Here is a 57671-nt window from a genome sequence, read left to right on the forward strand (position 1 = left end):
AGTCGGTGATATCGTGCTGGCGATTGGTAACCCGTATAACCTCGGCCAAACCACGACATTTGGTATTATCTCTGCCACCGGTCGCTCCTCTATTAGTGCTGACGGTCGCCAGGCCTTTATCCAGACCGATGCCGCCATCAATGAAGGCAACTCTGGGGGTGCCTTGGTCAACAGCCGCGGCGAGTTGGTCGGGATCAACACCGCTTCTTTTCAACAAGCGACCGATCTTGAGACCTACGGTATCTCCTTTGCGATTCCCTTTCGCCTAGCCAACCAGATAATGGAAAAGATCATTGCCGACGGTCGTGTAATTCGAGGCTACATCGGCATTGATGGGCAAGATATCAATTCTGTCACTGCGCGCCTACTTGGCGACAACCACCCTGGCGGAATCGTCGTATTGGGCATCGATCCCAATGGCCCTGCCGCAGCTGCGGGCTTTCAAACCCAAGATATTATTCTGCGCATCGATGGGCAGAAGATTAATGGTAAACAAAGCGTGATGGACCAAGTCACCGACCTACGCCCAGGCACGGATATCGATATCGTGATACTACGCGAGGGACAGGAGATGACGTTAAGGGTCACCATCGCGGAGGACTCTCGGGTCTTTACTCCTCAATAAGAAGCGAGAGGCGAGAGGCGACAGGCGAGAGGCGAGAGGCGAGAGGCGAGAGGCGAGAGGCGAGAGGCGAGAGGCGAGAGGCGAGAGGCGAGAGGCGAGAGGCGAGAGGCGAGAGGCGAGAGGCGAGAGGCGAGAGGCGAGAGGCGAGAAAATTTTCCAACCCCGGCCACCGCTGTCAAGTGCTTCACCCTCTCGAGCAAAGCGTTCTCGCAGTGAAACGATCTCGACTCTCGCCTCTTTTCCCTGCGGGGAAAACAAAAAGCCCCATGCTAGATGCATGGGGCTTTTTGCGCTTATTCCACCGACTCTTCGCCGTCTATCTCGACTCGTGTGACGCGCTGCAAACCGCGGGGCAGTAATCCGCCTCGGCGACCGCGTTCACCACGGAAGTTGTCCAGATCAGCAGGCTTGAGACCTAGTTTGCGCTTACCCGCGTAAAGGGTCAGAGAAGCACCTTGTGGTATTGGCATTAGGTGGGAGACAAACTCCTCACGCTCTTTCGCTTTGGCTGCAGGAATATTGATGATCTTATTCCCTTTACCCTTGCCCAATTGCGGCAAATCGCGGATAGGGAACATCAGCATGCGACCTTGGTTGGTGATAGCCAGAATCTCATCACTATCAATATTGTCGATCGCCAGTGGGGTCATCACCTGAGCGTTTTGCGGCAAGGTGACTAAGGCTTTACCACTGCGGTTTTTCGACAGCATATCGCTGCCCTTACACACAAACCCGTAACCGGCATCTGAGCCCATTAGCCAGAGTGCCTCATCATCACCCATCACCACTTGGGTCACATTGGTGCCCGCGGCAATATTCAAGCGACCGGTGATTGGCTCACCCTGGCTGCGCGCCGATGGCAATGTGTGTGACTCCAGCGAGTAACTGCGTCCATCATTACCAAGGAAAACGGCCTGTTGATTGCTCTTACCACGCGCTGAAGCAAGATACTTATCGCCAGACTTGTAGTTCAAGCCTGTCGCATCGACCTCATGTCCCTTCGCGTGACGGATCCAACCTTTCTCAGACAGTACCACAGTGATCGGCTCACTCGGCACAAGATCACGCTCAGTAAGCGCCTTAGCCTCAGCACGCTCAACCAGTGGCGAGCGGCGATCATCACCGTACTTCTCAGCATCGGCCTTGATCTCTTTCTTGAGCAGGGTGTTCATGCGACGCTCAGAGCCAAGTAGCTGTTCTAGCTTCTCACGCTCTTTCTCTAGCTCATCTTGCTCACCGCGGATCTTCATCTCTTCAAGCTTAGCCAGGTGGCGAAGCTTGGTATCTAGGATAGCATCAGCCTGAATATCTGTGATACCAAAGCGCTCCATCAGCACCGCTTTTGGCTCATCTTCGGTGCGGATGATCTCAATCACCTCATCGAGATTAAGATAGGCAACCAATAAACCCTCTAAGATGTGTAGGCGGGCTAGCACCTTGTCGAGGCGGAACTGAAGACGGCGACGCACGGTATCACGGCGAAACTCAATCCACTCAGAAAGGATCTGTACCAAGCCTTTGACCTGTGGACGATTGTCTAGGCCGATCATATTCAGGTTAACGCGATAGTTGCGCTCAAGGTCTGTCGATGCAAACAAGTGGTTCATCAACTGCTCACTATCGACGCGATTAGAGCGTGGCACCACCACGATGCGAGTTGGGTTTTCATGATCCGACTCGTCACGCAAGTCTTCAACCATTGGCAGCTTCTTGGCTCGCATCTGATTGGCGATCTGCTCAAGCAGTTTTGCCCCTGACACTTGGTGCGGCAGTGAAGTGATCACTATCTCGCTGCCCTCTTTATGCCACACGGCACGCATCTTGACGCTGCCCTTACCCGTGCGGTAGATCTTCTCCAGATCTGACGCTGGTGAGATAATCTCGGCCTCAGTCGGGTAATCCGGCCCCTTGACGAACTGCATCACATCAGCAAGCTCAGCCTTAGGGTTATCAATCATGTGTACAGTAGCATCGGCAATCTCACGCACGTTGTGTGGCGGGATATCGGTGGCCATACCAACTGCGATACCGGTGACACCGTTGAGCAGGATATGTGGCAGGCGTGCTGGCAGCATCTGCGGCTCTTTGATCGTGCCGTCAAAGTTTGGCTGCCAATCAACCGTGCCCTGACCAATCTCTCCCAGTAGAACCTCAGCAAACTTAGACAGTTTTGCCTCGGTATAACGCATAGCAGCGAAGGACTTCGGGTCGTCCGGAGCACCCCAGTTACCCTGACCATCCACCAATGGGTAGCGGTAAGAGAATGGTTGCGCCATCAAGACCATGGCCTCGTAACACGCTGAGTCGCCGTGTGGGTGATACTTACCCAACACATCACCGACGGTACGCGCCGACTTTTTGTATTTTGCGGCTGCCGACAAGCCCAGCTCTGACATCGCATAGATGATACGGCGCTGAACCGGCTTCAAGCCGTCCCCGATGTACGGCAGAGCACGATCCATGATCACGTACATCGAGTAGTTTAGATAAGCGTCTTCAGTAAACCTGCGCATCGGCAGCTGTTCAACGCCATCAAATGTAATTTCGTTAGACATCTCTATACCTCAGCCAAGTCACCGTTGTTTTGCAACCAAGAGCGGCGATCATCGGCACGCTTTTTACCCAGCAGCATATCCATCATCTCCATCGTCGCATCGGTATCATCGATGGTCAGCTGGACAAGACGGCGAGTATTCGGATCCATGGTGGTCTCACGCAACTGGAGTGGGTTCATCTCACCCAGACCTTTGAATCGCTGCACGTTGATCTTGGCTTTCTTCTTCGAAAGACGCTCAAGCACACCCTCTTTCTCATCGTCATCCAGGGCATAGTAGACCTCTTTACCACAGTCGATTCGATACAGAGGCGGCATGGCCACATAAATGTGTCCCGCTTCAACCAGCGCACGGAAGTGACGCGTGAACAGCGCGCACAACAGTGTCGCAATGTGCAGACCATCCGAGTCCGCATCGGCTAGGATACAGATTTTACCGTAGCGCAGACCGGATAAGTTATCGTTATCGGGATCAATTCCCAGCGCCACTGAGATGTCGTGCACTTCTTGTGAAGCCAGAACCTGATCGGCAGACACTTCCCAAGTGTTGAGGATCTTACCGCGCAGTGGCATCACCGCCTGAAATTCTCGATCACGCGCCTGCTTGGCCGAGCCACCTGCCGAGTCACCCTCGACAAAGAAGATTTCGGTACGATTTAAATCTTGTACAGAGCAATCGGTCAGCTTACCTGGTAGCGCAGGCCCGGAGGCCACTTTCTTACGCACTACTTTTTTACTCGCACGCATTCGGCGGTGAGCGTTGGCAATACAGACCTCAGCCAGCTGCTCGGCGAGCTGCGGCTTTTCGTTCAGCCACAGGCTGAACACATCTTTAACTACCCCAGAGACAAACGCGGCGGTTTGGCGTGAAGACAAGCGCTCTTTGGTTTGGCCAGCAAACTGTGGGTCTTGCATCTTAACCGATAGTACGTAAGAGCAGCGATCAAAGACGTCATCACCGGTGAGTTTAACACCACGCGGCAGTAGGTTACGAAACTCACAGAACTCGCGCATCGCATCCAGCAGGCCCTGGCGCAAGCCATTAACATGCGTGCCACCTTGTGCGGTTGGGATCAGGTTAACGTAGCTCTCGGTGATCATCTCACCACCTTCCGGCTGCCAGATCACCGCCCAAGTCGCGGCTTCAGTTTCTGCAGAAAACTCACCGGTAAATGGCTGCTCTGGAAGCACTGGATAGCCCTTCACACCCTCAGCAAGATAGTCTTTTAGACCATCTTCATAGTGCCACTTGTACTCTTTGCCATTGACCTTGTCACTGAAGGTGATCTCAAGCCCAGGGCACAGCACCGCTTTGGCGCGTAGGTTATTAACTAGGCGAGTGACAGAGAAGTTAGCCGAATCGAAGTACTTAGCCTCAGGCCAAAAGTGAACACTGGTGCCCTTGTTACGGCGACCACAGGTCCCCGTAACCGTCAAATCAGACACCTTATCACCGTGCTCGAAGGCGATTTCATACACCTGACCATCACGACGCACCGTGATCTCGACACGTTTGGACAGGGCATTCACTACCGAGATACCAACGCCGTGAAGACCACCAGAGAACTGGTAGTTCTTGTTTGAGAACTTACCACCTGCGTGCAGCTTACATAGGATAAGTTCAACACCTGAGACTTTCTCTTCTGGGTGAATATCAACCGGCATACCGCGGCCGTCATCAATCACCTCGAGTGATTGGTCGGCGTGCAGGATCACCTGCACCTTCGAGGCATGTCCCGCAAGCGCTTCATCGACACTGTTGTCGATCACTTCTTGACCCAAGTGGTTAGGTCGCGCTGTATCCGTATACATCCCTGGTCGGCGACGTACGGGCTCTAAACCATTAAGAACCTCAATGGCTCCAGCATTATATTGTTCTGTCATAGTACGGAATAATAATGTAGGTAAATAATAAGATTACTTTGCAGGCATTATCGGACGGTTTTACTGACCTCCGTCAAAAGCATGGAAAGTGGGCGAGGTTTGTTCGCCAAGCATTGCAAAGTATAGGGCCATCATAGTCTGACCCCAACCTCGTTATGTCAAGTGAGTTGACAGAGGATCAACAAAAAACATGACGCTTTCCGCAATGAGTGCGCGGATAGTGTTCATTTTAGGAGAGCTTGGCTGCTACAGGCCAAGAAAATCGAGGATACCCGGCAGATAGCGTTCAAAGCCGACAAAGCTGTGATCACCGCCTTGTTCAACGGTTTGTTTCGACTCAGTAAAACGGCTGACGGCTTGGCGATAATCCAGTACTTCATCGCCCGTTTGCTGCAGCAACCAGAAATCATCGGGCGTTTTTAGGCTCTGGATATCGAGCGCTTTAAGCTCATCGATGTGCTGCTCTTTGAGCGTATAGCACTGCTTGGTGTAGGGGTTTTCCTGCTCACCGAGAAAATCCATTAACAACTCATAAGGTTTTACGGCTGGGTTGACCAGTACCGCCTTGAAACCATAGCGTGCATTGAGCCAGACAGATAAGTAGCCACCGAGGGAGCTCCCCACCAGGCCAATACGATAGTCGTGGCGATACTGCTCCACCAGTTCAATCAACTGCTGCGCTGCTTGCCGTGGGTAACACGCCATCTGCGGCGTGATCAGGCGGATATCAGGACGGTGTTGCTCACAGTACTGGCGCATCAGCTCTGCCTTGAGCGACTGTGGGCTGCTGTTAAAACCATGGATGTAGAGCAATAAACTTGGCTTTGTGCTCATCAGTAACCACCTGAGGCAAAATCTGGCATAAAGCGAGTACTATCAAGACGCTTAACACAAGAATCAACCTGACCATTCGCCAGCAAAGTGATCTCACGCCAGCCTGGAGCCTGGTTATCCAGGGCAAAATCACTCGAGGAGGGCTTAAATTGAACGCAGGTTGATGGGGTCGCCATCACTCGAACATCACCACGCATTTGGTCAAAATCTTGATGGACATGGCCACACACCACCAGCTTGACATTATTGTGCTTGTCAACAATCTGCCAAAAATCCTCACTGTCTTTCAAATTGTGCTGATCAAGCCACTGGCTGCCCACCAACAGTGGGTGGTGATGCAGTAAGATCAATGTGTGGCGCCCAGCATGCTCAGTGAGACGGTTATCGAGCAGCTCAAGCTGCTGATCGCTCAAACGGCCATGCGGCTTGCCGACCACCTGAGAGTCAAGCACAATAACCTGCCAATGCTCACCTAACAGGGCATGCTCTAGCGCGTGAACCTGACTCGATGGCAAGACCTGCGCCATGTTGGGCTGATAGTCGTGATTACCTGGTAGCCAAATACAGGGCTTGTCTAGCGGTGTAATGCCATCAATAAAGCGCAAATAAGAGTCCGCACTGTGATCTTGCGAAATATCACCAGTGGCAATGATCGTGTTAAAGTCGATACCCTGGGAGTGAATCATATCAATGACAGCGTGGAAGCTATCGCGTGTATTGACATTGAGTAGCGCCCCTTCCTCATCTGAGAAAAGGTGTGTATCGGTAATTTGTAAGAGCTTTACTGCATCTAAGCCTTCACTAAAAACGGGAGACACTTTCAAAATCAAAAACCTAAAACTTAACTAAAATAATGGACGACGGCTAATGCCGTGCTTCAAACAAAACGTCAGCCAATCGCCGAGAAAGCGATTAATCTGCACTTTCTCATCTTTTTGCACCATTTTGGTGTTCGGATAGTCGTAACGAGCTTGAAAACGCGATAGGTGTTCACATGACGTCACTTCCGCGACGCGTGCGTCGTGATATAGCCTGACAGACATCGAAGGTAATGGAAACACCCCTGTCTCATCACTCTGACATATCTCAACTAAAGTTGTGTACTTTGTGACTTCGACCACACGAAGTTGATACGACATTTTCTGCACTTGATAGCAGCGCACATCCCCGACACTTGGCTGGTGCGGTATCAAGGCATTTAGTTTAGCGTAATTCATCTCATAGGTACGCATCAAGTCTGCTAAATCAACATGATACGGCCTATTCATCGCTACGACAGCCATTGCGTTTGGAGTTGTTGACGGTTGAGCTCAAGCCATTGCAACGCAATGATACTGGCGCCATTTTCTATTTCGCCATCCATGACCATTTGGTAGGCCTGCTCACGCGAAACTACACGGACACGAATATCCTCATGCTCTGAGGCAAGGCCATGTACACCACTTGCCTGTGAGGCATCAACTTGGCCAACAAACACATCAATTTTTTCAGAGCTACCACCTGCTGAGGGGTAGTAAGCGAGCAATTTTCGCACCTGTGATACCTCAATGCCAGCTTCCTCTTGCGCCTCACGTGTGACTACCTCATCAGCCAATTCACCGTGCTCAATGATGCCAGCCACGATCTCAATCTGCCATGGCGAGTCGTGCTCTAAAGCGCCGACGCGGATTTGCTCAATCAGTACCACCTGATCGCGCACCGGATCATAAGGCAGCAAAGCGGCGGCGTGGCCGCGCTCGAGCATCTCGCGCTCAACCACATCACTCCACCCCCCTTCAAACAGGCGGTGCTTGAACTGATATTTGAACATCGAAAAGAACCCTTTGTGCAAGAGGTGTTTATCGATAATCTCAATATCCTGGCTGGTAAATGAGTTCAATCTAATTCCCTTCTTTATGCTGATGCTTTCGTTAACCCAAAACGGTGAATAACCTTGTGTGCCAAGCCCTTATTGTATTCTTGATACGAAGGTTTGACCAATTTTACATTCAACTTTTTGCGTAAAAATTATTATTTTTGTTTTATATCGCCACAATACTGCTGCTTTTCCAAGCAAAATTCATCAATATCTATGTAAAAAGTGCAAAGTTTTAAAGGAATTGCACACTTTTTGAGTTAGAATCTTTCCACACCCTAAACTATCTATGGCAGGAATTTAAATAATGAAGAAGCTGCTTCCACTGGTACTTAGTGCAGCACTTGGCTCTCTAAGCACATCAGCATTTGCCGATGACTTGGTACAGATTTATAACCTAGCAAAGGACAATGATCCAACGCTACTCAGCTCAGCTGCGACGCGTGATGCTGCCTTTGAAGCCATCACTTCTAGCCGCTCAACGCTACTGCCACAGATTAACCTAAATGCAGGCTACAACATCAATCGTAGCAACATCGATCAACGCGAGTCTGACGCACTAACCGCCGGTGTCATTCTGTCACAAGAGCTATACAATCGCTCAAGCTGGATCTCACTCGATATCGCCGAGAAAAATGCCCGTGCGCAGGACTCTATCTATGCAGCAAACCAGCAGGCATTGATCCTGCGTGTCTCACAGGCCTACTTTGAGGTTCTACGTGCACAAGACAACCTTGTGTTTGTTCGCGCAGAAAAAGCGGCTGTAGGCCGTCAACTAGAACAGACCAAGCAACGTTTTGAGGTGGGCCTGTCTGCAATTACTGACGTTCATGACGCTCAGGCGCAATTCGATGCGGTATTGGCTGATGAAGTACTGGCGGAAAACAACCTCGTCAACAGCTACGAAGCGCTGCGCGAAATCACCGGCCAAGAGCACGCTAACCTAAGCGTTCTTGACACTAACCGCTTCTCTGCGAGCAAGAGCTCGCAACCAGTAGCTAGCCTGGTTGGTGAAGCTGAAGAGAAGAACTTAAGCTTGCTTGCTGCGCGTATCTCGCAAGATGTCGCGCGTGATAACATTTCACTTGCTGACTCCGGTCATTTGCCATCCATTTCACTTAATGGCGGCTACAACTACGGCGATGACTTTAACAGTTCATATAATGGTGACGCTTACAACGACTTCAACATCGGCGTACGCCTGGATGTACCTTTGTATACTGGTGGTCGCATCACCTCACAAACCAAACAGGCAGAGTTCAACTACGTTGCTGCAAGCCAAGACCTCGAGGCGACCTACCGCAGCGTAGTGAGAGATGTACGTGCGTTTAACAATAACATCACCGCCTCTATCGGTGCACTGCGCGCATTTGAGCAATCTGTAGTTTCTGCGCGCTCAGCACTTGAGGCTACGGAAGCAGGCTTTGATGTGGGTACACGTACCATCGTTGATGTGCTTGATTCGACTCGTCGCTTGTACGATGCAAACCGTAACCTGTCTAATGCACGCTACGACTACATCCTCAGTCAGCTTCAGCTACGCCAAGCGGTTGGTAACTTGAGCGAGCAAGACATCCTGGATGTCAACGCTGGGCTTATGCCCGCTAAATAATAAAAAAACCGCTTCGGCGGTTTTTTTATTCCCTTCGGGAAGAGGCGAGAAGCGAGATCGCTTTGCTGCGAGAGGCGAGGAATTATTGTGGAAACTCCTCGCTCCTCGAAGGGCTCTGCCCGTCCCCGATCCCCGCCCCTTTCTTATAGTAAATGTCTGTAAATCCCTTACCCTTCAATATCAAACCCTTGTTACCCTGAAATCAATCTCAATTAATCGAATCTAGGGTGAACTACACATGGGTAAGGGAAAGGTTGTCTTACTTGGGTTACTGCTGGCTACAGTGTCTGGCGGTGCGTTTGTCTTCCACCACTCCAATCAACAGCAAACTGCGCCTTTGCAAGAGTATCGCACTGAGCCGGTGTCTATCGGCCATATCGATAATCGCGTCAGCGCGACAGGGACATTAACCGCCGTCAATGATGTGGTGGTCGGTGCTCAGCTGTCGGGTCAGATCATTTCGGTCCTTGCTGACTTTAATGACACGGTTGACAAAGGACAGCTCCTGGCAGAGATTGACCCTGATTACTTTTCTGCACGTGTGAGCCAAAACCAGGCGCTGGTTGCTAAGAGTGCTGCGGATGTTAACGCCCAGCAAATCGTTATCAAGCGTGCGCAACTCAACTACGAGCGCGCCGAGCGCGAGCTCGCTCGCTCTAAAAAGCTCTATACCAACAAAAGTATCTCTGAAGATACCCTAGATACCATTGAAACCGCGGCTCAGATTAGCAAGCTTGATTGGCAGCAGAGTCGCTCGCAACTCGATATCTTAAAAGCAACGCACCAAGCCAACCTGGCCAGTTTAGAGCAAGCACAAATCGATCTCGACCGCACGCGCATCACCGCACCTATCTCTGGCTTTGTCATCAACCGTACCATTGAAGCTGGGCAGACCGTGGCCTCAAGCTACAACACCCCAGAGCTGTTTACACTCGCGCGCGACCTGTCCGAAATGGAAATTGAGGCCTACATCGATGAATCGGATATCGGCTTGGTTCAGGTCGGTCAGCAGGTACGCTATACCGTTGATGCTTACCCTCAGCGCAACTTTCAGGGGCAAGTTAGCCAGATCCGCAAGGCTCCACAAACCAACAGCGGCGTGATCAGCTACGTGGTGATCATCGAAACGCAAAACAACGACAACAACTTATTACCCGGTATGACCGCGAATCTGGATATCTCAATTGAAAGCGTCCGCAATACCCAACGTGTCACCAATGCCGCCATTCGCGCCGCATCGCGATACGTCAACTCAAGCAGCGCAAACAACGATCCTCTAGCTCGACTCATGCATCTCAATTTAACTGCCGAGCAAAAACAGCAGCTACGCGAACTTATGCCTAAGCGCCAGTCAGAGGGCTCCTCAACGACGCAGCGCCAGCAACGCCAACAAATGCAGAAAGTGCTCTCCACTGTACTGACCGCCGAACAGCAGCAGCTCAACCGCAAGATCCGCCAGGGTGAGATCAGTGTCGGCCCACTATTGGTGCTCAAAGAGGGGCAAGTCCAGACCATCTATGCCCAGTTTGGCGCGTCTGATGACAAGTTTTCCGCCGTGATCAGCCCTGTTCTCAATGGCGTCGAGGTCATTACACAGATAAGGGATAACTAATGAGTATTGCAATCGAGTGCCGCCAGTTGAATCACAGCTTTCCACTCGGCGATGAGAACTTTCAAGTTCTTAGCGAGGTGACCTGTCAGATCAAGCAAGGCGAGATGGTGGCGATTATTGGTCCCTCTGGCTCAGGAAAATCAACCCTGATGAACATTATCGGCTGTCTTATGACACCAGAAAGCGGCGAGATCGAGATCCTTGGACAGAGCACCAAAACGATGTCGAAAAACCAACTCTCTGAGGTGAGGCAAAAACACATCGGCTTCATTTTTCAACAATTTAATCTGCTGGCGCGCACCTCTGCGCTGGAGAACGTCAAGATGCCCCTGATGTACCAAAGCAGTAAGGTCGCCGATGCAGACGAGCGCGCGCAGCACTGCCTTGAGCAAGTGGGACTGGGGGATAAGCTCGCCTCACACCCCAACCAACTCTCTGGGGGACAACAACAGCGTGTCGCCATCGCTCGAGCACTGATTAATCAGCCGGATATCTTGCTTGCTGATGAGCCTACAGGAGCGCTAGATAGTAAAACCAGCGAAGATATTGTCGCCCTATTTCGTGACCTCAATCAGCGCGGACAAACCATAGTCATCATCACGCACGACCATGAGGTCGCAGAGCAAGCTGACCGAATTCTACACATTCGTGATGGTCGCCTGCATCTGGATCAAGATAACACCCGACGTTAGGAGCTGACATGACAACCTTGTTTACTGCCCTTACCTCGCTGCGTACGCACCTATTGCGCTCAATTCTCACTACGCTTGGGATCATTATTGGTATCAGTGCGGTGGTGATCATGTTCGCCCTTGGAGAAGGCGCACAGCGTGAGGTGGAGCAACAAATAGAAAGCCATGGTACCAACCTATTAATGGTTCGCGCCGGAGCGATTCGCTCAGGGGGCGCCAACATGGCCTCCGGTGAGACTCGCCGCCTGACTATGTCCGACGTCAACCAGATCCGCGATGAGGTGCCAGGCCTTGCCGCCGTGGGAGCGAATGTAAATGGACAGGCCCAAGTGGTATGGAGTAACCAAAACTGGAACACCAGCGTGCAGGGAATTAATACCGACTTCTTAGCTGCAGCTAATTGGGATATTACCCTTGGACGCGCGATCTCTGACAGCGAGGTCCGAAGCAGCGCCAAGGTAGCTCTGATTGGCAATACCGTTGCGAAAGAGCTGTTTGGCCGCGCAGACTATGCGATTGATGAGGTCATTCGCATCAATAAAGTGCCACTGACTATCATCGGCGTGCTCAAAGAAAAAGGCCAAGATGCTCGAGGCCAAGATCAAGATGATCTCGTCATGGTGCCACTGACCACCGCCAACCGACGTGTGATCGGCCGCAGTGCGGGCAATATTGACCGAGTCAATCGCATCACTGTCTCCGTCGAGCGAGCAGAGGATATGGACTTTGCCGCCGAAGAGATAGAGCAGCTGCTGATGCAAAAACACCGCGTCGCCGCCCATGCGCCAAACCCTTTCACCATCATGAATATGACCGCGATGCTCAACACCCGCGCCGAAGCCAATCGCGTGTTCTCGATGCTCCTCTCAGGTGTCGCTGGGGTTTCACTGCTGGTGGGTGGAATTGGGGTTATGAATATTATGCTGGTGAGCGTGACAGAGCGTACCCGTGAGATTGGCCTGCGCATGGCCGTAGGCGCCAAACCAAGACACATTCTGACCCAGTTCTTGATTGAGAGCGTGGTTCTGTGTTTGCTCGGCGCTTTGATTGGCATTGCCCTCTCCCTCGCCGCCGTGCTAATTCTACAAACCAGCCTCGGCTGGCAAATGGTGGTATCACCGCTGATCATCATCCTGAGCATCTCTGCCACCGCAGCAATTGGGGTCGGTTTTGGTTTCTACCCTGCCTTTAAGGCGTCTAGGCTTGATCCTATTGAGGCCTTGCGCCATGAATGAAAAAAGCCGCTGAGTGCGGCTTTTTTCATTCCCGTTGGGAAGAGGCGAGAGGCGGGATCGCTTCGCTGCGAGAGGCGAGACGTGCTCGTTAGAACTAATTAGGAGCGAGGTTCGAGTGACACTTCGTTCCGAGGTACGAGCGGTCCACCGCGCGAGTAGAACTCCTCGCCTCTCGATTCTCGACTCTCGACTCTCGACTCTGCCTTTAACCCTTACCACCCTTAATCGCATCAATAATCTCAGTGGTTGAGCAGCCGTCTTCGAAGTTGAGTACTTTTACTTGGCCGCCGTTGGCGATGACCTCTTTGCCACCGACAATCTCTTCTGGTTTGTAATCGCCGCCCTTAACTAGAAGATCAGGCAATACCTCAGAGATTAAGCGCTGTGGCGTGTCTTCTGCGAACGGGACAACCCAATCTACTGCGCCAAGGCCAGCGAGTACCGCCATGCGGCGATCGGTTGGGTTAACTGGTCTGCCTGGACCTTTTAGGCGCTTAACCGATTCATCGGTGTTGACCGCAACAATCAAGCGATCGCCCAGCGTCGCTGCGTGGTTGAGGTAAGATACGTGGCCGGCATGAAGAATGTCGAAGCAGCCATTGGTCATGACTACACTCTCGCCCTTGGCTTGCGCCTTTTTCACGGCAGCAATGAGTGCGTTCTTACTCGTCACGCCAAAGTCAGTGTCTTGGCTGCCATGCACGGCCTCAGCGAGCTCAATCTCCGACAGAGTTGAAGTGCCGAGTTTGCCAACCACAACGCCAGCGGCTGCGTTAGCAAGCGCGCACGAGTCTTCAAACGACTTACCTGCAGCATAAGAAGCCGCCAGTACCGAGATCACCGTATCGCCAGCACCGGTGACATCGTACACCTCTTTCGCCTGAGTCGGCAGATGGAATGGCGCCTTGCCGCGGCGCAGTAGTGTCATACCATGCTCGCTGCGAGTGACCAGTAGCGCCTCAAAATCAAACTCTTCAATCAGGGCATGGCCTTTTTCAACCAGGTCTTGGTCATCTTTTACCTTGCCAACCACCAGCTCGAACTCAGCCATGTTTGGCGTCAAAAGCGTCGCACCGCGGTAGCGCTCGAAATCGGCGCCTTTCGGGTCGATAAATACTGGCTTACCTGCCTTGCGCGCCAGTTGGATCAACTGCTGAGCATGCTCCAGAGCACCCTTGGCGTAATCAGAGAGCACCACGGCAGAGACCTTAGCCAAATTCTGCTCGACGCGACTGGCAATCAAGTTTGCATCGGTATTTTCAAACTTATCCTCAAAGTCCAAACGGATCAGCTGCTGACCACGACTGAGCACGCGTAGTTTGGTTATGGTCGGATAGTTTGGCAAAGCAACGAAATCACAAGTGACATTTAATGATGACAGGGTTTCATTCAAGACCTTGGCTGGCTCATCAATGCCAGTCAGACCAACAATGTGCGCATGGCCGCCAAGTGAGGCAATATTCATTGCGACGTTGGCTGCACCACCCGGGCGCTCCTCGTTGTTCTCTACTTTCACTACAGGAACCGGCGCCTCTGGTGAAATGCGCCCAGTTGGGCCATACCAGTAGCGATCCAACATCACGTCGCCAATAATCAATACACCGGCATCACTATAGTTCGGTAGGATGGGTTTCATCGTTTTTCTCCAAATCATTTAACCTGCGGATTGTACCACAGCTGTTCATTGCTATTGTGTGCTTAGTTAGTTGTCGTGCGCTGACTACTCACCTAACCAGTGATTCCAAAGCCCAGTCACCTGCTCTCGCTCTTGGACAAAACGATCATCCGCCACGTCGGCATCAAGATTGAGTAAATTGCGGTGATGAATTTGGTTACGCATCGTAGTGTACGCTCGGGTGATCGCTAGCGCCTGCGCCTCTTCCATCACGCCTTGCGCCATGAGCGACTCAAAGATACGCACGTTATCCGACCAACGGGTCAACTTAGGCTTGTCGTGGCTCTCTTTAAGGATCAGGTATTGAGCCAAGAACTCTATGTCGGTTATCCCGCCCTGATCTTGCTTAAGCATAAATCGGTTGGCTTTCTTGCCACCAAGGTGATCACGCATCTTATGGCGCATCTGCACCACGTCCTGCTTGAGTTTGTCACTATCACGCGTCAAACACAGGATGTCATGTCGCGTTTGACCAAAGGCTTGCTCAAGTGGCTCGTCGCCATAAATCATCCGAGCACGCACCAACGCCTGATGCTCCCAGGTCCAAGCCTCTTTGTGTTGGTACTCATCAAAGGCATCGGCAGGACTGACCAAAAGACCTGAGATACCTGATGGTCTTAGTCTGGTATCCACCTCGTACAGGATGCCTGAGGCAGTGCGAGTTGAGAAGATGTGAATGATGCGCTGAGCCAGACGCAGATAGAACTGACGACCATCGATCTCTTTTTTACCATCGGTATACACATTCACTGGGCAGTCGTGCATAAATACGATATCGAGGTCTGAGTTATACCCCAGCTCCCAGCCACCGACTTTACCGTAGCCAATCACCGCAAAACCTTTACCCTCTCGCTCTTTGAGGTGACTAGGCTCGCCGTATTTTTCTGCGATCTGCTGCCAGGCCTGATGGACGACCGCCTCTACAATGGCCTCGGCCAAATAGGTTAAGTGATCGCTGACCTTCATCACTGGCAAGACACCGGTGATATCCGCAGCGGCAATCTTGAGGATGCAGATCTGTTTAAACTGGCGCAGCGCTTCCATCTGCTGCTCCATATCATCTTCAGGAATACGGGCTAAATAATCACGCAATTCGCTGCGATAGGCATCAAGCTCAATCGGATTGTACAAGTGCGCAGGGTCGATAAGCTCATCAAGCAGGATCGGGTAGCGACTCAGCTGCTGGGAGATCATCGGACTTGCGGTGCACAGTCGCACCAGTTGCGTCAGTGCCGCAGGATGCTCATCGAGCAACTCAAGGTAGGTGGTCCGAGTGACAATACTGTGCAACAGATGCAGCACGCGCGCCAAGCCGAACTCCGCCTCTGGGTGATTGTAGATAGCCTCAAAGACTTTCGGCATCAGACGATTTAGCACCTCTCGCCCGCGAGGGCCCAAGGTTTTCTTGGCTAAATCGCGCTTAAAACGGCAGATCACTTCACCTTGAGCGCTCGGCTCTGCTACTTCAAGATCATGACTCAAGATGTTCTCAACCACGTCCGCTTCATCGACCATGTCCCACAGCTCGTGAAAGTGCTTGGCGATTGCCTCACCTTGCTCCTCATCATCCTCACCAATCAAGGACTCAAACACCTGATGAACATTATCCATGTGCTTGCCGGTGCATTGACGCAGCTCTGCCCAGTCTTGGTGGCCCATCGCTAGCGACAGCTTGAGCTGATCCAGTTCGTTGTCTGGTAAGGTCTGAGTCTGCTTATCCGCCATAGCTTGAAGCAGGTTTTCTAGGCGGCGTAAATAGCGATACGCCGAACGCAACTGACCGACCTCACCATCGGGTAACAGTCCTAGCTCATCAATCGCAGCGAGCGTCTCAAGCAGTCCGCGACCACGCAAGCTGGGTTCTCGACCGCCGCGGATCAACTGGAAGACCTGAGCGATAAACTCAACCTCTCGAATGCCACCGGGACCGAGCTTAATATTGTTCGCCAGTCCACGTCGGCGCACCTCACTGGTGATCATCGATTTCATGCGGCGCAGCGCCTGAATCGCACTAAAGTCGATGTAACGTCGGAACACAAACGGACGCAGCATTTGGCGCAGCTCTTGGTACTGAGGATACATCTCACGCCCCATCACGCGTGCTTTCACCATCGCGTAGCGCTCCCAGTCACGCCCTTGCTCTTGGTAGTAATCCTCAAGGGCAGCGTAGCTCATCACCAGAGGGCCACTCTCACCAAATGGACGCAGGCGCATATCAACGCGATAACAGAAGCCATCAAAGGTCTGTTGATCGAGCGCTTTAATGATGCGCTGACCCAGGCGGGTAAAGAACTGAGCATTGGCGATAGAGCGGCGTCCCCCCTGAGTTTCGCCATTCTCTGGATAGGTAAAGATCAGATCGATATCCGAGGAAAAGTTCAGCTCGCCACCACCGAGTTTACCCATGCCGATGATCAGCATAGGTTGGATCTCACCATTGGCGTTGGTCGGGGTGCCCCATTCACGACAACAGATCGCATACTGCCAGCGGTAGGTCTCAAAGATCATCGCTTCAGCCAACGTCGAAAGGTGCTCTAGGCTCTCTTCTAACGACCAGTCATTTAAAAAATCACGCCACGCGATATACACCATCTCACGATTACGAAAGCGGCGCAGCACTCGATGTCCAGAGGCCTCATCATGGGCGTCTGCCAAAAGAACTGCCAGACGCTCGCGATAGTGACAAGCGCGGCAAGACTCCTCAAGCATGCTTGGCAAGCTAGCACCCAATTCAGGGTCACGCGCGATAGCTTCGACAATAAATTGGCTCAAGCCAGAGATGAAATGCAATTGCTGCCTGCGTTCCTCTGACCAGGTCTCTAACCATGAATTATCATCAAAAGATTGCATTGAGGCGTGAGCTTGTGGCTCAAGTGAAGAAGGAAGTTGATATTGCGCTGGCAACGACATTGGGGATCCTTGTAACCAGTGAATGAGAACTCCCCATAGCTTAACCTAATCATAGCGGCTTACAAAGGGGGGCGAGGTGCGGGGACGGGCAAAGCCCTTCGAGGTGCGAGGAGTTTTACGCACGTGAGAATTACTCGCACCTCGGAACGAAGTGAACCCCAATGGTATGGACTCCCCACCTTAACCGACGTTGTCAGCTAAAGTTAAAGCGTCAACCAAAAAAGGAGCCCATACCATGAATAAGCCTAACACCATTTCTATCGATCTTGCCAAAACTGTCTTTCAAGTTGCGTTGTTCAACCAGGCTGGAAAGTTAAAATCTAATCGAGCTATGTCACAAAAACAGATGCTGGCTTTTATTGCCCAGCATCCGTCTGCTCACATCTATATGGAAGCCTGTGGGTCTGCGCACCATTGGGGACGTTACTTTCAAAAGCGCGGGTACCAAGTTCGTCTTCTTCCTGCTCAAATAGTGAAAAAATATCGTTCTGGCAATAAAAATGATGCCAATGATGCACTGGCGATCTACGAAGCTTCTAAGCGCTCAGATATTCACTTTGTTCTAGTAAAAACCACTGAACAACAAGACATTGCAACTATCTTGCGCTTGCGTCAAAGCTACCTTAAACAACGAACCGCTACTGCGAATCGAATTCGAGGTTTTGCAATGGAATACGGCGTTAAGTTCCCACAAAGCATCAAAAAATTACGCCAATTACTTCCTCAAGAATTAGAAAATCCAGACAATGGGTTAACTCCTGCTATCCGGTTCAGCTTACAATTACTGCTTGATCAGCTGATTGCTCTTGATAAGCCCATCGATGATGCAAATAAGCAGTTGATTGCTTATGTGAGGCAGATCCCTGCCTGTCGTTTACTGACGTCATTGAGAGGTGTCAGTTGGATAGTTGCAGCAGCTTTATACGCCCGGATAGGGGATGCTTCAACTTATAAGTGCGGTCGCGATGCCAGTGCTAGCATTGGGGTTGTTCCAGCACATACAGGTAGTGGCGGTAAAAACAAAAACCTTGGTATTACCAAAAAAGGTGACCGAACACTTCGCTCTCTGGTAGTACACGGAGCGCGAGCGGTGGTCAGTAATATCAAAGATAAAACTGACCCATTAAGTTGTTGGATACGCTCCTTGCTGGAGAGAAACCACTTCAACAAAGTCGTTCTGGCCTTAGCCAACAAGACCATCAGAATAGCATGCGCTATGCTGAAAAAAAATGAGCCTTATAGAGAAGAACTATCCGCTTAATAGTATCTAGATAAGGCTGACTGAGAGGTTAAAGAGCGACAGCTCACCAATGTAACTGCAAGAAACTATGGACAACGTGCTATCAAAGCCGGCAAGGAAAACTCTGAGAGGAGCGGTGGTACTGAGATACCTTAACCTCGTTTAGAATCCTTGCTATGTGGATGAAGCCATACAGGTTCGGGGTAGCGCCCCATTTAGAAACCGAATATACGTGCACTTGCTAACACGCGTCCTTGATTACTTGCACTACTAGGGGAGTCCATATACGCTCCTCGCACCTGATTTTAGGTTAGACTTTAAACGAGCTGATCTTAGTATCGAGTTCTATCGCATTGCGTTGCATGGTTTCGGAGCTTTCGAGTAGCTCGCCCATCACATTGACTGATGCCTCAACTAACTCACGCACGTTGGTCAGGTTCTGGTTCATCTCTTCAGCGACCGTGCTTTGCTGGCTGGCTGCGCTGGCGATTTGGAAGTTCATATCATTGATTTCGCTTACCTGAGTAACGATGCCATCCAGCTCACCACCGGCGTTGGTCACCAAATCAACGCTCTCTGCCGCTTCAACCACACTCTTCTCCATCAGCTCAACGGCGCTGTTGGCGCTGTCTTGCAGCTGAGTGATCATGTCTTGGATCTCAATCGTGGCTTTTTGGGTGCTTTGCGCCAGATTTCGTACCTCGTCTGCAACCACGGCAAAGCCTCGCCCAGCCTCACCCGCACGCGCGGCTTCAATGGCGGCATTCAGTGCCAGTAAGTTGGTCTGCTCAGAAATGCCTTGGATTGTGCCCACTACGCTGCTGATAGCCGCAACGCGCTCTTCAACCTTGTTCACCGCGCCCGCCGATTGGGTGATATCGCTCGAGAGCTCACTGATTTTCGAAATAGTGCCCCCGACAAACTCTTGACCACGCTTAGCCTGACCTGAGGCGTTCTCGGTCAAGCTAGAAGCCGTTTGGGCATGCTCAGCCACAGTCTGAACGGTTGAGCTCATCTCACTCATTGCGGTCGCAAGCTGATCGATCTCTTGAAACTCTTCTTGTGCCGAAGCCTTGGTTTCCGACATGCTCATGGTCATGACCTCACTCAGGCTAGTGAGCTCTTGTGAGGCATTGATCTGCGCGCTGATCACATCTTGAAGTTGAAAACGGGTCTTTTCTAGCTCACGCGCGACATCGCCATACTCATCCTGACAGTCCATTGAGATGGTTTGCGACAGGTCTTTCGCTGCCATCATCTGGATCGACTGGCTAAGATACTCTGTTTGGCGCAGCATCAGCCGCGCGACAAACAGCAGTAACGCGACAAAGATGATAATCATAACCCCGGTTTGCCATGCCATTTGCACTAGGTATTGCTGATAATGTTGCTCAGCCACTTGGACATCCTGGGTCGCTTGCAGCAGCGACTGATAAAATGTGCTCGCATCAAATAGCTGCTTAGCGATCAATAATAAAGTACTAAACACCATCAGCATGATCATCTTTGGCACCAGACGTACATCCGTGACGATTTTTTCCCAGGGCTTAAATCTCAGTTTTTCCATTAACACGACTCCACTACCTATTTACTGGCCTATCGACCAGTGATACAGCGATAACAGCAAAAAATCGTCAACTTAAATCATTGTCATGCGACTCGAAATAGATTTTATCGATACCAAGCGGACTTATTTTACGCTGTTGAATAATCCAGCATATCAAATTCACAGTGGGATTTTGATCCAAGAAAGTACCATTTTTTGACTAGGTTTGTGGTTCTGTGAGGCAGGGCGAAAAACAGAGTCGAGATTCGAGGTTCGAGAGGCGAGGAGATCGATGCGCGTGGAAGGTAAGTCGCTGATCGGAAAGTATCTTCACTTCGCTACTAGCGAAACTAAGTTCGATGCTGCTGAATGTACATAAATCGATAAGCAACAAGAAATAGTTGTGGTAAGTATGGCGATAGTAGAGGGGGAGACTAACTAAACGCGCGCAGGAAATTACTCGCACCTCGGAACGCAGTGAAACCCGGTCCTCGAACCTAACAAAAGGCTCCTTGAAAGGAGCCTGATTCGATTTAGTCTTGCCAGTACGGTTTGGTATCGACACTGATGCGGCGCGTTTGCTCCATGGCATGCAAGATGGAGGTTTCTTGGCGCAGTAGCCAACGCTCTAGCTGGCTGAGCTCCTCGCCCTCTAATTGGGTACGAAATACCTCAAGCTGTTTGAGCTTTTGCAGGTCATCAATACCCTGCATTAGGTCGGCCCATGGCAATCGGAAGCGGTTACGCTCTTGGGTATCATAGAGGTTCGCAAAGCTCACGCCAGTGTAGAGGTTGCGCATCAAGCGGTACTGCTGATCGATGTACTCCTGACGCGATAAAACCTTCTCACTTGGAAACGCCTCAACCAGCTCCGCCCAAGTGCGATCCAGCTGTTTGGCTGAAAAGCCGCGCACGTCTTTAGTAATCTTCTCGCGTGCCTTGTCATCAAGGAACGGCTGCCAGCCTCGCGTTAAGATCCAGCGGCTTAGATCCAACAGCAAACCGGTGTAACGTGCAGAAGACAGTAGCTTCAGGTTTTCTTCTCGGGAAGGCAGCTGCGCCTCAACCTGTTTTAGCCCTTCGACAATATACTTACGCGCATCAAGCTTACGTAGCACGTGCCCCTTGTCCTCAAGTAAGTCCTCAAGGTTATCGTAGACATCCAGCCATTCCAGCTCTTGCTCTAGCCATTTAAGCTCTTGACGCAGCAAGGCGCTGGCCCTGCGCGGAACAATACCACCAAAGACGGTAAAGATTTGACGGATAAAACTGATCGCATGACGGATTTCATGCAATGCCTCGATGCAAGGACGTTCAGTGAAGATCTGCTCGTGGTAGTGCCAATGAGATAGGGCGTGCTCAAGCGCATTGACCATGCAGGCTTCAACGCTGTCGTCGGATTTGGTGTTAACCAATGCCAGTGGCGCAACTTGGTCACCCTCATGCCCATGAGCAAGGCGATACCCACGTGCCGCTTTACTCATATTTCCTAGCCGCATTCCACCGTTTTCAGACAGTGAGCGGGCCAGGGTAAACAGCGCCTCGGTTTGCCCCGACTTCAGCTCTAACTCGACCTCACAAATCGGCTCTTGCTCACCACGTGCCTCAACCACACCTTGGTCAAAGGCGACCTCGATTTGACTGCCATCACTCATCCCTACCAGCCATTGCTCACGGGTAAAGTTGGTCGAAAACAGAGGTACCAACTGCGCCTGCACCTCATCGGTGGTGCGCCCCTCTGGCCAAACTTCAGCCGGGTGAAGCGCTAGGTCAGGTTTGTTTGAGTTGTGCTCGGCATTATATTCTGGACGCTGGTGCAATCCTGCCACAACACGTCCAGCGGTTTTGACGGTCTGTACAAACACCCCATCAATCTGACGAATGCGCATACCAATGTCATGTCTGCGCAACCAGTTATCCGCCGTATCGAAATACGTATTGCCTAGCTCTCGACAGCTGTGCTGAAGGACCTTAGCCCCACCTAACTTCTCACGCAATGTGTCAGAAAAATCAGGAGAAACAAAAAGCTTCAGCTCTATCTCGGTTTCCATATATCCACCTTTTAATCCAGATAGGCCAAGCATATTGCCAAAGTGAGAGATCGGCAAGAAGCAAATAGTGACAGAATGATGCATTAAAACAGTTTTAATGTTTCTTTTTATAAGTTAACATCCGCGGCTTTATAGCCATCGTTCAACATTTGACCTGATTATGGTGTATGTTTTTTTAAGGTTATAGTTATTAGGTTTAAAGACCATGCCAGTAAATACCATTATGGGGTTGTTCGCAAAGTCCCCGATTAAACCTTTGCAACGTCATGCCGTGTGCGTTAACGAGTGCTGCTCGCACCTGATCAACTTCTTCGAGGTTAGCTCGCAAGAAGATTGGGAGAAAGCAGCAGAGATTCGTGGCCAGATTTCTCATCTTGAGAAAGAGGCTGACGTCCTTAAGCGTGAGATCCGTCTCAAGCTCCCGCGTGGGCTGTTCTTGCCTGTCGATCGTAGCGATATGCTTGAGCTGCTAACTCAGCAAGATAAGCTTGCCAACCTCGCCAAAGATATCGCTGGTCGAGTTTATGGTCGTCAGCTTGTTATCCCAGCCTCTATGCAAGACAGCTTTTTAGCTTATGTCAAACGTTGTCTCGATGCCGCCAAACAGTCTCAAGACGTGATCAATGAATTTGATGAACTGCTTGAGACCGGCTTTAAAGGTCGTGAGGCGACGTTAGTGGCTGATATGATCCATCAACTTGATGTGATTGAAGATGATACCGACTCAATGCAGGTTGGTCTTCGTCAGCAGCTGATGGCTGTCGAGGGTGACTTGAACCCGATTGATGTCATGTTCTTGTACAAAATTCTGGAGTGGGTTGGAGAGATTGCAGATCAAGCTCAGCGCGTTGGTGCGCGCCTTGAACTGATGCTTTCGCGCTCATAATCCGCTCTTATAATAATGAGTAATGAAGAAGGGCACCATGCTTAAACTTAGCATTACAACGGTGCTGGGCGTCGCTTGCTGCGACGAAACCTGTCCCGCTCATTACATAACAACTAGGTATTACAATGGATATCCTTGCTAACTACGGTACTATCCTAATTCTTTGTGCAGCCGTATTCGGTTTTATGATGGCTGTAGGTATTGGTGCGAACGATGTCGCGAATGCAATGGGCACCTCGGTCGGTTCAAAAGCACTGACGGTTAAACAAGCTATCATCATTGCGATGATTTTTGAATTTGCCGGCGCCTATCTGGCAGGCGGTGAAGTAACCGACACTATACGTCGCGGTGTTATTGATACTGCACTGTTTGCTGACCAACCGGATGTACTGGTATTTGGTATGCTGTCAGCCCTGCTGGCTGCGGGCACATGGCTACTGCTTGCTTCATTTATGGGCTGGCCGGTCTCAACAACTCACTCTATTATCGGCGCCATCATTGGCTTTGCTTGCGTGTCTGTCGGTACAGAAGCAGTCGATTGGGGCAGTGTTAAAGGCATCGTAGGTAGCTGGATCGTCACGCCGGTGATCTCTGGTCTGTTCGCTTACGTTATCTTTGTTAGTGCTCAACGCCTGATCTTCGATACTGACCGCCCTTTGCTCAATGCTAAGCGCTTTGTACCTGTCTACATGTTTATTACCACCATCGTTATCGCGCTGGTTACCATCCAAAAAGGTCTTAAGCACATCGGTCTGCATCTGACGGCGGGCGAGGCCTGGGTTGCCTCTGCAACTGTGTCTGCTTTTGTTATGTTCTGTGGCTTCATGTACATCAATAAGCGCTTTGCTAACCGTGAAGATGACCACAGTTTCTCTGGCGTTGAGGGGATCTTTAGCGTGCTTATGGTTGTGACTGCGTGCGCGATGGCCTTTGCCCATGGCTCAAACGATGTCGCCAATGCTATCGGTCCACTGTCGGCGGTTGTGTCAACCGTTGAACACATGGGTGAGATCACCGCCAAAAGCCGTATTGCTTGGTGGATCTTGCCACTTGGTGGTATCGGTATTGTTGTCGGCCTAGCAACCCTTGGCCACAAGGTAATGGCGACAGTAGGTACTGGCATCACTGAGCTAACCCCAAGTCGCGGGTTCGCGGCTCAGCTTGCGACTGCCTCAACCGTAGTTCTCGCGTCTGGTACAGGCCTGCCTATCTCAACCACACAGACGCTGGTTGGCGCGGTACTGGGCGTAGGCTTTGCTCGTGGCATCGCAGCACTCAACCTTGGCGTGGTACGTAATATTGTCGCCTCATGGGTTGTTACGCTACCAGCGGGTGCGCTGCTTGCCGTGGTCTTCTACTACGGTTTGAGTGCCATGTTCGTCTAACAACTTAACTGTGCTGACGGGTGATAAAAGTCAGCGTTAAGTTAGAACAATGTCATTATTTGCTTATATCCAATTTTAGGGAGGCTTTGCCTCCCTTCTTTGTTGCACACAGGCCAGAAAATTCTTACTATCAGCTTAGTTTTATTGTTCTGTCTTATTCAAAGTCCCTATTAGTTAACTACACAATAACTAATGGACAGATAGCCTATATTGAAAGGATAACCCGTGAAAAAGCTGATCTACTTGGTTTTGCTCGCTGTAACGTCTGTTTCTACAGCTTTTGCCCAAGACCGCTATATCGCAGATAAACTATTTACCTATATGCACTCAGGCCCAGGCACTCAGTTTCGCATCATTGGTAGCGTGAATGCTGGCGATAAGGTCCAACTCCTAAACACAGACCAAGGCGCTGGTTACAGCGAAGTCGTTGACAGTCGTGGCCGCAAAGGTTGGGTCGAGAGCAAGTTTGTGACGACTCAGCAGAGCATGGCAATCCGTCTACCACAGGTTGAGAAAGAGCTGGCAGCAGCTAAAAAATCTCTAGCTAGTGCACGCTCTTCGGCCGACAGCGAAATGGCTGGGCTGGTTGAATCGCTTGAAACGCGTAATCAACAACTCTCCGATTTGGAGCAAACTAATACTGAACTCAATCGCCAGGTATCTAGCGCACAAAACGAGGTGCGTGAACTTCGCGCTCGCCTAGACACGCAAAAAGAAGACCTGCTACTAAAATACTTTATGTATGGCGGTGGTGTTGCTGGTCTTGGCCTCCTATTTGGCCTATTGCTGCCACATATCATTCCACGCCGCAAAAAATCACCAGCGGGTTGGAACTAAACGGATAGAATGTAAAAAAGGTCGCTCAATGAGCGACCTTTTTTTTCCCTTGCGGGAAGAGTCGAGAAGCGGGATCGCTTTGCTTCGAGAATCGAGGAGGTATAACTCGAATCTCGTAGGGCTCTGCCCGTCCCCGCACCTCGCTACTGTCTGTGTTTACCCTCGCCAATCATATAAAGCCGGCACTCGGATGCGTTCGCCTTGGAAGCGGATGACACACGCTTGTGGCTCTATTTCTTCAAGAATTAACTCGGCGCCGATGACCTCTCCCTGGCTGTACTCGACATCGTTGATCTTCACCCAGCGCTTGTCTACCGCACTCGAGTAGACATGGGTTTGGAAATTGAGTGCTGGCAGTCTTCCTAGGTAGTCGGCCGCATTTTGCTGCAATGCGATGGCATTGGAGCGCTCAGATCTGCGGGCTGAGGTTGTCTGCGTGCTGGGCGTGGTTATCGCTTGCTGGACCCGCTGGGCAAGCTCTGGTGACAGCTCAGTCAGGTCTAGATCACCGAAAGGATTATCCACATCACTCCTAGTGCCAGAGCTCACCTCAGGGGTGGCTTGGGGCGTTGTTGCTATTGCATCATCGAAACTATTAGCATCACTGAAACCACGACGAGGCACAGCCGACAAGTTACTGCTTGGGCTAATATTGGTCAGCTGGTATTCCACATCGATATACTCGACCTGCGTCTCTACAACCAATTCAGGCTCTTGAGTCAGCTCCGCACGATAAGCCTTGGCGATAAAGTAACTGCCGACGGTGAGGCTCGGCAGTAACGCCAATAACATCAGTTTACCCCATGATGGGGGCGCTGGCTGAGGTCGAGCAACCATTGGTGCCCCGCCCATCATCGGTTGGCTTTGAGCATAATGTTGTTGTTCTGAGCTTTGCAATGCACTAAGCACTTTTGACATTATTGTATCTCCTGGTGAGCGATTAAGGTTGGAGAGCCTGTCTGAGTCATGTGCTCAAGACGCGTCAGTGTCTTGCGCCCGGCAATACCATCCACAGTCATTCCCTGCCAGCGCTGGAATGCCTCGACACGCTGTTTGAGCTCAGAGTCGAAGGTAGTGGTTTCCACGCGGCTGTGACCAAGTACCTCGGCTAATTTACCAGCTAGGATCCCGACCTGCTCTCCCTGCATACCTTGGCGCAAGGTTTGATCGAAGTGATTTTGCCACAAATAACGATACTCCCCACTCCACAGCTGCTCGAACCACACAAGCGGTAACTGTAACTGCTGATCACCGTTATACAGGGTAAAGTGCCCGTCTGACAGCGCACTGATGACTGCGTAACGACGTTGCCCCTCGAACTCTAAGGTGGCAACAACCGGCAAGTTCAGAGCGCGTAACTGCGCAATATCACCCTGCTCAAAGCTGCAATCAAACAGGCTGTCACCCCGGTCTAAACACAAGCTATCCAGCACAGAGGCAGAAAAGCCCCACAGCTGATAAAGGTCGCTTACTGCCCCTTCAAGGGTCAGGCCTTGATGCAAAAAGGCCACTGCAGGTTCGGCAAGACGAGTTTGGGTCGTCACCTCTACCTGGAGGATCTCTTGTGGGTCGCTCACCCACTGATCCATCACTTGCTGACTCAGCTGTTCAAATTGGGGAGTGAATGCGTAAGCGCTCGCACAACCGATCAGCAGCGCTGATACATAAGCAAAGACGTGGCTTTTAGGCGCTTTCTCTTCTGCTGTCGCGGTGGGCATTTGATACGCCATCACCACTTCACACGACTGAGTGACCAAGGCCGGTGTCAAATTCGAGGTACCTATATTGTGCGCCTGCTTAAGGGCTTCGTCGCAGACTAGATTGATCAGCCGGGGGATCCCTTGAGTGTATCGCGCAATAATCGCCACCGCTCGCTTACTAAATAGCTCCGCTGAGCCTCCCGCTGTGCGCAGACGAAACTGAATATAAGCCCCGGTCTCCTCATCATTAAGAGGCAATAAGTGATAGCGACCTGTGATACGCTGCGCCAACTGACGCAGCTGTGGCCACTGTAACTTCTGCTGCAGTTCAGGCTGTCCAACCAACAACACCTTGAGCAGCTTGTGGCTCTCTGTTTCTAGGTTGGTCAGAAGGCGCAGCTGTTCAAGCACATCGGGAGCAAGGTGCTGCGCCTCATCAATCACCAGCAGGGTCTGTACGCCACTGGCATGGTTATTGAGCAGATAGTGATGGATTGCCTGAGTTAGGTCTTTAAGGCTGGCCTTTTGGGTATAGTCGATGCTGTACTCATCACAGATGGCCTGCAACAACTCCACCGATGAGAAGGTCGGATTGAGGATCAGAGCGGCCTGAGTGCTGCTCTCGAGATTATTGAGCATCGACTTGGCCACCGTGGTTTTGCCCGTGCCCACCTCGCCGGTGAGCATTGCCATGCCCCCGCCCGAGGTCAAACCGGTTTTAAGATAGCGAATCGCCTCTTGGTGACGTTGACTAAGATAGAGATAACGCGAATTGGGGACAATCGAAAACGGCCATTCACTAAAGCCAAAATATTGTTGATACATCCCTCTTCTCCCTATCATTCATTAACCAAGGAAAGTAACATTAGTTTTGATTAGCGCCAATGTTAATCGAGTAATTATAAGGGGATATTGTGAAAGTTTATCTGGTTGGGGGCGCAGTACGTGATCAATTGCTTGGACTGCCTGTCTATGACAAAGATTGGGTTGTGGTGGGTAGCTCCCCTGAGCAAATGCTTGCCCGAGGCTACACGGCCGTTGGTAAAGACTTCCCTGTGTTTCTCCACCCCAACACCAAGCAAGAGCATGCCCTGGCCCGTACAGAGCGCAAATCAGGCTCTGGCTACACTGGGTTTGAGTGTTTCTTTGACCCGAGCGTGTCGCTTGAGGACGATCTGATGCGCCGCGATCTGACCATCAATGCCATGGCAGAGGATGAGTTTGGTCAATTGCATGATCCCTACAATGGACAGCAAGACCTGCAAGATAAAGTCCTGCGCCACGTGTCTGATGCTTTTATTGAAGACCCGCTGCGCGTACTACGTGTCGCGCGTTTTGCCGCTAAGCTCGCGCACCTTGGCTTCACTGTTGCCGAAGAAACCCTGCTATTGATGAGGCGCATTACTCAATCCGGCGAGCTTGAACACCTAACGCCGGAGCGCGTATGGCAAGAGTGGCATAAATCGCTATCGACTCAAGACCCCCAGGTATTTCTCTCGGTACTGCGCGAGTGCGGCGCACTCTCGGTGGTGTTGCCTGAACTCGACGGCCTGTTCGGTGTCCCACAACCAGAACAGTGGCACCCCGAGGTCGATACCGGCATCCACACCTTGATGGTTACCAAGCAGGCCGCGCTACTCAGTGAGTCCACCGTGGTGCGATTCGCTGCCCAAGTGCACGACCTTGGTAAAGGCATCACACCCGAAAACGAGTGGCCAAGTCACAAGCGCCACTGCTATACCGGGCTAAAACTGATCAAAAAGCTCAGCCAACGCGTCAAGGTCCCCAATGAGTATCGCGATCTGGCACTCATGGTGTGTGAGCAGCATTCTAATATCCATCGCGCCGCAGAGCTTCGACCTGCCACTATCCTCAAGGTTCTGAGCAGCTTTGATGTATGGCGCAAGCCACAGCGCCTAAATGATATTTTGCTTTGCTGCATGGCAGATAGCCGCGGTCGCACCGGCTTTGAGCAGATTGATTATCCACAAAAAGCGCTCTTTGAGCGGGCGTATCAAGCCGCTGCCCAGGTCAGTACCCAGGCCATCATTGCCGATGGCTTCCAAGGTGCAGCGATACGAGATGAACTAGAAAGTCGCCGCATTTTCGCTATTTCCCAAGTAAAAGCATCATCGAAAAACTAGCAGTCAGAAACTGTGTTTTACTCGCTCCTCGGAAGGCAGTGTACCTCGAGCCCGCCCCTAAAAATAAAAAGCCGGAGTAAATTCTTACTCCGGCTACTGCAATCCTTGATACGATTTTTTGATTAAGCGTTTTGCTCAGTTAAGTTTGACTCAGCCTCGCCCTCTTTATCTTTGATCAGGCGGCTAGTGATCGTGCCTGCTGTCATCGCACCTGAAACATTTAACGCGGTACGTGCCATATCAATCAGAGGCTCAATCGAGATCAGTAGCGCAGCAATGGTCACTGGCAACCCCATCGCCGGAAGCACGATCAATGCAGCGAACGTCGCACCGCCGCCAACACCTGCGATACCAAATGAACTGATGGTGATGATCGCTACCAGCGACAAGATAAAGCTAAAGTCCATCGGGTTAATACCCACTGCAGGGGCGACCATCACTGCCAGCATGGCAGGATAGATACCGGCACAGCCGTTTTGACCAATGGTCGCACCAAAAGACGCTGACAGGTTGGCAATGGCTGGCGGTACTTTCAACTTGGTGATCTGCGCTTCCACATTAAGCGGAATCGTCGCTGCCGAGCTGCGTGAGGTAAAGGCAAAGGTCAGAACCGGCCAGATTTTCTTGAAGTACTCTTTCGGGCCAACGCCAACCAGCGAAACCAGTAAACCATGCACGACAAACATCAATGCGATAGCCACGTAAGACGCCACGATAAAGCCAAGTAAGTTCAAGATGTCCGCTGCGCTAGAGGTCGCCACCACGCGCGCCATCAATGCCGCAATACCATATGGTGTTAGTGCCATGATCATCTTAACCAGACGCATCACGATTGATTGTACTGCCTCAACGAAAGTGCGAATTGGCGCTTCTAGCTCCGGTTTTTCACTCATCACATGGCGCGCCGCGATACCAGATAAGATGCCGAAGATCACCACGGCAATGATTGAGGTTGAGCGTGCACCGGTCAGATCAGCAAACGGGTTAGTTGGGATAAAACTAATTAGCATTTGCGGGATAGTCAGGTCGCTCACGCGATCCATGCGCCCTTCAAGTGCACTCAAGCGCGCCGTTTCACGTGCCCCTTCGGTTAACCCTTCAGCGCTTAGGCCAAAGCCTTGAGTCACTGCGATACCGATCAGCGCAGAGATCATGGTTGTGACGAGCAAGACACCGATAGTCAGGCCGCTGATCTTGCCAAGAGAAGCCGAGTTCTCAAGCTTCACAACCGCTGCAAACATCGATACCAGTACCAGAGGCATGATGATCATCTGCAAAAGACCCACATAGCCACGACCAACCACATTGACCCAATCTAGGCTGGCAGCAATCGAGGCGTGCCCTTCACCGTAGACGAGCTGCAGCGCTAGGCCAAACAGGCTACCGAAAATAAGACCAATTAATACTTGGCGAGAAAGGGTTGCGCCTTTTCTTTGCTGAACGCTCAAAAAGAAAAGTAGCGCCGCAAATACTGCGAGATTTGCCACCACTGCGACCGACATAGAACTTCCTTTATTAATGCAAACTTTTGAGAAAATTATTATTAGTGAGACAAAACAGTACCTTTTTACTGAGCATAGGATAAATACCAGAAGGTTATTTGATATATGATTTAGTTATTTAAGTTTTGGGAATATTGATGACTTGATACTCTCTTACAAAAAAAACGCCCCGCAATAGCGGGGCGTTGTCAAAAGCGTTGAGCTCAGTTTAATTCAATTAAGAATTAAGCTTGGCCTTTAACTTCTTTAAGACCGTTGTAAGGAGCGCGCTCACCTAGAGCTTCCTCGATACGGATTAGCTGGTTGTACTTAGCAACACGGTCAGAACGGCTCATAGAACCAGTCTTGATTTGACCTGCAGCAGTACCTACCGCTAGGTCAGCGATAGTTGCGTCTTCAGTTTCGCCAGAACGGTGAGAGATTACTGCTGTGTAACCTGCGTCTTTAGCCATCTTGATAGCAGCTAGAGTCTCAGTTAGAGAACCGATTTGGTTGAACTTGATAAGGATAGAGTTAGCTACGCCTTTCTCGATACCTTCAGCAAGGATCTTAGTGTTTGTAACGAATAGATCGTCACCTACTAGTTGAAGCTTGTCACCTAGTAGTTCTGTTTGGTGCTTGAAGCCATCCCAGTCAGACTCGTCTAGACCGTCTTCGATAGAAACGATTGGGAATTGGTTAGCTAGCTCAGCTAGGTAGTGGTTGAACTCTTCAGAAGAGAAAGTCTTACCTTCGCCTTTCATGTTGTAGATACCAGCTTCTTTGTCGAAGAACTCAGATGCAGCACAGTCCATCGCTAGAGTGACGTCTTTACCTAGCTCGTAACCTGCAGCAGCTACTGCTTCTGCGATAACTTCTAGAGCTTCAGCGTTAGACTTAAGGTTAGGAGCAAAACCACCTTCGTCACCAACTGCAGTGCTGTAACCTTTAGACTTAAGAACTTTAGCTAGGTTGTGGAATACTTCCGCACCGATACGTAGAGCTTCTTTAAGAGTCTTAGCGCCAACTGGTTGAATCATGAATTCTTGGATATCAACGTTGTTGTCTGCGTGCTCACCACCGTTGATGATGTTCATCATTGGTAGAGGCATAGAGAATACGCCAGCTGTGCCGTTTAGCTCAGCGATGTGTTCGAATAGAGGCATGCCTTTCGCTGCAGCAGCTGCTTTCGCGTTTGCTAGAGATACAGCTAGGATTGCGTTAGCACCGAACTTAGATTTGTTTTCAGTGCCGTCTAGGTCGATCATAACTTGGTCGATGTCAGCTTGAGCTTTAGCATCTTTACCAACTAGTGCTTCAGCGATTGCGCCGTTTACAGCTTCAACAGCTTTAAGAACACCTTTACCTAGGAAACGTGCTTTGTCACCGTCACGTAGCTCAAGAGCTTCGCGAGAACCAGTAGATGCACCAGATGGAGCAGCAGCCATACCTACGAAACCACCTTCTAGGTGTACTTCAGCTTCTACAGTTGGGTTACCACGTGAATCGATGATTTCACGACCTAGCACTTTAACGATCTTAGACATTAATGTTTCCTCTCGTTTTAAAATTAAATGTCAAATTTAAAGGCAACAGCTAGTCCCGCTGCTGCCTACATCCTTTTATTTACTTCTCAAATTCACCGCGCTGGTATTGACCAGCGGCTTTAACGAAGCCTGCGAATAGTGGGTGACCATCGCGAGGCGTCGAGGTAAATTCTGGGTGGAACTGAGCCGCAACAAACCATGGGTGTGCTGGGTTTTCAATCATTTCCACCAGCTTCTTGTCTGCTGACAGACCAGAAACTTTAAGACCGGCTTTTTCGATCTTCGGACGAAGGACGTTGTTCACTTCGTAACGGTGACGGTGACGCTCATGGATGGTTGCGCTGCCGTAAAGCTCACGAGCTTTGGTGCCTTTCTCTAGGTGACATAGCTGTGAGCCAAGGCGCATTGTGCCGCCAAGGTCTGAGGTTTCGGTACGTTCTTCAACTTTACCTTCGCCATCAACCCATTCCGTGATCAAGCCTACCACAGGGTACTTAGTCTCTTTATTAAATTCTGTTGAATGTGCACCAGTAAGACCAGCCACATTACGAGCGTACTCGATAAGAGCCACTTGCATACCTAGACAGATGCCAAGGTATGGAATGTTGTTCTCACGTGCGTATTGCGCCGCGCGAATTTTACCCTCAACACCACGGTCGCCAAAGCCACCTGGTACCAAGATAGCGTCTAGGTCTGCTAGCGCTTCTTCGCCTTTGCTCTCAACATCTTGTGAGTCAACGTACTTAATCTTCACGCTTAGACGGTTCTTAAGACCTGCGTGCTTTAGTGCTTCGTTCACTGACTTGTAAGCATCTGGCAATTCGATGTACTTACCCACCATACCGATAGTCACTTCAGCGGTTGGGTTCGCTTCTTCGTAGATTACCTGTTCCCACTCAGAAAGGTCAGCCTCTGGCGCGTTAATGCCAAAGCGAGCACACACTAGGTCATCAAGACCTTGTGATTTAATCAATTGAGGGATCTTGTAGATAGAATCTACGTCCTTCATTGAGATTACCGCTTTCTCTTGAACGTTACAAAACAGAGCGATCTTCTTACGCTCGTTGGCTGGAATCGCACGATCAGAGCGGCAAACTAGAATATCAGGTTGGATACCAATAGACAGCAATTCTTTTACAGAGTGCTGAGTTGGCTTCGTTTTCACCTCGCCAGCAGCGGCAAGGTAAGGCACAAGAGTCAGGTGCATAAACATCGCGCGCTCGCGACCTAGCTCAACGGCTAGCTGACGGATAGCTTCCATAAATGGCAGTGACTCGATGTCACCCACTGTGCCACCAATTTCAACGATCGCGACATCGTGGCCTTCACCACCAGCGACTACGCGGTCTTTAATAGAGTTAGTGATGTGAGGGATAACCTGAATGGTTGCACCTAGGTAATCACCACGACGCTCTTTAGCAAGGACGTCAGAGTAGACACGACCGGCTGTAAAGTTGTTACGCTTGGTCATCTTGGTACGAATGAATCGTTCATAGTGACCAAGGTCAAGGTCAGTCTCAGCACCATCTTCCGTCACGAATACTTCACCGTGTTGAATCGGGCTCATGGTGCCTGGGTCAACGTTGATGTACGGGTCGAGCTTCATGATCGTCACTTTAAGACCACGAGCTTCTAGAATCGCTGCAAGAGATGCTGCTGCAATGCCTTTACCTAGAGAGGATACAACCCCGCCAGTAACAAAAATGTAATTTGTCGTCATGTTTAACCTGAAATTGGTTGAATGAGGGAAATGGAAGTCATCTGGACGGGACGAAAATATACCAGAAGACCCTTACCGCCACAACGTGAAATCTATCACAGTGGATTTTTAAGTTTTTTGCTTCAAATCAAACTCGTAACCTTGATGTGGTAAACGCTGCGCTTGACAGTTATTGACCACCGCGCTGTAATTTAACCTCAACCCACAGCGCCTCCATTTGATCCAATGTCATTGTATTCAGTGATTTACCCTGAATTTCTGCCAGCTTTTCAACCGCTTTGAAGCGCTCAACAAACTTTTGATTAGCTTTGCCAAGCGCCACTTCTGGATTGGTATCCAGATGGCGTGAGAGGTTGATTACAGCGAACATCAGATCGCCCAGCTCCATCTCAACTTTGTCGCTATCAGGGTTCACCTGCAGCGCCTCTTCCATGACTTCTTCTATCTCTTCCTGCACTTTTTCTACCACAGGTCCCAGCGAGTGCCAGTCAAAACCGACCTTAGCACACTGCTTTTGGATCTTTGTGGCACGCGAAATTGCCGGCAGAGATTTTGGTATTGAGTCTAGGATACTTTGCCCAGCTTTGCCTATCTGAGCCTTCTCTTTTGCCTTCTCGGCTTCCCAATTGGCGCTGATCTCTTCCTCACTGGCAAACTCAACATCGGAGAATACGTGCGGGTGACGACGAGTCAGCTTCTCATTAACCGTCTCAACCACATCTGAAAAATCAAACAGCTGATGCTCTTTGGCTAGCTGGCTGTAAAAAATCACTTGAAATAGTAGATCGCCAAGCTCCTCTTTGAGGTTGTCCCAGTCGCGATTTTGGATTGCATCCACCACCTCATAAGTTTCTTCGATGGTGTGGGGCACAATAGTGTCAAAGCTCTGCTTGAGATCCCAAGGGCAGCCTGTTTGTGGGTCGCGCAGTTGGCTCATGATCTGCTCTAGCTGTTCAATCGGGTGGCTCATGGTTGGTTCCTTAAAATAGAAAAAGCGAGCAGAAATGCCCTGCCCGCTTAAAAAAGAAGTTTTAGGTTATTTAGCCAAGACGCTTGACCGACATAACATCTTTGATCTGCTCGACCCGGGTGATCACCCGCGATAAGACCTCGATATTGGTCACTTCAAGATCAAAGTCCATGATCGACAACTGCTTGCGATAGTCGACACGGCTTTTCATGCTGCTGACCTTAACCTTCTCATTAGCAAACAGTGAGGTGATGTCTTTGAGCAGGCCACCACGCTCCATTGCCTCCACGCGCATGGTCAATACATACGAGCCAACAAAGCCGGCCCCCCAGACGGTATCGATGATCCGCTCGGGCGCATGGTGACTCAGCTCCTCGAGCTGCTCACAGTCACTGCGGTGCACCGAGATACCACGTCCTTGAGTAATGTAGCCCTTGATCGCATCGCCTGGAATTGGCTGGCAACAGCGCGCGAGATGGGTCATCAAGTTATCCACCCCTTCAACCACGACTGCGTCTTTCTTAGGCTGGCTCTGTGCAGGCGCTCGATGTACGGCCTCTTGCAGCTTTTCAAGCGCTTGCTGATCCTCTTCTTCGGCAGTGGGTTTATTGACCAGCGCGTTAATGTGATTAATGATCTGATTAATCTTCAGATCGCCACTACCAATACCAACAAACAGCTCATCGGGCGTATTAACGTTAAAACGCTTAAGGGCATATCGTTCTGCATCTTTGAGCGTGGCATCAATCTTGGTCAGTTCGGCCTCGAGGATCTCGCGCCCGGCTTCAAGGTTCTTCTCGCGGCTTTGCTTACGAAACCAGGCATTGATCTTGGCGCGGGCGCGCCCTGAGGTCACAAAGCCCAGTGATGGGTTGAGCCAATCGCGCGATGGATTAGGCTCTTTCGCGGTAATGATCTCAACCTGATCGCCCATGGCCAGCTTGTGGGTAAATGGCACAATACGCCCCGCGACCTTAGCCCCTATACAGCGATGGCCGACTTCAGAGTGAATATGATAGGCAAAGTCAAGCGGGGTTGCCCCCATCGGCAAATCCACCACATCCCCGCGCGGGGTAAAGGCGTAGACGCGATCATCGAACACTTGGCTGCGCAGCTCATCGAGCATCTCACCCGAGTCTGACATCTCTTCCTGCCAATCAAGCAGTTTACGCAGCCACGTGATCTTCTCGTCATAGCCGCTGCGACCACTACCACCTTCTTTATACTTCCAGTGCGCAGCCACACCCAGCTCCGACTCTTCGTGCATCTGCTTAGTGCGGATCTGGATCTCAATCGTTTTGCCTTCCGGCCCTAACACGACCGTGTGAATCGACTGATAACCGTTTGGTTTGGGGTTGGCGACATAGTCATCAAATTCACTTGGCAGATGTTTGTACTTGGTGTGCACCACGCCGAGTGCGGCGTAACAGTCTTGCAGGCGTTCGGCGATGATCCGCACCGCACGCACATCAAACAGCTCATCAAAGGCAAGGCTCTTTTTCTGCATCTTGCGCCAGATACTGTAGATGTGTTTTGGCCGACCACTGACTTCAGCGCGGATGTTCGAGCTTCGCATTTCAGCGGTCAGATCATCGACAAAATCGGTGATGTATTGCTCGCGCACAATGCGTCGTTCAGAGAGTTGCTTGGCAATCTGTTTGTAGGTCGCGGGCTGCTGGTAGCGAAAGGCGTAATCTTCAATCTCCCACTTAAGCTGACCGATACCCAATCGATTCGCCAGTGGCGCATAGATGTTGGCGCACTCTTTCGCCGCCGCTCGGCGCACCTCATCGGGTGCCTTTTTCACCTCAATCAGGTTGGTGATCCGCTCAGCCAGCTTGATCACCACGCAGCGAAAGTCATCCACCATCGCGAGTAGCATGCGGCGCACATTATCCACCTGAGAAGAGGCTGCGCTGCCTTCAAGGGTGATATTGAGCTGACCCAAGGCCGCCATCTCATCAACGCCATCTATCAGCTTAACGATCTCTTTGCCGTACTTTTCACTCAGTGCTTGTTGATCGAACAAGCCACTCGATACTACAGGAAACAGCTGCGCCGCGACTAAAGTTGCCTTGTCCATCGACAAGGTGACCAAAATTTCGTTCATCTCACGGCCACGCCACAGCAAACGCTGGCCGTCAGGGTGCTCGGCCACCAGTTGCTCACATAACTGGTAGGTCTGAGTTAGCGCCTTTGCCGCCTTCGCGGGTTGATTTAAGCTTGCTACCCAACGCTCAAGCTCAAATTCAGTGTCTTGGTTTAAATGCGCACTTCGTACCGCAACCATCTCAAATTCCTATTTGTTTTCTTCGCGAGTTCAATTCGCTGTCGTTGTTTTTTCAGACTTTCGTGTTCTTCGAGCCAACTATTTTCAAGCTATTTATTCTTCGAATTAGCCGTTTTCTCAAACAGAGCCATCGACTCGAGGTGACTAGTATGGGGGAACATGTCCAGCATACCCAGTCGAGTCATGGTATAGCCTTGTGCCAACAGACTTTGGCTGTCTCTGGCAAGAGTAGCAGGATTGCAAGAAACATACACCACTCGCTCCACGCCAAGCTTGGCAATGTGATCGATGATGCCTGTTGCGCCCGCTCGAGCCGGATCCAACAGCACTTTGGTAAATTGCTTGGCTGCCCATGGCTTGGTCGAAACATCCTGCTCAAGGTTCGCTTGGTAGAACTCAACATTGCTCAATTGGTTGCGCTTGGCATTGTCTTGCGCCTTATCAACCATAATCTGAACGCCCTCAACTCCCACCACAGAATCAACCTGCTTAGCAATCGGCAAGCTGAAATTACCCAACCCGCAGAACAGATCAAGAACGCGATCGCTTGACTCAAGTGCCAGCCAATCCAGTGCCTGCGCCACCATTTGCTGATTGACCCCCTTATTGACCTGAATAAAGTTCACAGGTTCAAAAGGAATTTGTACTCCGACCTCTTGATAGTAACCCGGCTCGCCCAACACATGCTCCAGCGCTTGGTCAGCTTGCTGCAAGTACAGTGTCACCGCGAGCCCACGGCACAGCGACTCAAGCGCATTGCGATCAGAGTCACCAAGCAGCTTTATTGTTCGCACCAATATTATCGCCGCGTTATCTCCTCTAACCAGTTCAACATGACCAAGACGGTCAGGGTGCTGGAAGCCGCGCAGAGTTTGCTGAAGTGGCACCATCAACTGGTTGAGGCCGCTATCGAGGATTGGGCACTGATCGATATCCACTATCTGCTTGCTGTTTTTCTTGCGAAAGCCGAAACTGAGCTGCGCACGCTTTTTATCCCAAAACACACTAAAGCGGGCGCGGCGACGATAATCCGGCTGGCTATCCGCCACTGGGGTCGATAATGGCAGCTCTTGCTTGGCAAATTTCTTAAATAGCCCGGAGAGCGCCTGCGACTTATACTCAATCTGATCTTGCACGTTGAGATGTTGCATGTTGCACCCGCCACACTGGGCATAGTGGGGGCAAAACGGTGCGATACGCTTATCACTTGGCTCGAGAACCTTGATCAGAGTCGCTCGGGCGTATTTGCTCTTCTGCTCCACCAGTTGGATCAGCACACGCTCTCGTGGCAGCGCTCCCTCGATAAAGACAGGCTTACGGTTGTGATAAGCGATGCCAGCACCATGAGCGTCGAGTTTTTCAACCGTGATCTCAAAGTGTTTGGTATTTAAAGGGGATTTTTTCTTTGCTTGGAAAATACGCGCCATGAGTGTTGCCTAATCTGAAGGATGCGTTTGATGTCGTACACAGAAGCGCAAATCGATCCGCTCTGTGCATATCTGTGATATAAAAGAGAGAGTATTGTCCCACATCCAACCGGTTAAGTTTAGAGAATAATGACACGATATGGCTTACGCGCTCGGGTAATCACCCTGACTCTCGCCCCAACCCTAATTATTGGTTTGCTACTGTGTGCTTTTTTCTCATTCACTCGCTATCACGACCTCGAGAGACAAGTTATCAACTCAGGCCTAAGTATTATCGAGCCTATGGCAATTGCCAGTGAAGATGGCATGATGACCCAAAGTCGCGAGTCGGTAAGGCGTATCATCAGTTACGCGCACCGCAAAAACTCACGTATTGTGCGCAGTATTGCTGTGTTCGACTCCAGCCATGAGCTGTTTGTGACCTCAAACTTTCACCCTCAATTTCAGTCGCTCACCTATGATCGCAGCGAGCCGATCCCCTTGCTGCCTTCGATTCAGATTGAAGATAACACACTGATTCTGCGCGCCCCGATCATCCCCGAAACACGCTTTGTCGCCCTGCCCGATCTCAGTGAGCACGATGCGAAAGCCCTTGGCTATATCTCGATGGAGCTGGATCTCTCTTCACTGCGCCTGCAACAGTACCGCGAGATCATTATTGCTATCTCAGTAATGATCCTTGGCTTGGCCCTCTCGACTGCCTTTGCCTTGCGCTTGATGCACGACGTCACGAGACCTATTGACCATATGCGTGAGGTGGTTGACCGGATCCGCCGTGGTCACGTCGATGTGCGGATTGATGGTAAGATGCATGGCGAACTCGACTCATTGAAAAATGGTATCAACGCGATGGCGGAATCCTTGTCTGCTTATCATACCGAGATGCAGCACAGCATTGATCAGGCCACCTCCGACTTACGTGAAACCCTTGAGCAGCTTGAGATCCAAAACGTCGAGCTCGATATCGCTAAAAAACGGGCCCAAGAGGCGGCGCGAGTCAAATCTGAGTTCCTAGCCAATATGTCGCATGAGCTGAGAACGCCACTTAATGGCGTGATTGGCTTCTCGCGCCAAATGCTGAAAACCCAATTGACCGCTAGCCAGACTGACTACCTGCAAACTATCGAGAAATCAGCTAATAACCTGCTTAGCATCATCAATGACATCCTAGACTTCTCCAAACTAGAAGCAGGTAAGCTCGCCCTTGAGAATATCCCATTTGACTTCCAAGAGAGCCTGGAAGAGGTAGTGAGCCTGCAGGCAACCTCAGCCCACGAGAAAGGCCTTGAGCTGACACTCAAGATCGATCCCAAAATTCCAGCTGGTATGGTTGGTGATCCGCTGCGTATTCAACAGGTCTTGACCAACCTAGTAGGTAACTCAATCAAGTTTACCGACCGTGGCAATATCGATATCAGTGTTGAGCTGCGCTCACAGAAAGAAGATATGATTGAGCTGCAGTTTATGGTCCGTGATACCGGCATCGGTATCTCCGAGCGCCAACAAGCTCAACTGTTCCAAGCCTTCTCACAAGCCGATGCCAGTATCTCACGTCGCTACGGTGGTACTGGGCTTGGGCTAGTGATCACCCAGAAGCTAGTTAGCCAGATGGGCGGTGAGATCAGCCTCACCAGCCGCCTGCACCAAGGATCAACCTTCTGGTACACGATCCAACTGGCCACCACCAATATGCCAGTATCTGATTTGATTGATACCGCTTGCCTGGCCAATCGCACCGTACTGTTAGTCGAGCCAAATATTCAAGCCGCAACTGTGCTGCAACAGATGCTCTCAGTATCTAATATGCAGGTCAGCTATCGCTCAACCATGCCAGATGAAATTGGCCACTACGATTACGCAATCGTCAACTTTGCCCCGGACACAGAGCACAGCTTCGATGAGGTACGTGAGCAAGTGAAACAGGCACAAAAGATGGCAACTCATGTCTCGGTCGGCCTGCCAAGTACCGAGCTGGCGCTGGCAACCAAAATTACGGCAGAGCTCAATGTTCCCTGTATTCCTAAACCACTTTCAAGACGTAAGTTGTTGCAAAACTTAGTGGTGCTCCAGCCAGAGCTGGTGATTGAGCCTGTGAGTCAACACACACCAGAAGAGCTACTCCCTCTCACTGTGATGGCGGTGGATGATAACAGTGCCAATCTCAAGCTGATCTCGGCGCTTCTCCAAGAGCGAGTGAAGAATGTGGTGGCGTGTAATGATGGTATTGAAGCTGTTGAGTGCGCGCAGCAAGAGAAATTCGACATCATCTTGATGGATATTCAGATGCCTAGGATGGATGGCGTCACCGCCTGTAAGGCGATTAAGACCTCTGATCTGAATGGTGACACACCAATTATTGCCGTCACTGCCCACGCGATGCAGGGCGAGCGAGAGCGCTTACTGGAAGCAGGGATGGACGATTACCTCACCAAGCCAATCGAGGAGCACATCCTGCAGCAGGTCTTGGTCCGTTGGAACCCTAACCGCGATGAAAGTGAAGTCGAGGCGATCGAGCTTGAGCCAATCAAGAGTGAACCCCTGACGCAAACCAGTAACCAAAACCTGATCATCGACTGGCAGCTGGCCCTCAAACAATCCGCCAACAAGCAAGATCTGGCCAAAGACATGCTGCGTATGCTGATTGAGTTTATCCCAGAGGTCAGTGAGGTGGTCGATAGCGTCCTTGACCCACAAACCCAGGCGCAACCAGACCTGCTCCACTTTGTCCACAAACTCAACGGTAGCTGCTCCTACAGCGGCGTCCCGCGCCTGAAAAAAGTCTGCGCCGAACTCGAAAAAGGCCTACGCTCCGACATGAGCATTGAAGACCTAGAGCCTGAACTGTTCGAACTGCAAGACGAGATGGAGAAGGTGATCGCGGCGGCAGAGCCTTACCTTGCTTAAAGGCGAGAGGCGAGAGGCGAGAGGCGAAAGGCGAGAGGCGAGAGGCGAGAGGCGAGAGGCGAGAGGCGAGAGGCGAGAGGCGAGAGGCGAGAGGCGAGAGGCGAGAGGCGAGAGGCGAAAATTCTCCAACCTTTACCACCGCTGTCAAGTGTTACACCACCTCGAGCGAAGCGTTCTCGCAGTGAAACGATCTCGATTCTCGCCTCTGTTTTAAGATTCCATAACGACAGTAGCCACCGCATAGCGCTTTTCATCCGCTATCGTGACCAAGATGGAGTGAGCAGACAAGGCGTCGGCAAACTGCTGGGCGGCGCCAGTAAGGCTGAGCTCTGGCTTGCCGAGCTCATCGTTGGTGACGGTGAAATCTTGAAAGCTGACCCCGCGTGCGATGCCAGTTCCAAGTGCTTTGGCTGCGGCCTCTTTGACGGCAAAACGCTTGGCAAGGTAACGAGCGGGCTGTTTGCTTTGCTTAAACACCACCTGCTCGGCCTCGCTAAGGATGCGATAAACCAGCGCGTTGCTTTTCTCGAGTGCCTTTTCAACTCGGGCGATCTCGACGATATCCGTACCGATTCCTACTACGGGCATTGGGCAATCCTTGGCGCTTACTTGCGCGCTGCAACCATTACGGCTTTCATGTCCGCTACTGCTTTGTGCAGACCATCGAATAGTGCACGACCAATGATCGAGTGACCGATGTTCAGCTCATAGATCTCAGGCAGTGCCGCGATTGGGGCAACGTTGTGGTAAGTCAGGCCGTGACCGGCGTTAACCATGATACCAAGGTCGTGCGCGTAGCTTGCCGCTGCAGCAATCTTCTTCAGCTCATCTTGCTGATCTTCGTCGTTCTCTGCCTCAGCGTACTGACCGGTGTGCAGCTCGATAAATGGTGCGCCACAGGCTTTCGCCGCATCGATTTGCTGGCGGTCAGCATCGATAAACAGAGATACCTTGATGCCAGCAGCAGCCAGCTTCTCCGTTGCTGCCTTGATCTTGTCAAGTTGACCCACGACATCAAGGCCGCCTTCAGTAGTCAGCTCTTCACGCTTTTCTGGTACTAAACACACGTACTCTGGCTGTGTTTGCAAGGCAATCTCAATCATCTCATCGGTCACAGCCATCTCAAGGTTCATGCGTGTTTGCAGCGTCTCGCGCAGGATGCGTACATCGCGATCAACAATATGACGACGGTCTTCACGCAAGTGGATAGTGATGCCATCCGCGCCAGCACGCTCTGCAATCTCTGCTGCGTGCACTGGGTCTGGATACTTGGTTCCACGTGCATTACGAACCGTCGCGATATGGTCAATATTGACACCTAAATAAATCGAGCTCATTGTGTTGTACTCCGTGCTTTGGGAAGTGTTGCGATAAACAGTTCCCGGCTCTTTAATGGTTTTCCGCCAAGATACGGCTTTAGTGCTATGCGTGTAAAGCGCTTTGCCGCTTTAAGTTGTTCTTTTGTCGTGAAACGTCGCTCACTAATGGCGATCAGCTCATCGCCTAAGAAGGTCAAATTATCGCGCCGCACTGAGGCGATAAAACCCTTTTCCTCTCGATAGCGATAGGTCATCTTAGGGTCGATCGGCTCGCCCGTACCGGCACAATGAAGAAAGTCCACCCCGTAGCCCATCGCGGACAACAAGGCGAGTTCAAAACGGCGCAGCGCTGGCTCTGGATTATTGGCCTGGGCTAATTCGGTTAACGCATGCAGGTAGTCATGAAACAACGCCGGCATTGCGACCTCTGGCGCTAACACTCGCCCTATCAGCTCATTAACATACATTCCTGAGTAGAGATTAATGCCAGTCAGAGGCAATCCGAGACTGATCGGCTCCGCTTGGCGCAAAGTTTTCATCGAGCCCTTACCCGACCACTTGAGCAGCAGTGGCGTAAATGGCTGAAGTGCCCCTTTGAGGTTTGAACGGCGGCTGCGTGCCCCCTTGGACATCAAGCTTATCCGGCCATGCTCCTCGCTGAACACGTCCAAGATCAAGCTTGTTTCACTGTACGGGCGCCGATGTAAAACAAAGCAGCGCTGGAGACCTTCTGACATCCACTCTTCTCTATGGTTGATGGATAGGCAATAAAAAAGGAGCCGTCAGGCTCCTTAGGATGATAAGCTCGGAGCGAAGCAAGCTGCCTCACTGCGGTTATAGATCGTCAATATAGCCAAGCGAGCGCAGGGCGCGCTCATCGTCTGCCCAACCTGATTTCACTTTAACCCAGGTCTCAAGGTAGACCTTGCGACCGAACAGCTCTTCCATATCAAGGCGTGCCTCACGGCCGATGGTTTTGATCTTCTCACCACCTTTGCCGATGACCATCTTCTTCTGGCCACTGCGCTCAACCAAGATAAGACCATTAATATGGAAACCGTCAGTCTCAGGGTTGTAGTCAAAACGCTCAATCTCAACCGTCACTGAATATGGCAGCTCGTCACCGGTGAAACGCATCAGCTTCTCACGCAGGATCTCAGAGGCCATAAAGCGCTGCGAGCGGTCGGTTACGTACTCTTCAGGGAAGTGATGAGTGGCTTTTGGCAGATGCTCGCGCACGTGCTTGCGCAGTACATCAATGTTTTTGCCGTGTTTAGCCGAGATTGGCACCACATCAACAAATTCCATCTTCTTCGACATCTCCTGCATATGCAGCATCACGTCGTTGCGGTCTTGCACGTTATCAACCTTGTTGACACATAGCACGACTGGGAAGTTCGACTTCTGCAGCTTGGTCAGCACCATCTCGTCGTCTTTAGTCCAGTGGGTACCGTCAACCAAGAAGAACACCAAGTTCACATCACTCAGCGAAGAGTTTGCCGCGCGGTTCATTAAGCGGTTGATGGCGCGCTTCTCTTCGATGTGCAGACCCGGAGTGTCGACATAAATCGCTTGGTAATCACCCTCGGTATCGACACCCATGATGCGGTGACGCGTGGTTTGCGGCTTACGTGACGTGATCGAGATCTTTTGACCCAGGATCTTGTTCAGTAGCGTTGATTTACCCACATTAGGGCGACCCACGATGGCGATAAAGCCACAGTGTTGGTTCTCAGGAGATGAGACTTCGCCCGTTGAGGAGAAGAATGCATCAATATCGAACTCGTTGTTTTCAGTAGAATCAGCCATTGGTCAACTGCCCTAGTGCTGTCTCAGCGGCCGCTTGCTCTGCCTTGCGACGACTGGTACCTTTACCGACAACAGGCTTCCCTATACCTGCAACCTCACACGACACCGTAAACTCTTGGTTGTGTGCTTCACCTTTAATATTAGTCACTGTGTAGACTGGCAGTGGTTTTCTTCTGCCTTGCAAAAACTCTTGAAGGCGAGTCTTTGGGTCTTTTTGTGAAACGCCAGGCTCGATAGCCTCAAGGCGCGACTTATACCAATCAAGGATAATGCCACGGATAGTCTCTACATCGCTGTCGAGATAGACGGCCCCCATGATCGCCTCAACGGCATCAGCAAGAATCGAGTCACGACGGAAGCCGCCGCTCTTAAGCTCGCCTGGACCTAATTTTAAGTAGTCACCCAGCTCAAACTCACGACCCAACTCCGCTAGAGTATTACCGCGTACCAAAGTGGCACGCATGCGGCTCATATCCCCTTCCGTCACCTTAGGGAAACGGTGGTAAAGATCATCAGCAATGACAAAACTTAAAATTGAATCGCCCAGAAACTCAAGACGCTCATTGTGTTTACCATTGGCACTGCGGTGAGTCAGTGCCAGGTTCAAAAGCTCGCCATCTTTAAACTGATAGCCGAGCTTTGTTTGTAGTTTTTCAATTTGAGAATTCATACTCTCTCGTGGTGTTATTGCTGGCTAAGGCCAGACTATTGAATACCACCGATGCGGTTAAAGCGAACCCCTGTTGGAATCCAACCTGGTAGGAAGCTGCTTGGATCGCGCTCAAACTCGAAGCTGATCCAGATAGCGACCGCCTTACCAACGAGGTTTTCCTCGGGCACAAAGCCCCAGTAACGGCTATCGGCACTATTATCACGGTTGTCACCCATTACAAAGTATTGACCTTGTGGGACAACCCATTCATTGACGCCAGGTCGCGGCATATACGCTTCGACGCGATCACGACGCAGTGGGTGCGCAAGCACCTCGTATTGCAACTCGCCCTGGGTTTCATTCATTTGCATCAGAGGGATATTGTTCTGCGAGAACTCACTCTCTCTAACATTAGACAGCGGCAACGGGCGGCAAGTACGCTCACCTTGCGGCTGGACACATAGCTCTTTCTGCGCGCTGTAGCGAACCGTATCACCAGGCAGACCAATGACACGTTTAATGTAGTCAATATTTGGTTGTGGTGGGTACTTAAACACCGCGATATCGCCATGTTCAGGCTTGCCCGTTGCAACCAACTCTTTACGCCACACCGGGTCTTTAATCCCATACGCGTACTTCTCTACCAGGATAAAATCACCCACCAGCAAGGTCGGCATCATTGACCCTGATGGGATCTGAAACGGCTCATAGATAAAGGAGCGCAATACCAGCACAATCGCAATCACTGGGAAAATTGAGACGCTGTTCTCTACCCACCAAGGCTGAGTTTGCAGTTTCTCGACCACCTGGGCATCGAGTTGCTCGGTTTGAGCTTCAGCGGCCGCAAGGACTTGCGCACGCTTTTTCGCCCAAACCCATTTTTCCAGCGCCCATACTATACCCGTCACTAATGTCACTATGACAAGAATGAGTGAAAACGTATTTGCCATTGACTTCCCTTATCTTAAAAATACGAAAGTGAAAGAGCCTAAACCCTTTCACTCATAACAAATCACTATCGTAACAAAACACTTGTTCGATCTATTTGGCTCAGACCACCACACACATTGAGCGGCGATCCAAGTCGGAGTAATTAGTCTTTACCCACGTGCAGAATCGCCAAGAACGCCTCTTGCGGCAGTTCCACGTTACCGATCTGCTTCATGCGTTTCTTACCTTCTTTCTGCTTCTTAAGCAGTTTCTTCTTACGACTCACGTCACCACCGTAACACTTAGCGATTACGTTTTTACGTAACTGCTTCACAGTCGAGCGCGCGATAATGTGGTTACCAATTGCAGCCTGGATCGCGATATCAAACATTTGACGAGGGATGAACTCTTTCATCTTCTCAACCAGCTGACGACCACGAGTCTGAGACTGATCTTTGTGCGTGATCATCGCCAGAGCATCAACCGTGTCGCCGTTCAGTAGTACGTCAACGCGTACCATGTTCGATGCCTCGAAGCGCTGGAAGTTGTAGTCCAGTGATGCATAACCACGTGAGGTTGACTTCAGGCGATCGAAGAAATCGAGCACAACCTCAGCCATTGGGATATCGTAAACCACTGCAACTTGGTTGCCGTGATACACCATATCGACCTGAATACCACGCTTCTCTACACACAGGGTGATCACGTTACCTAGGTACTCAGATGGCACAAGGATGTTACAGCGAGCAATCGGCTCACGGATCTCTTCAATATCGTTTACCGCAGGCAGTTTCGCTGGGCTATCGACATACAGCAGTTCGCCATCAGTGCGCTCTACTTCGTAAACTACTGTCGGCGCCGTGGTGATCAAGTCAAGGTCGTACTCACGCTCGAGACGCTCTTGGATGATCTCCATGTGCAACATGCCTAGGAAACCACAACGGAAACCAAAGCCCAGTGCCGCTGAGTTCTCTGGCTCATAGAACAGAGAAGCGTCGTTGAGGCTCAGTTTGCCTAGCGCATCACGGAAGTTCTCGTAATCATCTGAAGAGACCGGGAATAGACCGGCATAAACTTGAGGTTTTACTTTTTGGAAACCAGGCAGCGCTTCCTCACAGCCACCTTTCGCCAGCGTCAAGGTATCACCAACTGGTGCGCCAAGGATATCCTTGATACCACATACAACCCAACCTACCTCGCCGGTTTGCAGCTCAGTGGTGTCTTCTTGTTTAGGGGTAAAGATACCCAAGCGGTCTACACCCCACACCTGACCGGTGCTCATTACCTTGATCTTGTCGTTCTTTTTCAGTGCGCCATTCTTAATACGCACCAGTGACACTACACCAAGATAGTTATCGAACCAAGAGTCGATGATCAAAGCTTGTAGTGGCGCTTCAGGGTCACCCTCTGGCGCAGGGATAGCAGAAACGATGTTCTCAAGTACATCGTCAACACCAATACCGGTTTTTGCCGAACAGCGAGTCGCTTCCATCGCGTCGATACCGACAATCTCTTCGATCTCTTCCGAGACGCGCTCAGGATCGGCAGCTGGCAGGTCAATCTTGTTCAAGATTGGCACAACCTCAAGGTCCATTTCGATCGCGGTGTAACAGTTAGCTAGGGTCTGCGCTTCAACGCCTTGACCAGCATCAACAACCAGCAGCGCGCCTTCACAAGCGGCTAATGAGCGCGAAACTTCGTAAGCGAAGTCAACGTGTCCTGGGGTGTCGATAAAGTTAAGCTGATAAGTCTCACCATCTTTCGCTTTGTAATTAAGCGTCACACTCTGAGACTTGATGGTAATGCCACGCTCACGCTCAAGATCCATAGAATCGAGAACTTGCGCGTCCATTTCACGCTCACTAAGGCCACCACAAACTTGAATTAGGCGGTCTGATAGAGTCGACTTACCGTGGTCGATGTGGGCGATAATCGAAAAATTGCGAATGTGCTTCATAGGATGGTGTGACTAAACTCTGTTATCAAAATGACGTTGTTGGCGAGCGAATCGCTGCGAGCCAACAAATAAGTGGGCAGATTCTACCGAATTTCTCTGCGCTTCGCATCCATTTTAGACAACTGGTATCTGGCTGCCCAAAATTCTTAGCAGGATCACCTGCTCAGATGTCGCGCGCTCTTTTCGCCGTACCAACCACTTAGCGAGAACAAAGCCTAAAAAAGCAAACAGCACCGCAGCGAGAATAATGGCCCCCTCGCCTGCACCGATAAGAGGCTGTACCCAGACCTGCCCCATCACAGCGCCAAGGAGCAGAAAAAGTAGTGGAAGTAAGTAAACAGTGGCAGCAAAACTGAGCAACTGACGCTCAGGCAGGCCAATCTCGACCGTGTCCCCCACCTGCACCGCTTGCTCGGTATCCAGTGTCCAGCGCAGGGTTTTGTTGCCGACTGCACCAGAGACAATCCCAGTCCCGCAGCTGCTTTTTTGCGCGCAGCCACTGCAACTCGATTGCTGCTCACAGTGCAATTGCGCCCGCCAACCCACAGAGCATGGCTCAACTGAGACGACTTGGGCTAATGCGGTGATCATTGTTCTGGTGCCTTGAGTGGATCAAATGAGACAGACTGCGCAATACGCTGCGCCGTTGAGGGTGGAATATCGCCAACGACTGAGATCTCGGCGCTGCCTTTGACAAAGGTGTGTAGCGTGCGACGCCCTTGACGCACCACCTGCCCTGGCAGTGAGTTTTCATCTCGCTCAGCAATATAGATGGAGAAGTTAAACAGGCCATCAGTGTACATCTGCGTCTCAACCACACGATCGGTGCTTGCCATGCGATAGCGGTTCACATCCGTCGGCTCAAAGCCATTCGGTACCCAACCGACGTTCCACCCGGCGCGGTTGACATTACCTTTAGGTAGACTTAGTACATCAGGCAGTGTCACGTTGCGCAGACCCGACATGATCTCTGAGATCTGTTCGTTGACCACAAAGGAAATCGTGCGGTACTGCTCAAGCACCTCGCCATCGCGATCAAGCAGATCAGCACGCAGTGGCAAGCGCGTGGTTTCATCAATCCACAGCACATAAGAGTAGCGCATACCATCTTTTGGCACGATGCGCACCACCTGAGTCGCACTACCTGCTTCACGCGCACGACCAACACTGACAAAATCGTAGTTCATGCTCAGGTAGTCGATGTCACTGTGCAAAAGCGGGATGGTAGGTGCCACCATATCACTCGACTCGACCGTGAAGGGCTCGATCCCCGGCTCAACATAACTCACCTCGTCACCACGACGAATGACCTCGCGAACAGGGCCGCTGAGGTACAAAAGATGGGCAAGTTGTTGTTGCTCGAGGGACGCATGGCGATACAACAGCGGTTCAATGCTGTTCTTTTTGATTAAGATGTAAGAGAGCTCGTAACTCAATTGCTCACTGGCCTGATGCATCTCCTGTAATAGGACCTCTGCAGGTTGCTCTGCAGAGGCTGAGTGGATGCTCAGACCGAACAGTGTCAGGGCACTGATCAGTATTTTTTTCATTCAACTATCGGCTTTTGATTGAGCTTGGAAGCAATCTCATTCCCGCTGTTTAATCGCAGCTGGAGTTCATAATCTTGAAGTACCGCATTGATACGTCGGTGCTGCTCATGAACGTTCGCTTCATTGGATGCAGAGCTGCCTTGAACTGATTCTCGGGTCAGGCTGACTGGCTCCACACTTCCTGCTAGGGGAACAGTTTGTAAAACTGGTAACTGCGCCACCTCAGACGTCGCTTGGCCATCTTGTCCACTGTATTGCTGGACGCCAAGGATCACCACAAAGGAGACACACGCAGCCACGGCCACTTGACCAAACGGAGCCATCCACGCCGGAAGCTGCTTTTTCGCCACCGCAGGCGCTGGCTGAGCCTCAAGCATCGGCGCGACTGTGGCTCCTTGATGAGGCGCCTCGTCCTCAAGCGCTATCGCCACCGAATTGGCAATATCCCAATTAACTTGTTCAGGGCCTTCACCACGCATCACATCACCAATTAAATGGTAGTGCTTCCAACTTTCTAGCGCGGCTTGATCGCTCTCAGCCAGAGCAATGAGTTGATCGTCGTCTAACGCTTCACCATCCACAAGTGCTGAAAGTTTTTCTTTGTCAGCCATTCTTTTCACCATTATTGATTGGTTCAAATCTTGATTAGTTTAATCGCCTGGTCAGTGTCGCTGCAATAGAGGGGTAATCCTCTTCTCAACTGCTTCCCGGGCGCGGAAAATTCGCGAACGCACGGTTCCAACCGGGCAATCCATCACTTCAGCAATATCTTCATAGCTAAGCCCATCAAGCTCACGCAAAGTCATTGCTGTCTTTAAATCTTCTGGCAGTGCTTCAATCGCCGCAAAAACCGTGCGTTTCAACTCGTTGGACAACGTCAGGTTCTCAGGGTTCGATATTTCTTTTAGCGCACTGCCGGTCTCGTAAAATTCAGCGTCTTCAGCATCAACATCCGTGGCTGGCGGCCGACGACTTTGAGCAACGATGTGGTTCTTCGCCGTGTTGACAGCAATTCTGTACAACCAGGTATAAAACGCACTCTCGCCCCTAAACGATGGCAACGCTCGATAGGCCTTAATAAATGCCTCTTGAGCGACATCGGCAACGTCACCAGAATTATTGATATACCGAGATATCAGGTTGCACACCTTATTTTGATAGCGAATCACCAATAAGTTAAATGCTTGTTTATCTCCGTTCTGAACTCGCTCTACAAGAACCTGATCAGTCTGCTCGTTCATTCGAGCGGCTACTCCCATTTGTTATTATGGCTCTTATCCTCGCAGATATGAGCATCATCTTGCTTTAGCAGTCACTACACCACCGCGTATGTGAGCACTTATTGTGACTCAGGCACCAAGTAAAAGTTCCACCTCAAGCCGAGAAATTTATTTCATGATGTAAATAGCGTGAGCTGGTTAAAATTACTGTTCGATATCAATATTGGGTCGATTCAATGACAAAAGCAACGGAAATCAACTGCTCTGAGCAACCTAAACTGCTAATATACGGAGCGATTGATAAATTTGTGATGCGGTTTGGCTTGCCTTGCCTTGATATCAAGGCTAGACAATAACCGTACAGCCCCAGCTCAGGATGACCTGGGAGATTGGATTTAAAGTTATGAGTGAAAATCGAGAACATCAATGTGATGTGTTAGTTGTAGGCAGTGGTGCCGCAGGGCTTTCATTGGCGCTGAGAGTAGCCAACAAAGCCAAGGTCATGGTCTTAAGCAAAGGTCCTCGTAGTGAAGGGGCAACCTTTTACGCCCAAGGTGGTATCGCTGCCGTTTTTGATGAATCAGACAGTGTAGAGTCGCACGTAGAGGACACCCTCATTGCTGGTGCTGGCTTGTGTGAGGCGGACACGGTCGAGTTTATCGCCAAAAATGCCAAGAAATGTGTGCAATGGTTGATTGATGGTGGAGTGCCATTCGATCGTGAAGAGGATGACTCTGACGACCAACCACGCTACCACCTGACGCGCGAGGGCGGTCATAGTCACCGTCGAATTCTTCATGCCGCAGATGCCACCGGAATGGCAATGCAAACCTCGCTGCAAGATAATGCTCATAATCACCCTAATATTCACGTCCTTGAACGCCATAATGCCCTGGATTTAGTCACCCAAACGGGCAGTGATGGACAAAAGCGCGTGGTCGGCGCTTATATCTGGAACCGGATCAAAGAGCGCGTTGAAACCGTTAAAGCCAAGTTCGTAGTACTAGCAACCGGTGGCGCTTCCAAGGTGTATCAGTACACCTCCAACCCCGATGTTTCATCGGGTGATGGTATCGCTATGGCATGGCGGGCAGGATGTCGCGTGGCAAATCTTGAGTTTAACCAGTTCCATCCAACGTGCCTGTTCCACCCAGAGGCGCGTAATTTCCTTCTTACCGAAGCGCTGCGCGGTGAAGGCGCCTACTTGCGACGCCCGGACGGCAGTCGCTTTATGCCGGACTTCGACGCGCGTGAAGAGCTCGCCCCACGTGATATCGTCGCGCGTGCGATAGACTTTGAGATGAAGCGCCTAGGTGCTGACTGTATGTACCTAGACATCAGCCACAAACCAACCGCCTTTATCGAGAAACATTTCCCCACCATCCATTCTCGGTTACTTGACCTTGGCATCGATATGACCCAGGAGCCGATCCCTATTGTGCCTGCGGCGCACTACACCTGTGGTGGTGTGATTGTTGATCAGCAAGGCTGTAGTGACATCAGCAACCTTTATGCGATTGGAGAAGTCAGCTATACCGGTTTGCATGGTGCTAATCGCATGGCCTCTAACTCACTGCTTGAATGTGTGGTTTACGCTTGGTCTGCGGCTAAGGATGTACTACGCCACCTTGACCAAGTCGAGTGGGTCGACAGAATTCCAGCTTGGGATGAGAGTCAGGTTTCATGCTCCGATGAAGAGGTGATCATCCAGCACAACTGGCATGAACTACGCCTGTTTATGTGGGATTACATGGGCATCGTACGCACCGATAAACGCCTTGAGCGCGCGCTGCGCCGCATCCAGCTTCTGCAACAAGAAACCCATGAGTACTACAGTAACTTTAAGGTATCAAACAACCTGCTCGAGCTACGTAACCTTTTGCAAGTTGCTGAGCTGATGGTACGCTGTGCGATGCAGCGTAAAGAGAGTCGTGGGTTGCATTACACGCTTGATTATCCTCAACCTGCCAAGGATAGCGGACCGACAATTCTCGACCCGAGTCAACCGCTTAAATAAAGGGGCGAACAAAGGAGCGAGGTGCGGGGACGGGCATAGCCCTACGGTGCGAGGGGTGGCCCTAGCCGGTACGCCCTAGCCGGTATGCCCTAGCCGGTATGCCCTAGCCGGTATGCCCTCGCCTTAGCCAGAGTAATAGTTGACGGTAATCTTGATCTTTCATGCTGGTTCGCCATAGAACCCAGCGCGTGTTGTTGCTTAGGGTGACAAGGATAAAAATGTCGGCATAACAGCACAATGCGCGTTTAACACTCTGCGCGTCATAGGGCATTAAATAGAAACCGACCTCACCGCTAGGGTCGATACGTATTCGTCCAGACCAGCTTGGTGGGAAAATCGCTCGAGTTTTTACCAGCTGATGCCAGATGTAGAGCAAACAAAAGCTAAGCGCGAGAGAAGGGGAAAAAACACACAGCGCCCAAATCAGCCATGGCGTCACAATCACCATGACCAGTTGAGCGCGAGAATATGAGTTGGGTTGAGTACTAACGTACCTTGGACAAGTTATGGGCAACGATCTTGTCTACCATCGACGCGTGACTGAGATTCTCACTGCGCCCATGTCCCATTACCCAACTGAACAGCTCAGGATCATCACACTCGAGAAGCGAGACAAAGTCCTGTTGCTCTGATTCAGTCAGTGAGTTAAAGCACTCTTCAAAAAACGGCATGATCACCACATCAAGCTCTAACATGCCACGGCGACACGCCCACTTAATACGCGCCTTGTCTTCTTGGGTATACATCGATAATCCTCTACCAATTGCAGTGTAACGAGTGTATCAACCCGCCCTGAAAAAGCCACAACCTAAATCACGTTCTGCCCAACCCAAGATTTTTTCTCACTGTGAACTTGAAGCAGCTTGATGCGCCCTCACATTGAGGATTACCATTAGAAAAACTTAACCATAAAGGTCACGCGCGCATGGATTGGAATAAGCTCAACACACCGTTACCCCTCACCCCAGATGAAACACTGCCAGCACTGTCATTGTGCCACTTAAACCAGTTGGGGCTCATCACCCTATCTGGTGACGATCGAAAGTCGTACCTTCAAGGTCAAGTTACCTGTGATGTGGTGTCGCTTGCCGCTGAACAATCGACGCTCGGCGGACATTGTGATGCCAAGGGAAAACTCTGGTCCGCTTTTCGTCTCTTCCATCACGGTGAGACCTACGCCATGCTCCAGCCACAATCGGCGGTGGATAAGGAGCTCACTGAGCTAAAAAAATACGCGGTATTTTCCAAGGTGAACATCGAAGCAAGTCAAGACACCTTGCTGGGTGTTATTGGTGATCAAGCTGAGCAATTCGTTGATCAACTGAGTGAAGACCGTGGCGATGTGCGTCAGGTCACTGGCGGCACGGCAGTAAAAATTGGCCAACAGCGCTGGTTACTGCTGCTCGAACCAACCCAAGCAAGCGAGCTTGCCAAGCTCCACCCTTCGCTTTGGGTAGATAGCGCACTCTGGACCTTGGTGGATATCCGTGAGGCTCAACCGGTTGTTGAAGACTTCATGCAAAATGAGCACATCCCACAGGCGGTAAACCTGCATGCCGTAGGGGGGATCAGCTTCTCTAAAGGTTGCTACACCGGTCAAGAGACGGTCGCTCGCGCCAAATATCGCGGTATGAACAAACGCCAAATGGTGATCGTACAAAGCACGACCGCAGAAACGCTTGAGCAAGAGGTTAGCTTAGAGCGCTCTGTGGGTGAGAACTGGCGCGCTCTTGGTCGCCTGCTTTGCTACTACCAATTTGCTGATGGCCGAGTCATTGGACTGGCGATTGTGCCCAATAACCTTGAGCCTGATACCCAGCTCCGCCTTGCTCAGCAAGACGAAAGTCACTGGCAACTGCTCCCACTGCCATACAGCCTAGAAGATGAGTAAGCCGTTTCACACCCCATTGATGGACTTTCTTGATCAACAGCAGGTGAATTATCGCCTGCTGAGACAGAAACATGAGACCATCACTATCGAAGACACAGCGCAAGCCAGGGGCATTGATAGTCAGCAAATGGTCAAATCAATTCTACTGCGGGATATGTCAGATCGTTACGCGCTGGCTTGCGTGCCTGGGGATCAAAGCGTTGACCCCAAAAAGGTCCGTGCCCTTCTTGGCTGGCGGAGAATGACCTGCGTTGATCACAGCCAACTTGAGGCAATCACTGGCTATCAACTTGGCTGCGTCGCCCCGTTGAGACTAAAGCAACCGATGCCGATTATTCTCGATAAGCGCTTAAAATCGCAGCAAGTAGTCTCCATCAGCAGTGGCAAGCGACTGGCTGGGCTGGCGATTGAGCTCGCCGATCTGGTCCGCCTTTGCTCGCCGAGCTGTGGTGATATCTGCCGCGATTAAATACTTAGAAAGCCAAGTAAGATACTTTTATACCTATCAAAGTACACCACTCATCACACTTTTTCTCACTCATTAATGATGAGGGTGTTTATAGATAAAATAGATGTAGCGCAATCGTTAAAAATTCGTTAACTTAATCTTATTGGTGAGGAATTTTGCGGTATCCGCCCAAGCATGACTTGGACATCAATCAAAGTGAATCCACTGATTATTCAGAAAATCCACTATTGTGTTATGCATCTGTAACTATTCACCCGCACACTTCACGGTGCGGGCTTTTTTCACAGCTCACGAGCGCTATTTTTACCCCATCCCCCCAATGCTACTGAGCCGGGTCGCTAGGCGGTAATAATAGGGTTAGAAATCAGAAAAAAACTTGAGGGGCAAGTCACGTAAAATGGAACTTATGACCTAAAAGTTGTCTGATAAAGCACAAATATCCGAACCAGTTTGTTTTTGTAACCGATACGTCCAATAAATCACACTTTTTTGGAGACGACTTTCTTATAATTGTCCGGCACTAGCGAATAAGGAAAATGTATAAATGAGACTGTTCAAACGCTATATCCCAGGCTTAATAGCGAAACACGTAACTCGATTGTTCAAAGGAAGAATATACATCAACGGCATCGGCAAGTTTGAATTTGACCAAGGTAAATTGGTCCTGCCAGAGAAGGCAGATCAGCGCCATTTTCGCGCTGTCAATGAGGTCAACAGCGAGGTAATGAAGCTCAGGTTGGCTTACTAGATTTGGTAAAAAGGAGACCTCAAGGTCTCCTTTTTCATCTTTGTCGCTCTCAAGGCTTCACCGAGTGGTAGTCGGGACGAGCTAAAACCGGTAAGTCTCCTTTTAACCCTAGAGCACGCTTCATAATCTCATCTTTAGCCCCTGGTAAATGACCAATAAACTGCATTCCGAGACCTCGCACGAGTTTTTTCGCCGGATTTCCACCACTAAACAAGTCACGAAACCCCTGCATTGCCGCGATCATCTTCGCCGCTTCCGCCTTACGCCAGCGCTCGTAACGACGTAATTGCTGGTGACTGCCGATATCTTTACCCTGTGCCCACAAGCGCTCAATTTCCTGAGCAAGGCTAGCTGCATCTAGCAATCCAAGATTGACCCCTTGGCCCGCTAATGGATGAATGGTGTGCGCTGCATCCCCCACCAGCGCCACACGCTGGGCGACAAAATCACGCGCATAGCGCATTTTGAGCGGGAACGCGGCACGCTCGCCCTCGACTTGGCACAAGCCTAACTTGTTATCAAACTGAACCGTCAGAGCCTTATTAAACTCGCTGTCACTCATCGCCATTAACTGCTCTGCACGATTAGGCTCAATCGACCAGACAATCGAACTGAGATGAGATTGCTGTAGGGGCAGAAATGCCAACGGCCCTTGAGGAGTAAAGATTTGTCGCGCCACCTTGTTGTGTGGCTCTGTGGTGCGCACATTGGCTACAATAGCGCTATGACCATAATCCCAACTAGTGAGAGGGATATCCGACTGCTTGCGCACCCAGGAGTTCGCACCATCGGCGCCCACCACCAACTTTGCCGTCAGTGACTGCCCGTTATCTAGCGTCAGCCATGCCTCACGCTCACTCATGACCATCGACTGGCAGCGAGTGGCAACAAATAAACTGACATTGGCTTGGTTTTTAACTTGTTCGAGCAAGGCCAACTGCACTACACGATTCTCGACAATATGCCCAAGGTCAGGCTGAGCGAGATGCTTGGCATTAAACTCAATTCGGGCAAAACTGTCTCGCTCCCACACCTCCATCGCCATATACGGAGAGAGGCGTCGGCTGGCGATGCCTTGCCATGCACCAATGTTCTCTAGCACCATTTCGCTTGAGCGACTTAGCGCCGATACACGCAAATCCGGCAGCTCACTCAGTTCACTTTGCGGCTCCTGCCCCTCGATAACCGCAATCCTGAGGTCGGTGTTTTTCAACGCCGCCGCGAGTGTGAGTCCAACCATTCCACCGCCAACAATAGCGATATCTACACTTTGCATCATAGTTACTTCCTTAAATTAGCGCGCGACTAAGCCCAACGTGCGCTGCAATAACGGCTGTTTGAGCGGGGACAAATTATCGGCCGCCAGTAAGCCCAGGTTACGCCCCACCCGGGTTGACCACCAGTCATTGGAAAAAAGTCTAACCAGCCCAGAGGTGAGAGCCATAGTGGCTTTGCGATCGCGGGCACGCCGAGTTTGATACGCAGACAGTATT

48 protein-coding genes (2 of these 48 cut by a window edge) are annotated in these 57671 nt (G+C 50.8%); 15 read left to right on the forward strand and 33 right to left on the reverse strand.

Annotated features, from left to right (window positions below):
* Positions 1-625: the 3' portion of an outer membrane-stress sensor serine endopeptidase DegS gene (gene degS, locus ACZ5R2_RS15630; protein WP_464902389.1), read on the forward strand. Its footprint begins 452 nt before the window's first position; only the last 625 of its 1077 coding nucleotides appear in the window; the start codon falls outside the window, past its left edge; the stop codon is at positions 623-625.
* 293 nt (positions 626-918) lie between these two features.
* Here degS and parC read toward each other — a convergent pair whose 3' ends face one another.
* The 6 genes from parC to nudF form a co-directional block, all read right to left on the reverse strand.
* On the reverse strand, positions 919-3180 hold the full coding sequence (parC, locus tag ACZ5R2_RS15635) for a DNA topoisomerase IV subunit A (protein WP_464900224.1): 2262 nt from the start codon (positions 3178-3180) through the stop codon (positions 919-921).
* Positions 3181-3182: 2 nt separating this feature from the next.
* The gene (gene parE, locus ACZ5R2_RS15640; protein ID WP_464900225.1) at positions 3183-5063 is read right to left on the reverse strand and encodes a DNA topoisomerase IV subunit B; all 1881 of its coding nucleotides are present in this window, start codon (positions 5061-5063) and stop codon (positions 3183-3185) included.
* 246 nt (positions 5064-5309) lie between these two features.
* Positions 5310-5897, reverse strand: a complete 588-nt coding sequence (gene yqiA / locus ACZ5R2_RS15645) for an esterase YqiA (RefSeq protein WP_464900226.1) — start codon at positions 5895-5897, stop codon at positions 5310-5312.
* Entirely contained in the window at positions 5897-6721 is an 825-nt protein-coding gene (gene cpdA / locus ACZ5R2_RS15650; protein WP_464900227.1) for a 3',5'-cyclic-AMP phosphodiesterase, read from the reverse strand. The genes yqiA and cpdA overlap by 1 nt, the downstream gene beginning before the upstream one ends.
* Before the next feature lie 21 nt (positions 6722-6742).
* Positions 6743-7180, reverse strand: a complete 438-nt coding sequence (locus ACZ5R2_RS15655; protein WP_464900228.1) for a DUF1249 family protein — start codon at positions 7178-7180, stop codon at positions 6743-6745.
* Positions 7168-7782, reverse strand: a complete 615-nt coding sequence (nudF, locus tag ACZ5R2_RS15660) for an ADP-ribose diphosphatase (protein WP_464902390.1) — start codon at positions 7780-7782, stop codon at positions 7168-7170. Before nudF ends, ACZ5R2_RS15655 begins: the two co-directional genes overlap by 13 nt.
* 277 nt (positions 7783-8059) lie before the next feature.
* Here nudF and tolC point away from each other — a divergent pair, with 277 nt between their 5' ends.
* The 4 genes from tolC (at position 8060) to ACZ5R2_RS15680 (ending at position 12903) form a co-directional block, all read left to right on the forward strand.
* The gene (tolC, locus tag ACZ5R2_RS15665) at positions 8060-9364 is read left to right on the forward strand and encodes an outer membrane channel protein TolC (RefSeq protein ID WP_464900229.1); all 1305 of its coding nucleotides are present in this window, start codon (positions 8060-8062) and stop codon (positions 9362-9364) included.
* Positions 9365-9602: 238 nt separating this feature from the next.
* Positions 9603-10976 (forward strand): efflux RND transporter periplasmic adaptor subunit, encoded by a 1374-nt coding sequence (locus ACZ5R2_RS15670; protein WP_464900230.1) that lies wholly within the window; start codon positions 9603-9605, stop codon positions 10974-10976.
* Entirely contained in the window at positions 10976-11668 is a 693-nt protein-coding gene (locus ACZ5R2_RS15675) for an ABC transporter ATP-binding protein (protein WP_464900231.1), read from the forward strand. Before ACZ5R2_RS15670 ends, ACZ5R2_RS15675 begins: the two co-directional genes overlap by 1 nt.
* An 8-nt stretch (positions 11669-11676) precedes the next feature.
* Positions 11677-12903, forward strand: coding sequence for an ABC transporter permease (locus ACZ5R2_RS15680; RefSeq protein ID WP_464900232.1), 1227 nt, complete (start codon positions 11677-11679; stop codon positions 12901-12903).
* A gap of 205 nt (positions 12904-13108) precedes the next feature.
* Here ACZ5R2_RS15680 and hldE read toward each other — a convergent pair whose 3' ends face one another.
* Complete coding sequence (gene hldE, locus ACZ5R2_RS15685; RefSeq protein WP_464900233.1) at positions 13109-14539, reverse strand: bifunctional D-glycero-beta-D-manno-heptose-7-phosphate kinase/D-glycero-beta-D-manno-heptose 1-phosphate adenylyltransferase HldE; 1431 nt, start codon at positions 14537-14539, stop codon at positions 13109-13111.
* Between the two features lie 84 nt (positions 14540-14623).
* Entirely contained in the window at positions 14624-17488 is a 2865-nt protein-coding gene (gene glnE / locus ACZ5R2_RS15690; RefSeq protein ID WP_464900234.1) for a bifunctional [glutamate--ammonia ligase]-adenylyl-L-tyrosine phosphorylase/[glutamate--ammonia-ligase] adenylyltransferase, read from the reverse strand.
* A 235-nt stretch (positions 17489-17723) separates the two neighbouring features.
* On the opposite strand from glnE, the gene ACZ5R2_RS15695 reads away from it, so the two are divergent.
* Positions 17724-18749, forward strand: a complete 1026-nt coding sequence (locus tag ACZ5R2_RS15695) for an IS110 family RNA-guided transposase (RefSeq protein ID WP_464900235.1) — start codon at positions 17724-17726, stop codon at positions 18747-18749.
* Positions 18750-19038: 289 nt separating this feature from the next.
* On the opposite strand, the gene ACZ5R2_RS15700 is transcribed toward ACZ5R2_RS15695, so the two are convergent.
* Entirely contained in the window at positions 19039-20295 is a 1257-nt protein-coding gene (locus ACZ5R2_RS15700; RefSeq protein WP_464900236.1) for a methyl-accepting chemotaxis protein, read from the reverse strand.
* 512 nt (positions 20296-20807) lie between these two features.
* The gene (locus tag ACZ5R2_RS15705; RefSeq protein WP_464902391.1) at positions 20808-22325 is read right to left on the reverse strand and encodes a CYTH and CHAD domain-containing protein; all 1518 of its coding nucleotides are present in this window, start codon (positions 22323-22325) and stop codon (positions 20808-20810) included.
* Positions 22326-22530: 205 nt separating this feature from the next.
* On the opposite strand from ACZ5R2_RS15705, the gene ACZ5R2_RS15710 reads away from it, so the two are divergent.
* The 3 genes from ACZ5R2_RS15710 (at position 22531) to ACZ5R2_RS15720 (ending at position 25433) form a co-directional block, all read left to right on the forward strand.
* The gene (locus ACZ5R2_RS15710; RefSeq protein WP_464900237.1) at positions 22531-23211 is read left to right on the forward strand and encodes a TIGR00153 family protein; all 681 of its coding nucleotides are present in this window, start codon (positions 22531-22533) and stop codon (positions 23209-23211) included.
* A 125-nt stretch (positions 23212-23336) separates the two neighbouring features.
* A complete protein-coding gene (locus ACZ5R2_RS15715; RefSeq protein ID WP_464900238.1) occupies positions 23337-24596 on the forward strand; it encodes an inorganic phosphate transporter in 1260 nt (419 codons plus the stop codon).
* Positions 24597-24821: 225 nt separating this feature from the next.
* A complete protein-coding gene (locus ACZ5R2_RS15720) occupies positions 24822-25433 on the forward strand; it encodes a TIGR04211 family SH3 domain-containing protein (protein ID WP_464900239.1) in 612 nt (203 codons plus the stop codon).
* 156 nt (positions 25434-25589) lie between these two features.
* On the opposite strand, the gene ACZ5R2_RS15725 is transcribed toward ACZ5R2_RS15720, so the two are convergent.
* Both ACZ5R2_RS15725 and ACZ5R2_RS15730 read right to left on the reverse strand, forming a co-directional pair.
* Positions 25590-26351: a general secretion pathway protein GspB gene (locus tag ACZ5R2_RS15725; protein ID WP_464900240.1), complete on the reverse strand. Its 762-nt coding sequence runs from the start codon at positions 26349-26351 to the stop codon at positions 25590-25592.
* Positions 26351-27958, reverse strand: a complete 1608-nt coding sequence (locus ACZ5R2_RS15730; protein WP_464900241.1) for an AAA family ATPase — start codon at positions 27956-27958, stop codon at positions 26351-26353. Before ACZ5R2_RS15730 ends, ACZ5R2_RS15725 begins: the two co-directional genes overlap by 1 nt.
* 89 nt (positions 27959-28047) lie before the next feature.
* Between ACZ5R2_RS15730 and ACZ5R2_RS15735 the strand changes: the two genes are divergently transcribed.
* The gene (locus ACZ5R2_RS15735) at positions 28048-29277 is read left to right on the forward strand and encodes a multifunctional CCA addition/repair protein (RefSeq protein WP_464900242.1); all 1230 of its coding nucleotides are present in this window, start codon (positions 28048-28050) and stop codon (positions 29275-29277) included.
* A 122-nt stretch (positions 29278-29399) separates the two neighbouring features.
* Here the strand turns inward: ACZ5R2_RS15735 and ACZ5R2_RS15740 are convergent, their stop codons facing one another.
* The 6 genes from ACZ5R2_RS15740 to rlmD all read right to left on the reverse strand — a co-directional run bounded on the left by ACZ5R2_RS15740 (position 29400) and on the right by rlmD (position 38712).
* The gene (locus ACZ5R2_RS15740) at positions 29400-30779 is read right to left on the reverse strand and encodes an L-cystine transporter (RefSeq protein ID WP_464900243.1); all 1380 of its coding nucleotides are present in this window, start codon (positions 30777-30779) and stop codon (positions 29400-29402) included.
* 224 nt (positions 30780-31003) lie between these two features.
* Entirely contained in the window at positions 31004-32305 is a 1302-nt protein-coding gene (gene eno, locus ACZ5R2_RS15745; protein WP_164647377.1) for a phosphopyruvate hydratase, read from the reverse strand.
* Between the two features lie 79 nt (positions 32306-32384).
* On the reverse strand, positions 32385-34025 hold the full coding sequence (locus ACZ5R2_RS15750) for a CTP synthase (protein ID WP_464900244.1): 1641 nt from the start codon (positions 34023-34025) through the stop codon (positions 32385-32387).
* Between the two features lie 169 nt (positions 34026-34194).
* The gene (gene mazG / locus ACZ5R2_RS15755) at positions 34195-34995 is read right to left on the reverse strand and encodes a nucleoside triphosphate pyrophosphohydrolase (protein WP_464900245.1); all 801 of its coding nucleotides are present in this window, start codon (positions 34993-34995) and stop codon (positions 34195-34197) included.
* Positions 34996-35065: 70 nt separating this feature from the next.
* Complete coding sequence (relA, locus tag ACZ5R2_RS15760) at positions 35066-37285, reverse strand: GTP diphosphokinase (protein WP_464900246.1); 2220 nt, start codon at positions 37283-37285, stop codon at positions 35066-35068.
* 89 nt (positions 37286-37374) lie between these two features.
* Positions 37375-38712 (reverse strand): 23S rRNA (uracil(1939)-C(5))-methyltransferase RlmD, encoded by a 1338-nt coding sequence (gene rlmD, locus ACZ5R2_RS15765; RefSeq protein WP_464900247.1) that lies wholly within the window; start codon positions 38710-38712, stop codon positions 37375-37377.
* 129 nt (positions 38713-38841) lie between these two features.
* On the opposite strand from rlmD, the gene barA reads away from it, so the two are divergent.
* Positions 38842-41616 carry a two-component sensor histidine kinase BarA gene (barA, locus tag ACZ5R2_RS15770; protein WP_464900248.1) on the forward strand — a complete coding sequence of 925 codons (2775 nt, stop codon included), beginning with the start codon at positions 38842-38844 and terminating at the stop codon, positions 41614-41616.
* A gap of 210 nt (positions 41617-41826) precedes the next feature.
* On the opposite strand, the gene acpS is transcribed toward barA, so the two are convergent.
* The 11 genes from acpS to rpoE all read right to left on the reverse strand — a co-directional run bounded on the left by acpS (position 41827) and on the right by rpoE (position 51074).
* Positions 41827-42204 carry a holo-ACP synthase gene (gene acpS, locus ACZ5R2_RS15775; RefSeq protein WP_464900249.1) on the reverse strand — a complete coding sequence of 126 codons (378 nt, stop codon included), beginning with the start codon at positions 42202-42204 and terminating at the stop codon, positions 41827-41829.
* A gap of 17 nt (positions 42205-42221) precedes the next feature.
* Positions 42222-42953: a pyridoxine 5'-phosphate synthase gene (gene pdxJ / locus ACZ5R2_RS15780; protein ID WP_464900250.1), complete on the reverse strand. Its 732-nt coding sequence runs from the start codon at positions 42951-42953 to the stop codon at positions 42222-42224.
* Positions 42950-43672, reverse strand: a complete 723-nt coding sequence (recO, locus tag ACZ5R2_RS15785) for a DNA repair protein RecO (protein ID WP_438461301.1) — start codon at positions 43670-43672, stop codon at positions 42950-42952. The genes pdxJ and recO overlap by 4 nt, the downstream gene beginning before the upstream one ends.
* Before the next feature lie 97 nt (positions 43673-43769).
* Complete coding sequence (gene era, locus ACZ5R2_RS15790) at positions 43770-44744, reverse strand: GTPase Era (protein WP_438461302.1); 975 nt, start codon at positions 44742-44744, stop codon at positions 43770-43772.
* Positions 44737-45414 carry a ribonuclease III gene (rnc, locus tag ACZ5R2_RS15795; protein WP_464900251.1) on the reverse strand — a complete coding sequence of 226 codons (678 nt, stop codon included), beginning with the start codon at positions 45412-45414 and terminating at the stop codon, positions 44737-44739. The genes era and rnc overlap by 8 nt, the downstream gene beginning before the upstream one ends.
* A gap of 35 nt (positions 45415-45449) precedes the next feature.
* Positions 45450-46346, reverse strand: a complete 897-nt coding sequence (lepB, locus tag ACZ5R2_RS15800) for a signal peptidase I (RefSeq protein WP_464900252.1) — start codon at positions 46344-46346, stop codon at positions 45450-45452.
* Between the two features lie 143 nt (positions 46347-46489).
* Positions 46490-48283, reverse strand: coding sequence for a translation elongation factor 4 (gene lepA, locus ACZ5R2_RS15805; RefSeq protein WP_464900253.1), 1794 nt, complete (start codon positions 48281-48283; stop codon positions 46490-46492).
* A gap of 114 nt (positions 48284-48397) precedes the next feature.
* Positions 48398-48874, reverse strand: a complete 477-nt coding sequence (locus ACZ5R2_RS15810; protein ID WP_464900254.1) for a SoxR reducing system RseC family protein — start codon at positions 48872-48874, stop codon at positions 48398-48400.
* Complete coding sequence (rseB, locus tag ACZ5R2_RS15815) at positions 48871-49833, reverse strand: sigma-E factor regulatory protein RseB (protein ID WP_464900255.1); 963 nt, start codon at positions 49831-49833, stop codon at positions 48871-48873. Before rseB ends, ACZ5R2_RS15810 begins: the two co-directional genes overlap by 4 nt.
* A complete protein-coding gene (locus ACZ5R2_RS15820) occupies positions 49830-50444 on the reverse strand; it encodes an RseA family anti-sigma factor (protein ID WP_464900256.1) in 615 nt (204 codons plus the stop codon). The genes rseB and ACZ5R2_RS15820 overlap by 4 nt, the downstream gene beginning before the upstream one ends.
* A gap of 51 nt (positions 50445-50495) precedes the next feature.
* A complete protein-coding gene (rpoE, locus tag ACZ5R2_RS15825) occupies positions 50496-51074 on the reverse strand; it encodes an RNA polymerase sigma factor RpoE (protein WP_464900257.1) in 579 nt (192 codons plus the stop codon).
* A gap of 382 nt (positions 51075-51456) precedes the next feature.
* On the opposite strand from rpoE, the gene nadB reads away from it, so the two are divergent.
* Positions 51457-53070 (forward strand): L-aspartate oxidase, encoded by a 1614-nt coding sequence (nadB, locus tag ACZ5R2_RS15830; RefSeq protein ID WP_464900258.1) that lies wholly within the window; start codon positions 51457-51459, stop codon positions 53068-53070.
* Positions 53071-53173: 103 nt separating this feature from the next.
* Here nadB and ACZ5R2_RS15835 read toward each other — a convergent pair whose 3' ends face one another.
* Positions 53174-53509 carry a hypothetical protein gene (locus ACZ5R2_RS15835; RefSeq protein WP_464900259.1) on the reverse strand — a complete coding sequence of 112 codons (336 nt, stop codon included), beginning with the start codon at positions 53507-53509 and terminating at the stop codon, positions 53174-53176.
* A 46-nt stretch (positions 53510-53555) separates the two neighbouring features.
* On the reverse strand, positions 53556-53816 hold the full coding sequence (locus ACZ5R2_RS15840; protein WP_438461311.1) for an FAD assembly factor SdhE: 261 nt from the start codon (positions 53814-53816) through the stop codon (positions 53556-53558).
* A gap of 179 nt (positions 53817-53995) precedes the next feature.
* Between ACZ5R2_RS15840 and ygfZ the strand changes: the two genes are divergently transcribed.
* The 3 genes from ygfZ to ACZ5R2_RS15855 all read left to right on the forward strand — a co-directional run bounded on the left by ygfZ (position 53996) and on the right by ACZ5R2_RS15855 (position 56178).
* Positions 53996-54961, forward strand: coding sequence for a tRNA-modifying protein YgfZ (gene ygfZ / locus ACZ5R2_RS15845; protein ID WP_464900260.1), 966 nt, complete (start codon positions 53996-53998; stop codon positions 54959-54961).
* Positions 54954-55430: an aminoacyl-tRNA deacylase gene (locus ACZ5R2_RS15850; protein ID WP_464900261.1), complete on the forward strand. Its 477-nt coding sequence runs from the start codon at positions 54954-54956 to the stop codon at positions 55428-55430. Before ygfZ ends, ACZ5R2_RS15850 begins: the two co-directional genes overlap by 8 nt.
* 544 nt (positions 55431-55974) lie before the next feature.
* Positions 55975-56178: a DUF1107 domain-containing protein gene (locus ACZ5R2_RS15855; RefSeq protein WP_464900262.1), complete on the forward strand. Its 204-nt coding sequence runs from the start codon at positions 55975-55977 to the stop codon at positions 56176-56178.
* Positions 56179-56227: 49 nt separating this feature from the next.
* Here the strand turns inward: ACZ5R2_RS15855 and ACZ5R2_RS15860 are convergent, their stop codons facing one another.
* Both ACZ5R2_RS15860 and ubiH read right to left on the reverse strand, forming a co-directional pair.
* On the reverse strand, positions 56228-57457 hold the full coding sequence (locus ACZ5R2_RS15860; protein WP_464900263.1) for an FAD-dependent 2-octaprenylphenol hydroxylase: 1230 nt from the start codon (positions 57455-57457) through the stop codon (positions 56228-56230).
* A 15-nt stretch (positions 57458-57472) separates the two neighbouring features.
* Positions 57473-57671, reverse strand: partial view of a 2-octaprenyl-6-methoxyphenyl hydroxylase gene (gene ubiH, locus ACZ5R2_RS15865; RefSeq protein ID WP_464900264.1) — the end only. The gene runs 995 nt beyond the window's last position; the window shows 199 of its 1194 coding nt (coding positions 996-1194); the start codon falls outside the window, past its right edge — the gene reads right to left on this strand; it ends in the stop codon at positions 57473-57475.

The organism is Vibrio sabulosilitoris (genome assembly GCF_055391395.1).

Bases quoted from the DNA above. Each gene is read 5' to 3' on its own strand.
- ACZ5R2_RS15725 (WP_464900240.1), bottom strand. From the start codon at position 26,351: ATGTCAAAAGTGCTTAGTGCATTGCAAAGCTCAGAACAACAACATTAT.
- ACZ5R2_RS15715 (WP_464900238.1), top strand. From the start codon at position 23,337: ATGGATATCCTTGCTAACTACGGTACTATCCTAATTCTTTGTGCAGCC.
- ACZ5R2_RS15740 (WP_464900243.1), bottom strand. From the start codon at position 30,779: ATGTCGGTCGCAGTGGTGGCAAATCTCGCAGTATTTGCGGCGCTACTT.
- ACZ5R2_RS15710 (WP_464900237.1), top strand. From the start codon at position 22,531: ATGCCAGTAAATACCATTATGGGGTTGTTCGCAAAGTCCCCGATTAAA.
- lepA (WP_464900253.1), bottom strand. From the start codon at position 48,283: ATGAAGCACATTCGCAATTTTTCGATTATCGCCCACATCGACCACGGT.
- pdxJ (WP_464900250.1), bottom strand. From the start codon at position 42,953: ATGAGCTCGATTTATTTAGGTGTCAATATTGACCATATCGCGACGGTT.
- parE (WP_464900225.1), bottom strand. From the start codon at position 5,063: ATGACAGAACAATATAATGCTGGAGCCATTGAGGTTCTTAATGGTTTA.
- ACZ5R2_RS15655 (WP_464900228.1), bottom strand. From the start codon at position 7,180: ATGGCTGTCGTAGCGATGAATAGGCCGTATCATGTTGATTTAGCAGAC.
- parC (WP_464900224.1), bottom strand. From the start codon at position 3,180: ATGTCTAACGAAATTACATTTGATGGCGTTGAACAGCTGCCGATGCGC.
- nadB (WP_464900258.1), top strand. From the start codon at position 51,457: ATGAGTGAAAATCGAGAACATCAATGTGATGTGTTAGTTGTAGGCAGT.
- yqiA (WP_464900226.1), bottom strand. From the start codon at position 5,897: ATGAGCACAAAGCCAAGTTTATTGCTCTACATCCATGGTTTTAACAGC.
- acpS (WP_464900249.1), bottom strand. From the start codon at position 42,204: ATGCCCGTAGTAGGAATCGGTACGGATATCGTCGAGATCGCCCGAGTT.
- barA (WP_464900248.1), top strand. From the start codon at position 38,842: ATGACACGATATGGCTTACGCGCTCGGGTAATCACCCTGACTCTCGCC.
- ACZ5R2_RS15810 (WP_464900254.1), bottom strand. From the start codon at position 48,874: ATGATCACCGCATTAGCCCAAGTCGTCTCAGTTGAGCCATGCTCTGTG.
- rpoE (WP_464900257.1), bottom strand. From the start codon at position 51,074: ATGAACGAGCAGACTGATCAGGTTCTTGTAGAGCGAGTTCAGAACGGA.
- recO (WP_438461301.1), bottom strand. From the start codon at position 43,672: ATGTCAGAAGGTCTCCAGCGCTGCTTTGTTTTACATCGGCGCCCGTAC.
- ACZ5R2_RS15855 (WP_464900262.1), top strand. From the start codon at position 55,975: ATGAGACTGTTCAAACGCTATATCCCAGGCTTAATAGCGAAACACGTA.
- ACZ5R2_RS15700 (WP_464900236.1), bottom strand. From the start codon at position 20,295: ATGGAAAAACTGAGATTTAAGCCCTGGGAAAAAATCGTCACGGATGTA.
- ACZ5R2_RS15705 (WP_464902391.1), bottom strand. From the start codon at position 22,325: ATGGAAACCGAGATAGAGCTGAAGCTTTTTGTTTCTCCTGATTTTTCT.
- ygfZ (WP_464900260.1), top strand. From the start codon at position 53,996: ATGGATTGGAATAAGCTCAACACACCGTTACCCCTCACCCCAGATGAA.
- ACZ5R2_RS15730 (WP_464900241.1), bottom strand. From the start codon at position 27,958: ATGTATCAACAATATTTTGGCTTTAGTGAATGGCCGTTTTCGATTGTC.
- ACZ5R2_RS15820 (WP_464900256.1), bottom strand. From the start codon at position 50,444: ATGGCTGACAAAGAAAAACTTTCAGCACTTGTGGATGGTGAAGCGTTA.
- rlmD (WP_464900247.1), bottom strand. From the start codon at position 38,712: ATGGCGCGTATTTTCCAAGCAAAGAAAAAATCCCCTTTAAATACCAAA.
- ACZ5R2_RS15750 (WP_464900244.1), bottom strand. From the start codon at position 34,025: ATGACGACAAATTACATTTTTGTTACTGGCGGGGTTGTATCCTCTCTA.
- hldE (WP_464900233.1), bottom strand. From the start codon at position 14,539: ATGAAACCCATCCTACCGAACTATAGTGATGCCGGTGTATTGATTATT.
- ACZ5R2_RS15675 (WP_464900231.1), top strand. From the start codon at position 10,976: ATGAGTATTGCAATCGAGTGCCGCCAGTTGAATCACAGCTTTCCACTC.
- ACZ5R2_RS15840 (WP_438461311.1), bottom strand. From the start codon at position 53,816: ATGTATACCCAAGAAGACAAGGCGCGTATTAAGTGGGCGTGTCGCCGT.
- relA (WP_464900246.1), bottom strand. From the start codon at position 37,285: ATGGTTGCGGTACGAAGTGCGCATTTAAACCAAGACACTGAATTTGAG.
- mazG (WP_464900245.1), bottom strand. From the start codon at position 34,995: ATGAGCCACCCGATTGAACAGCTAGAGCAGATCATGAGCCAACTGCGC.
- ACZ5R2_RS15850 (WP_464900261.1), top strand. From the start codon at position 54,954: ATGAGTAAGCCGTTTCACACCCCATTGATGGACTTTCTTGATCAACAG.
- rnc (WP_464900251.1), bottom strand. From the start codon at position 45,414: ATGAATTCTCAAATTGAAAAACTACAAACAAAGCTCGGCTATCAGTTT.
- era (WP_438461302.1), bottom strand. From the start codon at position 44,744: ATGGCTGATTCTACTGAAAACAACGAGTTCGATATTGATGCATTCTTC.
- glnE (WP_464900234.1), bottom strand. From the start codon at position 17,488: ATGTCGTTGCCAGCGCAATATCAACTTCCTTCTTCACTTGAGCCACAA.
- tolC (WP_464900229.1), top strand. From the start codon at position 8,060: ATGAAGAAGCTGCTTCCACTGGTACTTAGTGCAGCACTTGGCTCTCTA.
- eno (WP_164647377.1), bottom strand. From the start codon at position 32,305: ATGTCTAAGATCGTTAAAGTGCTAGGTCGTGAAATCATCGATTCACGT.
- lepB (WP_464900252.1), bottom strand. From the start codon at position 46,346: ATGGCAAATACGTTTTCACTCATTCTTGTCATAGTGACATTAGTGACG.
- rseB (WP_464900255.1), bottom strand. From the start codon at position 49,833: ATGAAAAAAATACTGATCAGTGCCCTGACACTGTTCGGTCTGAGCATC.
- ACZ5R2_RS15860 (WP_464900263.1), bottom strand. From the start codon at position 57,457: ATGATGCAAAGTGTAGATATCGCTATTGTTGGCGGTGGAATGGTTGGA.
- ACZ5R2_RS15695 (WP_464900235.1), top strand. From the start codon at position 17,724: ATGAATAAGCCTAACACCATTTCTATCGATCTTGCCAAAACTGTCTTT.
- ACZ5R2_RS15680 (WP_464900232.1), top strand. From the start codon at position 11,677: ATGACAACCTTGTTTACTGCCCTTACCTCGCTGCGTACGCACCTATTG.
- ACZ5R2_RS15670 (WP_464900230.1), top strand. From the start codon at position 9,603: ATGGGTAAGGGAAAGGTTGTCTTACTTGGGTTACTGCTGGCTACAGTG.